Source organism: Aeromonas sp. 2HA2 (genome assembly GCF_029237345.1).
GTDB lineage: Bacteria > Pseudomonadota > Gammaproteobacteria > Enterobacterales > Aeromonadaceae > Aeromonas > Aeromonas salmonicida.
In genome coordinates this window covers 461,374-517,632 of the sequence record NZ_JAACGB010000001.1, presented here as the reverse complement: position 1 = coordinate 517,632, position 56,259 = coordinate 461,374, and the positions used below count along the sequence as shown (strand labels likewise).

General features: G+C 59.2%; 50 protein-coding genes and 9 tRNA genes (2 of these 59 cut by a window edge). 20 read left to right on the top strand and 39 right to left on the bottom strand.

Annotated features, from left to right (window positions below; translation table 11 throughout):
• Positions 1 to 528, bottom strand: the 5' portion of a protein-coding gene (locus tag GWQ29_RS02365) for a nucleoside phosphorylase (protein WP_275918669.1). It extends 198 nt beyond the left edge of the window; only the first 528 of its 726 coding nucleotides appear in the window; it begins with the start codon at positions 526 to 528; its stop codon lies off the left edge, out of view.
• Positions 525 to 1,247: a nicotinamide riboside transporter PnuC gene (pnuC, locus tag GWQ29_RS02360; protein WP_275907784.1), complete on the bottom strand. Its 723-nt coding sequence runs from the start codon at positions 1,245 to 1,247 to the stop codon at positions 525 to 527. Before pnuC ends, GWQ29_RS02365 begins: the two co-directional genes overlap by 4 nt.
• Before the next feature lie 295 nt (positions 1,248 to 1,542).
• Between pnuC and GWQ29_RS02355 the strand changes: the two genes are divergently transcribed.
• On the top strand, positions 1,543 to 3,375 hold the full coding sequence (locus GWQ29_RS02355) for an SLC13 family permease (RefSeq protein ID WP_275907785.1): 1,833 nt from the start codon (positions 1,543 to 1,545) through the stop codon (positions 3,373 to 3,375).
• A gap of 193 nt (positions 3,376 to 3,568) precedes the next feature.
• Here the strand turns inward: GWQ29_RS02355 and GWQ29_RS02350 are convergent.
• The 15 genes from GWQ29_RS02350 to lolB all read right to left on the bottom strand — a co-directional run bounded on the left by GWQ29_RS02350 (position 3,569) and on the right by lolB (position 11,839).
• A tRNA-Leu gene (locus GWQ29_RS02350) sits at positions 3,569 to 3,653 on the bottom strand.
• A gap of 8 nt (positions 3,654 to 3,661) precedes the next feature.
• A tRNA-Met gene (locus GWQ29_RS02345) sits at positions 3,662 to 3,738 on the bottom strand.
• Between the two features lie 134 nt (positions 3,739 to 3,872).
• Positions 3,873 to 3,947: transfer RNA gene (locus GWQ29_RS02340), tRNA-Gln, on the bottom strand.
• A gap of 13 nt (positions 3,948 to 3,960) precedes the next feature.
• A tRNA-Met gene (locus tag GWQ29_RS02335) sits at positions 3,961 to 4,037 on the bottom strand.
• Positions 4,038 to 4,270: 233 nt separating this feature from the next.
• Positions 4,271 to 4,345 (bottom strand) — tRNA-Gln (locus GWQ29_RS02330).
• Between the two features lie 40 nt (positions 4,346 to 4,385).
• Positions 4,386 to 4,460: transfer RNA gene (locus GWQ29_RS02325), tRNA-Gln, on the bottom strand.
• 40 nt (positions 4,461 to 4,500) lie between these two features.
• Positions 4,501 to 4,575, bottom strand: a tRNA-Gln gene (locus tag GWQ29_RS02320).
• A gap of 13 nt (positions 4,576 to 4,588) precedes the next feature.
• Positions 4,589 to 4,665: transfer RNA gene (locus tag GWQ29_RS02315), tRNA-Met, on the bottom strand.
• A gap of 235 nt (positions 4,666 to 4,900) precedes the next feature.
• Entirely contained in the window at positions 4,901 to 5,992 is a 1,092-nt protein-coding gene (ychF, locus tag GWQ29_RS02310; protein ID WP_017412588.1) for a redox-regulated ATPase YchF, read from the bottom strand.
• A gap of 171 nt (positions 5,993 to 6,163) precedes the next feature.
• Positions 6,164 to 6,760: an aminoacyl-tRNA hydrolase gene (gene pth, locus GWQ29_RS02305; protein WP_021140052.1), complete on the bottom strand. Its 597-nt coding sequence runs from the start codon at positions 6,758 to 6,760 to the stop codon at positions 6,164 to 6,166.
• Between the two features lie 196 nt (positions 6,761 to 6,956).
• On the bottom strand, positions 6,957 to 8,945 hold the full coding sequence (locus GWQ29_RS02300) for a bifunctional metallophosphatase/5'-nucleotidase (protein WP_275918668.1): 1,989 nt from the start codon (positions 8,943 to 8,945) through the stop codon (positions 6,957 to 6,959).
• Positions 8,946 to 9,046: 101 nt separating this feature from the next.
• Complete coding sequence (locus GWQ29_RS02295) at positions 9,047 to 9,994, bottom strand: ribose-phosphate pyrophosphokinase (RefSeq protein WP_005317019.1); 948 nt, start codon at positions 9,992 to 9,994, stop codon at positions 9,047 to 9,049.
• A gap of 310 nt (positions 9,995 to 10,304) precedes the next feature.
• Positions 10,305 to 10,379: transfer RNA gene (locus tag GWQ29_RS02290), tRNA-Gln, on the bottom strand.
• Positions 10,359 to 11,228 (bottom strand): 4-(cytidine 5'-diphospho)-2-C-methyl-D-erythritol kinase, encoded by an 870-nt coding sequence (gene ispE / locus GWQ29_RS02285; protein ID WP_265422680.1) that lies wholly within the window; start codon positions 11,226 to 11,228, stop codon positions 10,359 to 10,361. Before ispE ends, GWQ29_RS02290 begins: the two co-directional genes overlap by 21 nt.
• A gap of 26 nt (positions 11,229 to 11,254) precedes the next feature.
• The gene (gene lolB, locus GWQ29_RS02280; RefSeq protein WP_058393840.1) at positions 11,255 to 11,839 is read right to left on the bottom strand and encodes a lipoprotein insertase outer membrane protein LolB; all 585 of its coding nucleotides are present in this window, start codon (positions 11,837 to 11,839) and stop codon (positions 11,255 to 11,257) included.
• A gap of 120 nt (positions 11,840 to 11,959) precedes the next feature.
• Here lolB and hemA point away from each other — a divergent pair, with 120 nt between their 5' ends.
• From hemA to kdsA, 6 genes are all read left to right on the top strand, one after another.
• Positions 11,960 to 13,216, top strand: a complete 1,257-nt coding sequence (gene hemA / locus GWQ29_RS02275) for a glutamyl-tRNA reductase (RefSeq protein WP_005317012.1) — start codon at positions 11,960 to 11,962, stop codon at positions 13,214 to 13,216.
• Between the two features lie 53 nt (positions 13,217 to 13,269).
• Positions 13,270 to 14,358, top strand: a complete 1,089-nt coding sequence (gene prfA / locus GWQ29_RS02270; RefSeq protein ID WP_005317010.1) for a peptide chain release factor 1 — start codon at positions 13,270 to 13,272, stop codon at positions 14,356 to 14,358.
• 49 nt (positions 14,359 to 14,407) lie between these two features.
• Positions 14,408 to 15,277: a peptide chain release factor N(5)-glutamine methyltransferase gene (prmC, locus tag GWQ29_RS02265; RefSeq protein ID WP_275918752.1), complete on the top strand. Its 870-nt coding sequence runs from the start codon at positions 14,408 to 14,410 to the stop codon at positions 15,275 to 15,277.
• Between the two features lie 44 nt (positions 15,278 to 15,321).
• The gene (locus GWQ29_RS02260) at positions 15,322 to 15,705 is read left to right on the top strand and encodes a SirB2 family protein (RefSeq protein WP_021140057.1); all 384 of its coding nucleotides are present in this window, start codon (positions 15,322 to 15,324) and stop codon (positions 15,703 to 15,705) included.
• 11 nt (positions 15,706 to 15,716) lie between these two features.
• On the top strand, positions 15,717 to 16,517 hold the full coding sequence (locus tag GWQ29_RS02255) for a tetratricopeptide repeat protein (RefSeq protein ID WP_021140058.1): 801 nt from the start codon (positions 15,717 to 15,719) through the stop codon (positions 16,515 to 16,517).
• Positions 16,518 to 16,672: 155 nt separating this feature from the next.
• Complete coding sequence (kdsA, locus tag GWQ29_RS02250) at positions 16,673 to 17,527, top strand: 3-deoxy-8-phosphooctulonate synthase (RefSeq protein WP_021140059.1); 855 nt, start codon at positions 16,673 to 16,675, stop codon at positions 17,525 to 17,527.
• A 139-nt stretch (positions 17,528 to 17,666) separates the two neighbouring features.
• Here the strand turns inward: kdsA and grcA are convergent, their stop codons facing one another.
• A complete protein-coding gene (grcA, locus tag GWQ29_RS02245; RefSeq protein WP_005316999.1) occupies positions 17,667 to 18,047 on the bottom strand; it encodes an autonomous glycyl radical cofactor GrcA in 381 nt (126 codons plus the stop codon).
• A 632-nt stretch (positions 18,048 to 18,679) separates the two neighbouring features.
• On the opposite strand from grcA, the gene ung reads away from it, so the two are divergent.
• Positions 18,680 to 19,348: a uracil-DNA glycosylase gene (ung, locus tag GWQ29_RS02240; protein WP_005316980.1), complete on the top strand. Its 669-nt coding sequence runs from the start codon at positions 18,680 to 18,682 to the stop codon at positions 19,346 to 19,348.
• A 246-nt stretch (positions 19,349 to 19,594) separates the two neighbouring features.
• A complete protein-coding gene (locus GWQ29_RS02235; RefSeq protein WP_021140060.1) occupies positions 19,595 to 20,143 on the top strand; it encodes a hemerythrin domain-containing protein in 549 nt (182 codons plus the stop codon).
• Between the two features lie 48 nt (positions 20,144 to 20,191).
• Here GWQ29_RS02235 and GWQ29_RS02230 read toward each other — a convergent pair whose 3' ends face one another.
• Positions 20,192 to 20,374: a DUF3545 family protein gene (locus tag GWQ29_RS02230; protein WP_005316976.1), complete on the bottom strand. Its 183-nt coding sequence runs from the start codon at positions 20,372 to 20,374 to the stop codon at positions 20,192 to 20,194.
• A gap of 159 nt (positions 20,375 to 20,533) precedes the next feature.
• On the bottom strand, positions 20,534 to 21,484 hold the full coding sequence (tal, locus tag GWQ29_RS02225) for a transaldolase (protein WP_021140061.1): 951 nt from the start codon (positions 21,482 to 21,484) through the stop codon (positions 20,534 to 20,536).
• A 742-nt stretch (positions 21,485 to 22,226) separates the two neighbouring features.
• Between tal and GWQ29_RS02220 the strand changes: the two genes are divergently transcribed.
• Positions 22,227 to 23,669, top strand: coding sequence for a sodium:alanine symporter family protein (locus GWQ29_RS02220; protein ID WP_021140062.1), 1,443 nt, complete (start codon positions 22,227 to 22,229; stop codon positions 23,667 to 23,669).
• 101 nt (positions 23,670 to 23,770) lie between these two features.
• On the opposite strand, the gene GWQ29_RS02215 is transcribed toward GWQ29_RS02220, so the two are convergent.
• From GWQ29_RS02215 to GWQ29_RS02205, 3 genes are read right to left on the bottom strand one after another with little or no spacing between them, the layout of a single operon-like run.
• Positions 23,771 to 25,744 (bottom strand): DUF3488 and transglutaminase-like domain-containing protein, encoded by a 1,974-nt coding sequence (locus GWQ29_RS02215; protein ID WP_275918667.1) that lies wholly within the window; start codon positions 25,742 to 25,744, stop codon positions 23,771 to 23,773.
• Complete coding sequence (locus GWQ29_RS02210) at positions 25,731 to 26,735, bottom strand: DUF58 domain-containing protein (protein ID WP_275918666.1); 1,005 nt, start codon at positions 26,733 to 26,735, stop codon at positions 25,731 to 25,733. The genes GWQ29_RS02215 and GWQ29_RS02210 overlap by 14 nt, the downstream gene beginning before the upstream one ends.
• Complete coding sequence (locus tag GWQ29_RS02205; RefSeq protein WP_275918665.1) at positions 26,735 to 27,655, bottom strand: MoxR family ATPase; 921 nt, start codon at positions 27,653 to 27,655, stop codon at positions 26,735 to 26,737. Before GWQ29_RS02205 ends, GWQ29_RS02210 begins: the two co-directional genes overlap by 1 nt.
• Positions 27,656 to 27,879: 224 nt before the next feature.
• On the opposite strand from GWQ29_RS02205, the gene ampC reads away from it, so the two are divergent.
• A complete protein-coding gene (gene ampC, locus GWQ29_RS02200; protein ID WP_275918664.1) occupies positions 27,880 to 29,031 on the top strand; it encodes an FOX/MOX family class C beta-lactamase in 1,152 nt (383 codons plus the stop codon).
• Positions 29,032 to 29,287: 256 nt separating this feature from the next.
• Here the strand turns inward: ampC and ruvX are convergent, their stop codons facing one another.
• Both ruvX and GWQ29_RS02190 read right to left on the bottom strand, forming a co-directional pair.
• Positions 29,288 to 29,710 (bottom strand): Holliday junction resolvase RuvX, encoded by a 423-nt coding sequence (ruvX, locus tag GWQ29_RS02195; RefSeq protein ID WP_275918663.1) that lies wholly within the window; start codon positions 29,708 to 29,710, stop codon positions 29,288 to 29,290.
• A 46-nt stretch (positions 29,711 to 29,756) separates the two neighbouring features.
• Positions 29,757 to 30,311 carry a YqgE/AlgH family protein gene (locus tag GWQ29_RS02190; protein ID WP_005316953.1) on the bottom strand — a complete coding sequence of 185 codons (555 nt, stop codon included), beginning with the start codon at positions 30,309 to 30,311 and terminating at the stop codon, positions 29,757 to 29,759.
• A gap of 117 nt (positions 30,312 to 30,428) precedes the next feature.
• Between GWQ29_RS02190 and GWQ29_RS02185 the strand changes: the two genes are divergently transcribed.
• Positions 30,429 to 32,054 carry a methyl-accepting chemotaxis protein gene (locus GWQ29_RS02185; RefSeq protein WP_131729690.1) on the top strand — a complete coding sequence of 542 codons (1,626 nt, stop codon included), beginning with the start codon at positions 30,429 to 30,431 and terminating at the stop codon, positions 32,052 to 32,054.
• Positions 32,055 to 32,144: 90 nt separating this feature from the next.
• On the opposite strand, the gene gshB is transcribed toward GWQ29_RS02185, so the two are convergent.
• The 5 genes from gshB to metK all read right to left on the bottom strand — a co-directional run bounded on the left by gshB (position 32,145) and on the right by metK (position 36,528).
• Complete coding sequence (gene gshB, locus GWQ29_RS02180) at positions 32,145 to 33,098, bottom strand: glutathione synthase (protein WP_096118069.1); 954 nt, start codon at positions 33,096 to 33,098, stop codon at positions 32,145 to 32,147.
• A gap of 51 nt (positions 33,099 to 33,149) precedes the next feature.
• Positions 33,150 to 33,881 carry a 16S rRNA (uracil(1498)-N(3))-methyltransferase gene (rsmE, locus tag GWQ29_RS02175; RefSeq protein ID WP_275918662.1) on the bottom strand — a complete coding sequence of 244 codons (732 nt, stop codon included), beginning with the start codon at positions 33,879 to 33,881 and terminating at the stop codon, positions 33,150 to 33,152.
• A 130-nt stretch (positions 33,882 to 34,011) separates the two neighbouring features.
• Positions 34,012 to 34,701 carry an endonuclease gene (locus GWQ29_RS02170; RefSeq protein WP_271774421.1) on the bottom strand — a complete coding sequence of 230 codons (690 nt, stop codon included), beginning with the start codon at positions 34,699 to 34,701 and terminating at the stop codon, positions 34,012 to 34,014.
• A gap of 73 nt (positions 34,702 to 34,774) precedes the next feature.
• Positions 34,775 to 35,308 carry a SprT family zinc-dependent metalloprotease gene (locus tag GWQ29_RS02165; RefSeq protein WP_265461478.1) on the bottom strand — a complete coding sequence of 178 codons (534 nt, stop codon included), beginning with the start codon at positions 35,306 to 35,308 and terminating at the stop codon, positions 34,775 to 34,777.
• 68 nt (positions 35,309 to 35,376) lie between these two features.
• Positions 35,377 to 36,528, bottom strand: coding sequence for a methionine adenosyltransferase (metK, locus tag GWQ29_RS02160; protein ID WP_271774422.1), 1,152 nt, complete (start codon positions 36,526 to 36,528; stop codon positions 35,377 to 35,379).
• A 342-nt stretch (positions 36,529 to 36,870) separates the two neighbouring features.
• Between metK and tkt the strand changes: the two genes are divergently transcribed.
• On the top strand, positions 36,871 to 38,862 hold the full coding sequence (gene tkt / locus GWQ29_RS02155) for a transketolase (protein ID WP_275918661.1): 1,992 nt from the start codon (positions 36,871 to 36,873) through the stop codon (positions 38,860 to 38,862).
• A 370-nt stretch (positions 38,863 to 39,232) separates the two neighbouring features.
• The gene (locus tag GWQ29_RS02150; protein ID WP_232471802.1) at positions 39,233 to 39,634 is read left to right on the top strand and encodes a hypothetical protein; all 402 of its coding nucleotides are present in this window, start codon (positions 39,233 to 39,235) and stop codon (positions 39,632 to 39,634) included.
• Between the two features lie 94 nt (positions 39,635 to 39,728).
• Here the strand turns inward: GWQ29_RS02150 and GWQ29_RS02145 are convergent, their stop codons facing one another.
• The 3 genes from GWQ29_RS02145 to GWQ29_RS02135 form a co-directional block, all read right to left on the bottom strand.
• Positions 39,729 to 40,994: a RidA family protein gene (locus tag GWQ29_RS02145; RefSeq protein WP_275918660.1), complete on the bottom strand. Its 1,266-nt coding sequence runs from the start codon at positions 40,992 to 40,994 to the stop codon at positions 39,729 to 39,731.
• Between the two features lie 826 nt (positions 40,995 to 41,820).
• Positions 41,821 to 42,936: an anhydro-N-acetylmuramic acid kinase gene (locus tag GWQ29_RS02140; RefSeq protein WP_275918659.1), complete on the bottom strand. Its 1,116-nt coding sequence runs from the start codon at positions 42,934 to 42,936 to the stop codon at positions 41,821 to 41,823.
• An 88-nt stretch (positions 42,937 to 43,024) separates the two neighbouring features.
• The gene (locus GWQ29_RS02135; RefSeq protein WP_265461482.1) at positions 43,025 to 44,347 is read right to left on the bottom strand and encodes a peptidoglycan DD-metalloendopeptidase family protein; all 1,323 of its coding nucleotides are present in this window, start codon (positions 44,345 to 44,347) and stop codon (positions 43,025 to 43,027) included.
• Positions 44,348 to 44,457: 110 nt separating this feature from the next.
• On the opposite strand from GWQ29_RS02135, the gene tyrS reads away from it, so the two are divergent.
• Positions 44,458 to 45,657 (top strand): tyrosine--tRNA ligase, encoded by a 1,200-nt coding sequence (gene tyrS, locus GWQ29_RS02130; RefSeq protein WP_265461483.1) that lies wholly within the window; start codon positions 44,458 to 44,460, stop codon positions 45,655 to 45,657.
• Between the two features lie 350 nt (positions 45,658 to 46,007).
• On the opposite strand, the gene GWQ29_RS02125 is transcribed toward tyrS, so the two are convergent.
• The 4 genes from GWQ29_RS02125 to GWQ29_RS02110 are packed head-to-tail and all read right to left on the bottom strand — an operon-like array spanning position 46,008 to position 49,186.
• Entirely contained in the window at positions 46,008 to 47,183 is a 1,176-nt protein-coding gene (locus GWQ29_RS02125; RefSeq protein ID WP_275918658.1) for a hypothetical protein, read from the bottom strand.
• A complete protein-coding gene (locus GWQ29_RS02120; protein ID WP_005316930.1) occupies positions 47,183 to 47,554 on the bottom strand; it encodes a GtrA family protein in 372 nt (123 codons plus the stop codon). The genes GWQ29_RS02125 and GWQ29_RS02120 overlap by 1 nt, the downstream gene beginning before the upstream one ends.
• Entirely contained in the window at positions 47,551 to 48,585 is a 1,035-nt protein-coding gene (locus GWQ29_RS02115) for a glycosyltransferase family 2 protein (RefSeq protein ID WP_275918657.1), read from the bottom strand. Before GWQ29_RS02115 ends, GWQ29_RS02120 begins: the two co-directional genes overlap by 4 nt.
• 55 nt (positions 48,586 to 48,640) lie before the next feature.
• A complete protein-coding gene (locus GWQ29_RS02110; protein WP_021141071.1) occupies positions 48,641 to 49,186 on the bottom strand; it encodes a hypothetical protein in 546 nt (181 codons plus the stop codon).
• Between the two features lie 326 nt (positions 49,187 to 49,512).
• Here GWQ29_RS02110 and GWQ29_RS02105 point away from each other — a divergent pair, with 326 nt between their 5' ends.
• The 4 genes from GWQ29_RS02105 (at position 49,513) to GWQ29_RS02090 (ending at position 52,912) form a co-directional block, all read left to right on the top strand.
• Positions 49,513 to 50,283, top strand: coding sequence for a transporter substrate-binding domain-containing protein (locus GWQ29_RS02105; RefSeq protein ID WP_021141070.1), 771 nt, complete (start codon positions 49,513 to 49,515; stop codon positions 50,281 to 50,283).
• 80 nt (positions 50,284 to 50,363) lie between these two features.
• A complete protein-coding gene (locus GWQ29_RS02100) occupies positions 50,364 to 51,848 on the top strand; it encodes a L,D-transpeptidase family protein (RefSeq protein ID WP_275918656.1) in 1,485 nt (494 codons plus the stop codon).
• Positions 51,849 to 51,997: 149 nt separating this feature from the next.
• Entirely contained in the window at positions 51,998 to 52,543 is a 546-nt protein-coding gene (locus GWQ29_RS02095; protein ID WP_005316921.1) for a DUF882 domain-containing protein, read from the top strand.
• A gap of 117 nt (positions 52,544 to 52,660) precedes the next feature.
• The gene (locus tag GWQ29_RS02090; RefSeq protein ID WP_096118078.1) at positions 52,661 to 52,912 is read left to right on the top strand and encodes a DUF3862 domain-containing protein; all 252 of its coding nucleotides are present in this window, start codon (positions 52,661 to 52,663) and stop codon (positions 52,910 to 52,912) included.
• 96 nt (positions 52,913 to 53,008) lie between these two features.
• Here the strand turns inward: GWQ29_RS02090 and GWQ29_RS02085 are convergent, their stop codons facing one another.
• Both GWQ29_RS02085 and cysZ read right to left on the bottom strand, forming a co-directional pair.
• The gene (locus GWQ29_RS02085; protein ID WP_265422698.1) at positions 53,009 to 53,623 is read right to left on the bottom strand and encodes a trimeric intracellular cation channel family protein; all 615 of its coding nucleotides are present in this window, start codon (positions 53,621 to 53,623) and stop codon (positions 53,009 to 53,011) included.
• Between the two features lie 140 nt (positions 53,624 to 53,763).
• Positions 53,764 to 54,528 (bottom strand): sulfate transporter CysZ, encoded by a 765-nt coding sequence (cysZ, locus tag GWQ29_RS02080; protein WP_011898471.1) that lies wholly within the window; start codon positions 54,526 to 54,528, stop codon positions 53,764 to 53,766.
• A 108-nt stretch (positions 54,529 to 54,636) separates the two neighbouring features.
• Between cysZ and GWQ29_RS02075 the strand changes: the two genes are divergently transcribed.
• Positions 54,637 to 56,259, top strand: partial view of an AAA family ATPase gene (locus GWQ29_RS02075; protein ID WP_275918655.1) — the 5' portion only. 1,752 nt of this gene lie beyond the right edge of the window; only the first 1,623 of its 3,375 coding nucleotides appear in the window; the start codon lies at positions 54,637 to 54,639; its stop codon lies beyond the right edge, outside the window.

The window sequence follows — 56,259 nt, the reverse complement described above, 5'->3', positions numbered from 1 at the left end:
CAGCAGGCCGCGCTCGTGCCAGTAGCGGCACACCGCCAGCTCGTCATCCCGGTAGAAGCTGTCGTGGGATCGCACCAGACCGTGCCAATGGGGCAGGCCGCTGGCGGCGATGTGATCGAGCAGGGCTGCCTGCAGGCGAATGTCGGCGCAGGCGGGGTACTCGGGGGGCAGATAGGCTTGTGAGGCGCCATCGTGGCGTACGGCCCCTTCCACCACGATGAGATCTCCCAGTGCTATCTCATGTTGCAAGGCCCCCGCCGAGCCGACCCTTACCAGTGCTCGGGCGCCTGCTTGCACCAGCTCCTCCTGCGCTATGATGGCCGACGCGCCGCCTATGCCTGTGCTGCAGACTGTGATGGGCAGTCCCTGATAACGGCCGTTGATCAGGCGAAACTCCCGGTGCTGGCCCAGTACATCACACGACGCCAGCTGGTTTGCGATGCGATCGACCCGGGCCGGGTCGCCGCACAAAACCACCCGCTCGGCAATCTGATCCGGGCGGCATTGCAGGTGGGGCAGCAGGCTCATGCGATCACTTCCTGCCGTTGGCGTTTGGCCGCCAGCATCCAGAGGCGGGTACCGTTGGCGGCGATAAACAGCAGGATCAGGTACTCCAGCGACATGGCATAGACGCCCTGGGCGGCATAGACGCCGATGCTGATGATGTTGATGACCACCCAGAGGATCCAGTTCTCCACGTATTTGCGGGTCATCAGGATCTGGGCGACCACGGAGAGCACCGTCATGCTGGCATCCCAGAACGGGAAGGCATCGGGGGAGGGCTCAGGGGTTGCGAGATTAGCGCCCAGCAGGTTGAGCAGGGAGACAGACGTGCGCGCCAGCGCGGCGAACACAGGGTCGATATAGCGGGTCAGCAGGGCAATGGCCAGCACGCTCAGGGCAGCGGTCATCATCAGCTTGGACTTGCTCAGCCAGCGGACTTGCAGTGTGTCCCCCTGATCGTTGGCGGGCCGAGTCCAGGCGTACCAGCCGTAGAGGTTGGCACAGAAGAAAAAGAGCTGCAGCATCAGCAGGCCGTAGAGCTGGATCTGGAAGAAGATGATGGCAAACAGACTGACGTTGATAAGGCCGAACAGGTAGTTGATGGTTTTCTCCTGACTGGCAAACCAGATGCAGGCCAGGCCAAACAGGGTGCCGATGGCTTCAATCCACGACATGGCGTAACCGCCGCCCAGCGGTATGGTCACCAGGGTGTGATTGATGCTGAACCACTCGAATATGCTCATTTTCGTTTCCTTTGAAAATTTGAAAAAAGGGAGGTGATCGGAACGGGCCTATTCTAGGGGCTGCGCGGTGTCGGCCGCAGGACTTTTGTCCGCCCCGGCCTGAGCCACATCAAAGAATGGGTCAAAGAAGTGTGACGACGGCGCACCCTTTTACGAATCGTGTGGGGGGCGGGATATGCGATGATGCTCCTCCCCTTTATTGATATGTAACAAATCGGGGCAGAATAAGCTGTGGTCTGATGGAGTCCGTGGTTGCACCCTGGTGCAATGGCGGAGATGAACGAAAGGAGCGAGTGTGAATGCCGAACTGATCTGGGTCCTCTGCATGCTGGTGGGGGCCATCTATCTGTTTATGACCAACAAGGTACGCATGGACGTGGTTGCCCTGTTGATCATCATACTGTTTGTGCTGAGCGGCACCCTGACACTGCCGGAGGCGCTGGCGGGGTTCAGCGATCCCAACGTCATTCTGATCGCCGCCCTGTTCGTGGTGGGGGAGGGGCTGGTCCGTACCGGCATCGCCTATCAGGTGGGGGATATGCTGGTGAAGGTGGCGGGCAGCAGCGAGATCCGCATGCTGGTGCTGTTGATGGTGGCTGTCTCCCTGCTGGGGGCCGTGATGAGCAGCACAGGGGTGGTGGCCATCTTCATCCCGGTGGTGCTGAGCGTGGCGAACCGCATGGGGATACCGGCGGGCAGGCTGATGATGCCACTCGCCTTTGCCGGCCTCATCAGTGGCATGATGACGCTGGTGGCGACCCCGCCCAACATGGTGGTCAACAGTGAGCTGATGCGCCACGACATGCCCGGTTTCGGCTTCTTCGACTTCTCCCCCATGGGGGTCATAGTGCTGGCGATGGGGATCCTCTACATGCTGCTGATGCGGGGCTCCCTGGTGCGTGAAGGGGAGGAGGGCAAAGGCAAGCCGGCAGGACGCAGTACCATGCGGGAGCTCATCCGTGATTACCGCCTGACCGGGCGGGCTCGCCGCCTGGCATTGCGCCCGGACTCCCCCCTGATTGGCCACACGCTGGACGAGTTGCAACTGCGCGCCCGTTACGGTGCCAACGTCATAGGGGTGGAGCGCTGGCGCAAGTTCCGGCGGGTAATGGTCACCGTCTCCGGCGTTACCGAGTTTCAGGCCAGGGATGTGCTGCTGATCGACATGTCCGATCCCGAGGTGGATATTCGCGAGTTTTGCAGCGAGGCTCGGCTCGAACCCATGATACTGCGCGGTGAGTATTTCTCCGATCAGGCGCGGGAGGTCGGCATGGCCGAGGTGTCGCTCATTCCCGGCTCTCGCCTGCTGGGCAAAAGCATTCGTGAGGTGGCGTTTCGCTCCCACTATGGCCTGAGCGTGGTCGGGATCCGCCGCAACGGCGAGGCGCTGACCGGCAAGCTGGTGGACGATCCCCTGCTGATGGGGGACAGCCTGCTGGTGGTGGGGAACTGGAGCCTGATCCGCTTGCTGCACACCCATAACCGTGACTTCCTGCTGCTTGGGCTGCCCGCCGAGGTGGACGAGATGGCGCCAGCCCGTAGTCAGGCCATCCACGCCCTGATCTGTCTCGGGGTCATGGTGGTGCTGATGGTAACGGATCCCGTGCCCAACGTCGTAGCGGCCTTGATTGCCTGCCTGCTGATGGGACAATTTCGCTGCATCGACATGGAGAGCGCCTACAAGGCCATCCACTGGCCAACCCTGATCCTCATCGTTGGCATGCTGCCCTTTGCCCTGGCGCTGCAGAAGACCGGCGGGGTGGACCTGATTGTCGGTGGTCTGATTGCAGCCGTAGGTGAGATGGGCCCACGGGTGATGCTGGCCAGCCTGTTTGCCCTGTGCGCCCTGATTGGGCTGTTTATTTCCAACACTGCCACGGCAGTACTGATGGCGCCCATAGCGCTCGGCACGGCCCAGCAGATGGGCGTGTCACCCTATCCATTTGCCATGACCATTGCCATCGCGGCCTCGGCGGCCTTCATGACGCCAGTCTCGTCGCCGGTCAATACCCTGGTGCTCGGGCCTGGCAATTACAAATTCATGGATTTCGTGCGCATTGGCGTGCCCTTCACCCTGTTGGTGATGGTGGTGAGCGTCATCGCCATCCCCTGGTTCTTCCCGTTCTGACCTGTGGTTATCAGGGAAAAGAGACAAGCGGCCTGCGAGCCGCTTTTTATTGGGCTGTCGCGATTACAGGGAGGGGCAACCGCGGTTGAGCAGGGCTGTGGTGTGAGCTGGGCAAGGGATGACAAGAGGCTGCCTGGTGAAAAACAGGTACAAAAAAACCAGCATGAGCTGGTTTGTTTGGTACTGCTATTAATGGTGCGGAAGGAGAGACTCGAACTCTCACACCTTGCGGCGCCAGAACCTAAATCTGGTGCGTCTACCAATTTCGCCACTTCCGCAGTATTAATGGTGGCTATGACGGGATTCGAACCTGTGACCCTCGCATTATGAGTGCGATGCTCTAACCAACTGAGCTACATAGCCGTCTTGTGCTCGACGTGAGTCAAATACAAGTAAGAATGGCTGGGTACTAGGGTTTGGACCTAGGCACGTTGACGAGATCAAAGTCTCTCACGCTTACCACAGCAAATCATCGACAGGTCGATGACGGGTAAAAATGGCTGGGGTACTAGGATTCGAACCTAGGAATGGCGAGATCAAAACCCGCTGCCTTACCGCTTGGCGATACCCCAACAGAAAAATTAATGGTGGCTATGACGGGATTCGAACCTGTGACCCTCGCATTATGAGTGCGATGCTCTAACCAACTGAGCTACATAGCCGTCTTGTGCTCGACGCGAGTCAAATACAAGTAAAAATGGCTGGGTACTAGGGGTTGGACCTAGGCACGTTGACGAGATAAAAATCCCTCACGTTTACCACAGCAAATCATCGACAAGTCGATGACGTGTAAAAATGGCTGCGATACTAGGGTTTGGACCTAGGCACGTTGACGAGATCAAAATCTCTCACGCTTACCACAACAAATCATCGATAGGTCGATGACGGGTGAAAATGGCTGGGGTACTAGGATTCGAACCTAGGAATGGCGAGATCAAAACCCGCTGCCTTACCGCTTGGCGATACCCCAACAGTGATGTCTGACAAAGACTATCAAACACCTTTAAAAATGGCTGGGGTACTAGGATTCGAACCTAGGAATGGCGAGATCAAAACCCGCTGCCTTACCGCTTGGCGATACCCCAACAGTGATGCCTGACAAAGACTATCAAACACCTTTAAAAATGGCTGGGGTACTAGGATTCGAACCTAGGAATGGCGAGATCAAAACCCGCTGCCTTACCGCTTGGCGATACCCCAACTTCAGAAATAGTGGTGGCTATGACGGGATTCGAACCTGTGACCCTCGCATTATGAGTGCGATGCTCTAACCAACTGAGCTACATAGCCAACCGTGCTTCCAGTGAGTCGTTGCCTCGTCACTGTGCGGGCCGAATTATGCGTATCTGGCTCTGGGGCGTCAACCCTTTTTTTGTCAGAAAAACCGAATTTGGGTGCGTTTGGCGAGTTATTGGTCGCTGTCGTGCAAAAGCCCAACAATCTGGTTTTTTTTACGACATTTGCCGGAAGATGCCCGACAAGTACAGATAGAAAAGAGGCCAGCAAATGCTGGCCTCTCATGGGATTAGACGTTGAACAGGAAGTTCAGTACGTCGCCATCTTTGACGATGTAGTCTTTCCCTTCGGCGCGCATCTTGCCCGCTTCCTTGGCGCCTTGTTCACCCTTGTAGGTGATAAAGTCTTCGAAGGCGATGGTTTGAGCGCGAATAAAGCCTTTTTCAAAGTCGGTGTGGATCTTGCCAGCGGCTTGCGGGGCAGTGGCGCCAACCGGTATGGTCCAGGCACGCACTTCTTTCACCCCGGCGGTGAAGTAGGTCTGCAGCTTGAGCAGCTCGTAACCGGAGCGGATCACCCGGTTCAGGCCCGGCTCTTCGATGCCAAGATCTGCCATGAATTCGGCGCGGTCTTCGTCATCCAGCTCGGCGATGTCCGATTCGATGGCGCAGCAGACCACTACGACAACCGCGTTCTCGGCGGCGGCGATTTCACGCACCTTGTCGAGGTAGGGGTTGTTGTCAAAACCGTCTTCTGCCACGTTGGCGATGTACATGGTGGGCTTGAGGGTCAGGAAATTGAGGTGGCTCACGGCCTCCAGCTCATCCTTGTCCAGCTTCATGCCACGGATCATCTGACCGTTTTCCAGTGCGACCCGGATCTTCTCCAGGGTTTCCACTTCCAGCTTGGCATCCTTGTCACCGCCTTTGGCGCGCTTGGACTGGCGATGAATGGCACGCTCGCAGGCGTCCAGATCCGACAGGGCCAACTCTGTGTTGATCACTTCGATATCGTCGGCCGGGGAAACCTTGCCGGCAACGTGAACTATGTTGTCGTCATCGAAGCAGCGTACCACGTGGCCGATGGCTTCGGTTTCACGGATATTGGCCAGGAACTGGTTACCCAGACCTTCGCCCTTGGAGGCACCGGCAACCAGACCTGCGATGTCCACGAATTCCATGGTGGTCGGCACGACGCGCTGGGGATTGATGATGGCCGCCAGCTGGTCGAGACGGGGATCCGGCATGGGAACCACACCCGTGTTCGGCTCAATGGTGCAGAACGGGAAGTTGGCGGCTTCGATGCCGGCCTTGGTCAGCGCATTGAACAGGGTGGATTTACCTACATTGGGCAGGCCCACGATACCGCATTTAAAACCCATGGATTGTTACCTTACTTGATAGATGCTGTGAGGGACGCAGGCGCATCCAGTTTATATACTTGCCGGCCTTGACGCTGTGCAAGCGGTTCATGGCCTTGGTCATAGCGTGTTTGAACAGTCTGTCGATGGCGCAGGTAGACTTCACCCCTGACGTCACCCATCAAACCCTGTTCAGACTTTCTCGGCCTTGAAGCTGTGCAAGCGGTTCATGGCCTTGGTCATGTCTTGTTTGAACAGTATGTCGGTGGCGCGCAAGGATTCATCCAGTGCGGCGTCGATCAGGTTCTGTTCGCTGCTCGGGGCCTTGGTCAGCACGAACCCGGCCACCAGCTCCTTGGCGCCAGGGTGGCCAATCCCGAGACGCAGCCGGAAGAAATTATTGTTATTGCCCATCCTGGCAATGATGTCTTTCAGACCGTTGTGACCGCCATGGCCGCCGCCCTGCTTGAACTTGGCGATGCCGGGGGGCAGGTCCAGTTCATCGTGGGCCACCAGCATGGCTTCCGGCTCTATCTGGTAGAAACGGGCCAGTGCGGCCACTGCCTTGCCGGAGAGATTCATGTAGGTGTTCGGGATGAGCAGACGCACATCCTGCCCTTCCACCTGAATGCGAGCCGTGTGGCCGAAGAACTTGGGTTCTTCGCGCAGGCTGACATTGTGCCAGCGAGCCAGTTGCTCCACATACCAGGCGCCCGCGTTGTGGCGGGTCTTGGCGTATTCAGGGCCGGGATTGCCCAGACCGACGATCAGTTTGATTTGGTTTGTCACGCTTGATGTCTTCACTCGCTACTTGCAATGGGCAGACCGCCCAAGGCAATGGGACGCGATATTCTAGCCGCCGACTGGCGATCACTCAACCAAAGCTCGGCAACCGTGAGGGAATAACCCAGGTTCGGGTCGCGAATGGCCGCAAAACGGGCCTCTTCTCGAGGCCCGTTCTGGTCAGTCTTACCCGAGGGGAGCCTTATTCGGCCCGCAGTAGCGTGACGGTCGGTTCACTCAGTGCCGTCAGTGTCGGTTGCTGCTCTCGCACGTATTGCACGAAGGAAGCTGCATCCGTACCGCAATTGACGGCCCTGGCCTGGCAATCGAGCGTTTGACCTCGGGCATAACGGGCGTTCAACTGATCGCCGTTCTGCTCCACTTTCTCGACAGGGAAACCGGTCAGTTTGCCATCCACCCAGGCGAGATCCAGTCGCTCGGCCCGCAGGGCCTGGGCGCGGGCCAGCGCCTGCCAACCATCGTTGCCGTTGGCGCTGTAGGCGTTCATCACCACTCGATAGCGCTGGTTGTCGACCAAGTCCTGCCACTGTCCTTCGGTCGTCTGCCATTGCAGCTGGGTCAGGTCGCCACGCTTGCCCGCTTCGGTTTCGGTGAAGGTGTAGCGCAGGTGACCGCCGTAGGGGAACTTGCCGGCATGGGCGCTGGCAGGCAGGGTGGCCGTGATGGTCTCGGTCAGCAGGGCGCGCACGTCCGCGCCGCTCAGGGTCAACACGGATAACTGGTTCTTGAATGGCAGCAGGGTGAGCGCCGCATCCCCTTCGCGCAGTTCTCCTGCGGGCAAGTCGGCGCGTACGCCACCCACTGCCAGCAACGCAAAGTGAACCGGGCCACCGGTCAGGGCCTGCACCGCCTGGGTGTTGGCCCAGTAGTATTGGCCTTCAGCCACCAGGGGGGCGACGTCTGAGCCGTGGCTGTCGCTGCCATTGTCACCGGGGCGGCGGGCATTTTGCAGTGGTGCCGGCACAGTGGCGATAACGGGGCCAAAGGCCTGCTCCAGTGCCGGCTTGTAGTGACTGTCGATGATGCCGCGCAGGCGCGGGTCTTCATCCACTGTCACCAGGTTGGGTTGGGTATCGACAAACCTGCTTGCCTGTTTGCCACTCGTCTTGTCCAGCGCCTGCTGGCGGGCAGGGTCGGCGAAGAAGTCGCGGCTGGCCAGCAGCTTGTTTTGACCCTTGCAACCAATGACCCGGCCCTGGCCGTCGAAGCTGACCCGGGCCAGGCCGATGGCCTGGGCGTAGGAGCCAGCCTGCACCACGCAGGTCAGGCCAACGCCGTCCGGATTGGTCACCAGCTGGGCGTATTCGCCGGTCTTGCCCCAACCTATGTTGGTAAAATCGCCGAGCAGGCTGTGGGAGTGGCCGCCGACGATGGCATCGATGCCATTCACCCTGGACGCCAGCGCCAGATCTCGCTCATTGCCGATGTGGGTCAGGGCGATGACGTGATGGATCCCCTTCTTGCGCAGCATGTCCACTGTGCTCTGGGCCGATTCAACCTCCTTGCCAAAACGCAGTTTGCCGACGTTGGGGGAGATATTGGCCATGTCCTCCAGCACCAGTCCCATCACGGCCACCAGTTGCTTGCCCTGTGGCAGCTTGTTGAGATCGGTAACCGGACTCTTCTGGTTGCCATCGAAGGCATAGACCACGAACGGCTTGAGGTTGGTCGCGTGGCGCAGCGCCGGATCGTCACGGGTGTCCAGGTTGGCGGCCAGCAGAGGGAAGTTGACCCCCTCGATGAAGCGGGCCAGCTTCTGGTTGTCGAGATCGAACTCGTGGTTGCCCAGCGCCATGGCATCGAGACCGAACTGGCTCAGCAGCTCGGCGTTGGCCATCCCCTCGTTGAGTTTGAAGTAGCCGCTGCCTTGCCAGGCATCGCCGCCGTGCAGCAGCAAGAGCGGCTGATTCTTGGCGAGCGCTTCGGCCTGATAGGATTTCACCATGGTGAGCAGGCGCGGATAGCCGCCAAAACGGGTGTAGAGGGTGTCGGTTTCCCCCTGCTTGCCAAAGATGGGTCCCTTCAGCTCGGCGTTGACCGGGTCAAACTGGGAGTGAGTGTCGTTCATGTGCGCCAGGGTCAGTGCGAAGGGCTGGTTTTCTTTGCCGGGCTGACAGGCGAACAGGAAGCAGCAGCAGGCAAGGAGCAGCAGCGGGCGCAAGCGATTCATGGATCAATCCTTAACCTGCGGTGGGGCAGGGCAATACCGGGTGTGACAGGGCTAGAAAGACAAAAACCGCCAGCTGGCGGTTTTTGTCACAACAGTGTCTATCAATGCTCAAACATGGCAGAGATGGACTCTTCGTTGCTGATACGACGAATGGCTTCGGCCAGCACGGTTGACAGAGTCAGCTGCTTGACCTTGTCCACCGCCTTCATCTCGGCTGTGAGCGGGATGGAGTCGGTGATGATCAGCTCGTCGATCACGGAGTTCTTGATGTTTTCCACGGCAGAACCGGAGAAGACCGGGTGAGTGGCGTAGGCGAATACACGCTTGGCGCCGCGCTCTTTCAGGGCTTCTGCGGCTTTGCATAGAGTGCCGCCGGTGTCGATCATGTCATCGACGATAATGCAGTCGCGGCCGGCGACGTCACCGATCAGGTGCATGACCTGGGAGACGTTCGGGCGGGGACGACGCTTGTCGATGATGGCGATGTCGGTATCGTCCAGCAGCTTGGCGATGGCACGAGCGCGCACCACACCACCGATGTCCGGCGATACGACGACAGGGGATTCGAGGTTTTTGGACTTCATGTCTTCCAGCAGCACAGGGCTGCCGAACACGTTGTCGACCGGGACGTCGAAGAAGCCCTGGATCTGCTCGGCATGCAGGTCAACGGTCAGCACACGGTCCACACCCACGCTGGAGAGGAAGTCGGCGACAACCTTGGCAGTGATGGGAACACGGGCGGAGCGGACGCGGCGGTCCTGACGGGCATAACCAAAGTAGGGGATAACGGCAGTGATACGGCCAGCTGAAGCACGACGCAGAGCATCCACCATGACGATCAATTCCATCAAATTGTCGTTGGTCGGGGCACAGGTGGATTGAATGATGAAGATATCGCCACCACGTACATTCTCATTGATCTGTACGCTGATCTCGCCGTCGCTAAAGCGACCTACGGCAGCATTGCCGAGTTTGATAAACAGGCGATCTGCGATCTTCTGGGCTAGTTCCGGCGTTGCGTTACCAGCAAACAGCTTCATGTCAGGCACGGTTTGAAACCTCGGGGTTGCATCCAGTATGTGGGGAGTCTGATTCAGACCCGTATCGTTTTGGGGCAAACGATTTATCAAGTTGACGGGTCAGGCCACTATAGGCCGCTTTCAGGCTAGGTGCATATCGTTACATGTTTCAAATCGGATGGCTGTCGCGTTTGGACAGCCCGTCATCAACGAGGCCGATGACCTCTTCGCGATTAACCCGGGGCACCCTGTTGGCGACAGACCAGCTTGACGAGATTGTGCTCTTTCAAGTTTCGCTGCGGCCAGTCAACCGATGCACCCGTATCAATCACCAAGAGAATGGCTGGGGTACTAGGATTCGAACCTAGGAATGGCGAGATCAAAACCCGCTGCCTTACCGCTTGGCGATACCCCAATCACTGATTTGTTGCAATGTCACGAATAGTGGTGATATGTTCTCGCCCTTGGCGACAAACCCATCCCATCTTTTCGGCACCTTTGCCAACACTTCCCGAGCAGCCTTTTCGTCTTCAAATTGAGCAAAGACGCAGGCTCCTGTGCCCGTCATTCTTGACGGCGCGTATTCTAGCAACCAGCCGAGCGCATTGGCAACCTCGGGGTAGCGCTTTTTCACCAGCAATTCGCAATCGTTTTTCCACTCCCCCTCCAGCAAGTTGTGAAATGCCATTTTCGGGGTCGCTCTGGGCAGGTCCGGATCCTGGAACACGGCGGCCGTTGCCACGTGGCAATCGGGCTTGAGCACCAGATACCAGGCGCTTGGCAATTCGACCGGTTGCAGTCGCTCGCCCACCCCTTCTGCAAAGGCGGCTCGTCCGCGCACAAACACCGGCACATCGGCCCCCAGCTGAACGCCAAGTTCTGCCAGTTCATCTTCGCCCAAGCCTGCCTGCCAGAGGTGATTGAGCGCCACGAGCGTGGTGGCTGCATCCGAGGATCCACCGCCGATACCACCGCCCATGGGCAGCAGCTTCTCCAGCCGGATATGGGCCCCCTGCGGGCTGGGCAACCGCGCCTGCAGCAGGCGGGCGGCGCGGATGATGAGGTTCTGCTCATCGGGCACGCCGGGAATGGCCGGGCTCAAGGTGAGCTGGTCCGTGTCCGGCAGCGGCTCGAATTCGAGCCAGTCGCCGTGATTGAGGAAAATAAACAGGGTCTGCAGCTCGTGATAGCCGTCCGGACGACGGCCATTGACATGCAGGAAGAGGTTGAGTTTGGCCGGTGCCGGCCAGCGAATGGTGGCCATTCTTGGCTCCTTGTCAGTCGCAGCCATCAGCGTGCAAGCGTCCATTGGTTGATCTGCAACTTGAGGCGACTGCCCTGGCCCGTCATGGTCAGCAGGTGGGGCAGGCGATAGCCGTCCTGATCCCGGTAGTCGCCATAGACAATCTGCCACTGGCCGTCACGCACACTGGCCAGGCTGCTGTCGGGATTGAGCTCGAATTCGGCCTTGCCCGGCAGTCCCTTGATCCACTCCGGCAGCCCCTGCACCGGAATGTTCCAGCCAGTGAGCTGATAGATGAGCGCCTCTGCATCCTGGCTTTGGTGCGGGTTGCCCTCGTTGTCGATCAGGGTGATCTCGCCCTTGCTGCGGGAGAGCTCCAGAATGTGGGTACCGATCAGGCTGGTTAGGTTGAGGCGATAGTCGTCGCCATTTTGCTGCCAGTTGACCCGGGCGCTGCCCTTCTGCTGGGCTGTGATGATGGCCATCTTGCCAGACAGCTGCCAGTGGCTGAGCTGCTCGAGACGAGTCCGCTCTTTCTGCCAGTTGACCTGATCCCGCTGGGGCTGGGTGGTGGTACAGCCGGCCAGCAACAGCAGGCAGCCAAAGGTGAAAATACGCAAGAACAAGGTCATGCTCCAGATGAGGGGATTTGCCACAGTATACGGGGCGGCCGTATTGCTTTTAAAGACTTACCCTTTCTCGTACAATTGGCAGCCTTTGCACCCAGTGTATGAAATGATCGTCGCCCACTCATGAGTTTGCTTGCCCTCGGAATCAACCACAACACCGCCAGTGTCGCCTTGCGGGAGCGGGTCGCGTTCGGCCCGGACTGCATCGATCGCGCCTTGCGTGAGCTGGTCACCCAACCCGGCGTAAGCGAGGCGGTGATCGTCTCGACCTGCAACCGCACCGAGCTTTACTGCAGCCTGGAAAAGGGGCAGGGAGAGCAGGTGCTGCACTGGCTGCAACGTTTCCATGGCCTGGATGCGGCCGAAGTGGTATCCGCCATTTACCAGCATCAGGACGAAGAGGCGGTGCGTCATCTGATGCGGGTAGCCTGCGGCCTTGACTCTCTGGTGCTGGGTGAGCCGCAGATCCTGGGGCAGATCAAGCAATCCTATGCCCATGCCCAGCAGTCCGAAGCGGTGAAAGGCTCGCTGGAGCGCCTGTTCCAGAAGTCCTTCTCCGTGGCCAAGCGCGTGCGCACCGATACCGAGATTGGCGCCAGCGCCGTCTCGGTGGCCTTTGCTGCCGTCAGTCTGGGGCGACGCATCTTCTCCGATCTCTCCCAGACCAAAGTGCTGCTAGTCGGTGCCGGCGAGACCATAGAGCTGGTGGCCCGCCATCTGCGCGAGCAGAACGTCACCCGCATGATGGTGGCGAACCGCACCCTGCAGCGTGCTCAATTGCTGGCCGAAGAGTTCGGTGCCCAAGTGATGACGCTCGAAGAGATCCCGGATTACCTGCACGAGGCTGACATTGTCATCAGCTCCACCGCCAGCCCCTTGCCCATCATCGGCAAGGGCATGGTGGAGCGCGCCCTCAAGGCCCGCCGTTTCAAGCCCATGTTTCTGGTGGATATCGCAGTGCCGCGGGATATCGAGGCCGAGGTGGACGAGCTCTCAGATGCCTATCTCTACACGGTTGATGACCTGCAGGGCATCATAGAGCAGAACCTGGAGACCCGTAAAAGGGCCGCCGCCGAGGCGGAGATTATCGTGCTGGAAGAGCGCGATGAGTTCATGGGCTGGTATCGCAGCCAGCATTCGGTGGATCTCATCCGCGATTATCGTCATCAGGCCCAGCAGGTGGCCGATGAGGAGTTGCAGCGTGCCTTGCTGTCCCTGCAACAGGGCGAGAATGCCGAACAGGCCCTCAAGGCCATGGCACACCGCCTCACCAACAAGTTGATCCACGCACCGACCCAGGCCTTGCGCCAGGCGGCGGCCCAGGGGGATCACCATCAGTTGTCCCGCCTGCGTCAGGTGCTGGGATTGCCACAAGAGTAATTGTTCGGGGTGGCCAGCTGGCGGCCCCTTCCTCCATCGAGAAAACAAGATTTATGAATCCGTCACTGATCAGAAAGCTGGAAGGCCTCATCGAGCGCCACGAAGAAGTACAGGCCATGCTCGGCGAGCCCGGGGTAGCCTCGGATCAGGATCGCTACCGCGCCCTGACCCGGGAATATGCCCAGCTGGAAGATATCGTTCATGCCTTCCAGCGCTTCCGCCAGGCCGAAGAGAATCTGGAAGCCACCAAGCTGATGCTGGAAGAGGATGACGCCGACCTGCGCGAGATGGCGCAGGAGGAGTTGCCGCTGGCCAAGAGCACGCTGGAGGAGCAGGAGCAGGCGCTGCAGGTGATGCTGCTGCCCCGGGATCCCAAGGATGACAACAACTGCTACCTGGAGATCCGTGCCGGTGCCGGTGGTGACGAGGCGGCCATTTTTGCCGGTGACCTGTTTCGCATGTATTCCCGTTACGCCGAGCGTCAGGGCTGGCGTATCTCCATCGTCAGCTGCAACGACGGCGAGCACGGTGGCTACAAGGAGGTGATCGCCAAGGTGGATGGCGAGCACGTCTATGGTCGCCTCAAGTTTGAATCTGGTGGCCACAGGGTGCAGCGAGTGCCCGAGACCGAATCCCAGGGCCGGGTGCACACCTCCGCCTGTACCGTCGCCGTGCTGCCGGAAGTGCCGGAAGCCGAGCAGATCGAGATCAATGCGAACGACCTGAAGATAGATACCTTCCGGGCCTCCGGGGCCGGTGGTCAGCACGTCAACAAGACGGATTCCGCCATCCGCATCACCCACCTGCCGACCGGCCTGGTGGTGGAGTGTCAGGATGAGCGCTCCCAGCACAAGAACCGCGCCAAGGCGATGTCCGTGCTGTCTGCCCGTCTGCAGGCGGCCGAGGATGAGCGCCACCGCGCGGCCGAGCAGAGCACCCGTCGCAACCTGGTGGGTTCCGGCGATCGCTCCGAGCGTATCCGCACCTACAACTATCCGCAGGGTCGCCTGTCGGAGCACCGCATCAACCTCACCCTCTATCGCCTTGGCGAGATCATGGAGGGGGATCTGGACTGCATCATCAGCCCCATGATCCAGGAATATCAGGCCGATCAGCTCGCCTCCCTGGCGGAAAACAGCTGATGCAGCCCGTTTGTGCAGATATCGCCGTCACGGCGATGGCGCGCCGTTGATGCAGATCCAGCAGGCCCGCGCCCACATAATGGCGACCCTGGCCGGGGGGGAGTCTCCCCGCGCCGACGCCGACGTGCTGCTCTGCCATCTGCTCGATTGCCGGCGCAGTTATCTGATGACCTGGCCGGATCGCGAGCTGGATGCGGCCCAGCAAGACAGGCTGCAAGGGTGGCTCACTCGTCGGCTGGCTGGCGAGCCCATCGCCCATCTGGTAGGGGAACGGGAGTTCTGGTCGCTGCCGCTCAAGGTGAGCCCGGCTACCCTGATCCCGCGTCCCGATACCGAGGTGCTGGTCGAACAGGCGCTGGCACGGCTCCCCCCCAGGCCAGCCTCGCAGGATCAGGCGCCCTGCGCCCTGCTGGATCTGGGCACTGGCACGGGGGCTATCGCATTGGCGCTCAAGTCAGAGCGACCCGATGCCGATGTATGGGCGGTGGATCGGATGCCGGAGGCGGCCGCACTGGCGCGCGACAACAGCGCCGCGCTGGGTTTGCCCATCACGGTGCGCGATGGCAGCTGGTTTGAGCCGCTTTGCGATCCGCTCCTGAGTCAGGCCCCACGCTTTGCGATGATTGTTTCCAATCCGCCTTACATAGACGGTGCCGACCCTCATCTGAATGAAGGGGACGTGAGGTTCGAACCTCGTTCAGCCCTGGTCGCCGACGAGCAGGGGCTGGCGGATATCCGCCTCATCGTCGCCGGTGCGCCTGCTCATCTGTGTCCTGGTGGCTGGCTCTTGCTGGAGCATGGCTGGCAGCAGGGCAAGGCGGTGCGTCAACTCCTGCTGCAACAGGGGTTCAGCCGGGTGGAAACCGTGCGCGATTACGGGGATAACGAGCGGGTAACGCTGGGATGCCTGGCTCATTGATGGTGAATGGCGGGCCTGAGCCTGCCTTTGTTCAAGGACACGTTATGTATTTTGCTCTCAAACATCTGCATCTGGTGCTGATCGCCTCGGCCGTGCTGATGTTTATGCTGCGTTTTTACTGGGTGCAGACCGGTTCCGGCCGTGCCTACAGCGGCCAAATCATGAAGGTGAGCGGCTGGCTGAACGGGCTGGTGGTGCTCTCCGGCGTGCTGCTGTGCATGGTGCTGGATCTCAATCCACTCAACAACGGCACCCCCTGGCTCAGTGAGAAGCTGACCGCCATCCTGGTGGTGGCGTTTTTGGCCATGATGGCACTGCGACTGGCTCGCAATAACGGTATCCGCTGGTTTGCCTTCCTCGGCGCCATCGGTTGGGTCTTCTTTATCGCCAAACTGGCCGTATACAAGCAGGCCAGTCTGTTCGGTTAAGGATGATGACGATGATACGTGTAGACGAATGGACCGATTTCGAGGCCCACGACATCGCCGAGCTGGCGCTGTCGGTAAGTGACGAGATCCATGGCATCAGTGGCCGCGGTGAGGCCGAGCTGGCCCGTCTCGATGCCTGGCTGGACGAAGCGATTGCCGAAGGCAGTTGTGACGAGGTACGCCGCCAGCTGTTGCAGGGGTTCTACCAGACCCTGGGTTTTCACGGTGACTGGCAAGATTATTTTTCTGCCGCCAATTCCGATCTCGCCCAGGTCCTTGCCACCAAGCGGGGCATACCGGTTAGCCTCGGCATTCTCATCATACAGCTGGGCCGCAAGCTCGGGCTGGATGTGGAGGGGATCTGCTTCCCCGGTCACTTCCTGGTGAGCTTTGCCGGCAGCGAAGGCGAGGTTTATGTGGACCCCTTCACCGGTGACGAGTTGAGCCTGCACCACATGGAGTTGTTGCTGCGCGGTGCCCTTGGCAATCTGGCCACCCTGACCCCTGAACACCTGCAACCCTCGGGCCAGTGGGAGATCATCGAACGGCTGCTCAACGTCAGCAAAGGTGCTCTGCTGCGGGAAGATCGTATGACCGAAGCCCTGCGTTGTAGTGAGCTGCTGCTGCGTATGAAGCCGGGCGATCCCCTTGAAACGCGGGATCGGGGATTCATCTATGAACAGCTCGACTGCCCGCGTTTCGCCGCCGACGATTTTGAATACTTTATTGAACAATGCCCGGACGATCCGGTGGCCGATGTGCTCAAGGTACAACTGGCCGCGCTTGATCTTAGCCCCAAGCCCCTTCATTAAGGATGCCCGGGAACTGAAATATTATGCCCCCCAGCCTCTTCACTTTAAGGATGCCTGGGAACTGAAACAGAAGAATATCAAGGCCGCTGTGCCCAGGGCGCAACGGACCGACTTGGATGCAAGCCCCCAGCCTCTTCACTTTAAGGATGCCTGAGATGGAACAGAAGAATATCAAGATCAATGACATCGATGTAGCCAACGACAAACCGTTCGTGCTGTTCGGTGGCATGAACGTGCTGGAATCCCGCGACATGGCGATGGCGGTGTGCGAGAAGTACGTGGAAGTGACCAGCAAGCTTGGCATCCCCTTTGTGTTCAAGGCGAGCTGGGACAAGGCCAACCGCTCCTCCATCCACTCCTACCGGGGTCCTGGCCTGGAAGAGGGGATGAAGATCTTCCAGGAGCTCAAGGCGACCTTCGGCATGCCGGTGATTTCCGATCTGCATGAAGTGCATCAGGCCAAGCCGGTTGCCGAGGTCGTGGATGTCATTCAGCTACCCGCCTTCCTGGCGCGCCAGACCGATCTGGTGGAGGCCATGGCCCGCACCGGCAACGTCATCAACATCAAGAAGCCGCAGTTCCTGAGCCCGAGCCAGATGAAGAACATCACCGACAAGTTCGAGGAGTGCGGCAACGACCGTCTGATCCTGTGCGAGCGCGGTGCCAACTTTGGCTATGACAACCTGGTGGTGGACATGCTGGGTCTGGGCGTGATGAAGAAGAGCACGGGTGGCTATCCGGTGATCTTCGACGTGACCCACTCATTGCAGTGCCGTGATCCGCTGGGGGCCGCTTCGGGTGGTCGTCGGGATCAGGTGACCGAGCTGGCCCGTGCCGGCATGGCGGTTGGTCTGGCGGGTCTGTTTATCGAATCCCATCCGGACCCGAAAGTGGCCCGTTGTGATGGTCCGAGTGCCCTGCCGCTGGACAAGCTGGAAGGCTTCCTCAAGCAGATGAAAGCGATCGACGATCTTATCAAGGGCTTCGAGCCGCTCGATACTTCCGCCTGATAGCTGCACCCGCCAGTCAGACAATATGGAAAAGGCCTCGCGATGCGAGGCCTTTTTGTTACTGGCAACAGGTGATGGCGTACCAACAAAAACGGCCCGCGTGGGCCGTTTGTCAGTGTGCAGATTCACGCAGAGGGAATTACAGGCTCTGGGTAAAGGTGCGGGTCACAACATCACGCTGCTGTTCCGGGGTCAGTGCATTGAAGCGCACGGCATAGCCGGAAACACGAATGGTCAGCTGCGGATATTTTTCCGGATTGGCGATGGCGTCTTCCAGGGTTTCACGGCGCAGTACGTTGACGTTCAGGTGCTGGCCACCTTCTACGGCAGGTTCAGCTTGAACCGGCAGTTCACGGTATTCGAACTGACCCAGATCAGAGAGTTTGACTTCCTGATCGGCGGCGAAGGTGTCGCCCTTGGCGCAGATGCAACGCGCTTGTTGCTTCTCTTCGTCCAGCAGCCAGAAAGAGTTCAGCAAAGCTGTGTTGGCAGACTGGGTGATTTGGATGCCCTTGATCATGGTATGACTCCTCATAGGAAAGCGGATTCAACTGTAAGGAAATTACCCTGATGTATTTAAACCACCGGGATGACTTAAAGGGCCCTTGCCTTACACCTTTACTTCGTTGGGTCATATATACCACGATGGTAATATTACGAAAATTGATCTAAATCAAGAAATATGCGTTTTGCGCAGGAGTGAAGGGATTAATTCATTGAGATTAATCAAAAATAGATCATTTTTCTGATTATGTAAGATATCCAAATTATGCATCTTTCATTAATTTAATCTAGTAATTTAACTACATCTTATTGGGTGTTCCTCCATGATTAAGGTGCTGGGCTCTCTCTTGAAGGGATAGATATTTTGGTTCATCGGCAGTATGGGTCAGGGAGCCATGACGCTGGCAAGGGGGCCTGTAGCCATTGATCTTCTCTTCCATATAGAAGGGCTGTACAGCCCGCTGGGAGGAAGCGTGACCGAGTGTGCCCGCTGGCCTGCGATACCGGGGCCGGGAGATGCCCTCTGCTGCGTGTTATCACTCAAGGATGCTGCCTTGCTTGGTGGGCTCAGACGATGGCGCTACGGTTGCGTCTTGTTGTCTGGCCCCCTATCCTGAGCCCCTTGCCGTATTAATTGAGGATATTGGGGTGCGGACCTGGACAGATGTGATTGGATCAGAAAAAGAGCAGGACTATTTCAAGGCGACCCTGGCGACGGTCAGGAGCGAGCGGGAAGCGGGCAAGGTGATCTATCCTCCCGCAACCGAGGTGTTCAACGCCTTCAAGCTGACCGAGCTGGATCAGGTCAAGGTGGTGATCCTGGGACAAGACCCGTATCACGGCCCAAATCAGGCCCATGGCCTCTGCTTCTCCGTGCTGCCCGGTGTGCGTACGCCTCCCTCTCTGGTCAATATCTACAAGGAGATGCAGCGGGATCTGCCGGACTTTGTCACACCCAACCACGGTTTTCTTGAATCCTGGGCCCAGCAAGGGGTCTTGCTGCTCAATACAGTGCTGACGGTACAGGCGGGGATGGCCCACTCCCACGCCCATCTGGGTTGGGAGACCTTCACGGACAGGGTTATCGAGCAGATCAATGCCAGCTGTCAGGGAGTGGTCTTTTTGCTGTGGGGGGCCCATGCCCAGAAGAAGGGACGTTTCATTGACCGGAGCCGACACCATGTGCTGAGTGCACCTCACCCCAGCCCGCTCTCGGCTCATCGCGGTTTTATCGGTTGCGGCCACTTCTCCGAGACCAATCGTCTGCTGTCCCAACAGGGAATGAGCCCCATCAACTGGCATTCGGTCTGCGGGTAACGGCCATAAGTGTCGCGGGCAAGCCTGCTCTGGCCACGTCATGAACGGATATTGGTGAGGGCGGCTTGCTGTCTGCACATGGGCTGAGGAGCCGAATTGGCGGGTCTTGACGAGCGTAAATGGGAGGTCTGAGGCCTCGCTTGCTTGTCGCCTTCTCTGCTGTTGACTTGATTGAGTGCAAAGTTAGCGCGATAAATGACCGTATACTTCAATAAGTATCTTTCTATCTCAGCGCAAGGAGTGCTTATGTTATCCAGTCTGCACAAGGACCATCTCAATATCGCCAGGTTGCTGGAGCTGCTTAAACACAAGCTCGCCGCCATTCGCAATGAACAGCCAGTCAGCTACTTCCTGATCCGGGACGCGGTGGACTACTTGCGGGAGGTCTCTGACAAGTACCACCATCCGAAAGAGGACATGATCTACGACTACTACCTGAAATACCGGGTGGTGGAAGGGGAAGTGGCCAACAGGCTGCAGGAGGAGCATGCCAGATTGTTGGGGGCCGGTGCCGAGCTCAAGGAGATGGTGGAGATGATACTGATGGATTCGGTCATTCCGCTGGATCAGTTCACCGCCAGACTGGAGCAGTTTGTGGCGCTGCAAGAGGCGCACATGAACTATGAAGAGGCGGTCATCTTCCCTCATCTGCGTGATTCACTGACCGAGGATGACTGGCGTCACCTGGAGCAGCTCTGGCAGAATCGCGCCATCGGGGATCCCCTGTTTGGCGCCGAGATCAGCCAGCATTTTCAGGAGTTGGCCCAACGGCTATCGCTGCCCCCCTCATCCTGAGGGCAAGGTACTCAAAAACAAGGCCCCGGTTCAACCGGGGCCTTGTTTTTACAGTTCGATCTCGTCTGAGAGACCTTCATAAGCGATGTCGATGGATTGCAGCTCCTTCTGCAGGCGATGTTTATCTTTCAACGCCTCAATCTCACGCCATTTACGTTTTTTTCCCGTTGTCCCGCGGCTACGCGAACCGAGCTCAACTACATCGTCATAATCGAAGTTGAACATTTCCATGGCTCCCTCCTTGGTTATTCTCGTTTTCATCACCCGTATAACATAACGCCATTGAAAATAAAACGTTTTCGTGACGAACTCATGACAAGGGATCAAGCGCTCATAAAAAAACCGGGCTCCCTCGCGGGAGCCCGGTTTTTGTCTGGTCCTGACGCCTTATCAGAGGCGGCTGGCCAGCATGGTTTCCAGCTTGCCCTGATCGATGGCAAACATGCGGATGCCTTCACCCAGCTTCTCGTGAGCCATGGCGTCCTGGTTCAGTTCCCAGCGGAATTCGGCCTCGGACATCGGAGTCGGTTTTGCCTTGCGCTCGCCGGTGTAGTTCAGCTTGCGCACCACGGCGCCTTCGGTTTTGCTCAGCTCTTCCAGCAGGGCAGGGCCTATGGTCAGACGGTCACAACCGGCCAGTTCCAGGATTTCGCCTGTGTTGCGGAAGCTCGCGCCCATGACCACTGTCGGGTAATCGTGCTGCTTGTAGTAGTCGTAGATGGCGGTGACGGAGACAACGCCCGGATCTTCGCTCGGGGTATAGTCACGGTTGTGCTTGGCTTTGTACCAGTCGAGGATGCGGCCCACGAACGGGGAGATCAGGAAAGCACCAGCTTCGGCGCAGGCACGGGCCTGAGCGAAGGAGAACAGCAGGGTCAGGTTGCACTGGATCCCCTCTTTCTCCAGTACCTCGGCGGCACGAATGCCTTCCCAGGTGGAGGCCAGCTTGATCAGGATGCGATCGTTGGCGATGCCCGCTTCGTTATAGAGACGGATCAGTTTGCGGGCCTTGGCGATGCTGGCTTCGGTATCGAAGGAGAGACGGGCATCCACCTCGGTGGAGATGCGACCCGGAACGATTTTCAGCACTTCCAGACCTATGTTGACCGCCAGCTTGTCGCCCGCGTCGATGATTTGCTGTGCCTTGTCCTGGCTCTGGGATTTGGCCCAGCTGATGGCGTCTTCGATCAGTGCCGCATATTCGGGGATCTCGGATGCCTTCAACACCAGGGACGGGTTGGTGGTGGCATCGATGGGCTGGTAGCGCTTGATGGCTTCGATATCACCGGTATCGGCGACAACTGTGGTCAGGGCTTTCAGCTGGGTTAATTTATCGGCCATGGCAAATATCATCTCTTTATGAGGGCGCATTCTCTTGGTGAGGGCGCAGGCTCTGGGGTGGCGGGCGTGAGACGACAGTTCTGAAATAAAATTACAAAATCACGGCGACTCAGGCTCAGAAAAGCACGATGGGGGAGGCCCATCGCCACTGCCTGCCTAATTAATACGGATGTGGCTCATCCTGCAATAGGGTGGCTTGTATGCTTATCATCCAATGGTCGCCGGCGGTGGGAAGTAGTGGGTGAAAGTAGTTGATTAAAAACGACTTTTATCCATTTTTCGTGAGCGGTTTTATCCCCTGATAAAAACAACTTTTTTGGTTGATTATCGGTTTTGTGCAGTCGATCACATAAATTGTGTGGTTAGCTACTTGAAATTTTATTACGTGTAAAACGTTTGGCGAAGCAGCCCCATTTTGAAAGCCATTTCAGGTAAACGCTTGCGCAATAGTTTGCCTCCTAGTGAGCACGGCTACCTCTATGTGGATAATTGCCAAAATATGCTCTTTTGGGTCTAATTTGTCGCCTGATAAATTTGACTCTCAGTTTTGTTGAAACTTTGCGTGTTAAATGAAGCTTTATTGCGTTGAAACGCTCGTTTTTTGTTTCTGTAGTGATCGGGATCACTATTCTGAACTCCCTCGCTATGCTAGATTCCGCCCCTTTAGTGAAACGCTAATTCAGAAATAGACAGAAAGGGGTCAGCGCAGACTGGCCATGGATGTGATAACAACGAGAGAAATATGGACACCTTGATCGCAATGCTAAACGACCTTATGTGGGGAGCTGTGCTCATCTACCTGCTGATAGGGGTCGGCATCTTCTTTACCTTCCGCCTGGGTTTTATTCAGGTTCGCCACTTCGGCCACATGTTCTCCGTCTTGCGCAATAGCCGCAAATCAGACAAGGCCGGCATCTCCTCCTTCCAGGCACTCTGTACCAGCCTTGCCGCCCGTGTGGGCACCGGCAACCTGGCCGGTGTGGCCGTTGCCATCTATCTGGGTGGCCCGGGCGCCATTTTCTGGATGTGGCTGATCGCCTTCATTGGCATGGCGACGGCGTTCGTAGAGAGCACCCTGGCCCAGCTGTACAAGGTGAAGGACGAAGATGGCAACTATCGTGGTGGCCCTGCTTACTACATGGAGCGCGGTCTCGGCATGCGCTGGATGGGGGTGTTGTTTTCCCTCTGTCTGATCCTGGCGTTCGGTCTGGTGTTCAATGCGGTGCAGGCCAACTCCATCAGTCTGGCGATGAAGGTTGCGTTCGGCATTCCTGACTGGGTCAGCGGTTTGACGCTGGTGGTGCTCTCCGGCCTCATCATTTTTGGCGGCATTCGAGGCATAGCCCGCTTCGCCGAACTGGTGGTCCCCTTCATGGCACTGGCCTACATACTGCTGGCATTGTTCATAGTGGCGATGAATATCAGCGAATTGCCCGGTGTGTTCTCCCTGATCATCAAGTCTGCTCTGGGTATCGAGCAGGTGGGTTCCGGTGCCATGGGTTATGCCATCTCCCAGGCGATGATCAACGGCATCAAGCGAGGTCTCTTCTCCAACGAAGCCGGTATGGGCTCAGCCCCGAACGCCGCCGCGACAGCGACGCCCTATCCGCCGCACCCAGCCTCGCAAGGGTATGTGCAGATGCTGGGGGTCTTCATGGACACCATCGTCATCTGTACCTGTACTGCCGCCATCATACTGATGTCCGGTCAGTTCGAACCCGGCTCGGGTATAACCGGTGTCGAGCTGACCCAGCGTGCGCTCTCTTCCCAGATTGGCAGTAGCGGCAACATCTTTATCGCGGCAGCCATCTTCTTCTTCGCCTTCACCTCCATAGTGGCGAACTACTCCTACGCCGAGACCAATCTGGTGTTCCTGGAGCACAACCACAAGGGCGGCCTGATGCTGTTCCGGATGTTCGTGCTGGGCATGGTGATGTTCGGTTCAGTGGGTGAACTGCCGACCGTATGGGCCATGGCGGATGTATCCATGGGATTGATGGCCATCGTCAACCTGGTGGCCATCCTGCTGCTCTCCGGCGTGGCCATCAAGCTGGCCAAGGATTACAACGATCAGCTCAAGCTGGGCAAACTGCCCACCTTCGATGCCAACAAGTACCCCGAGATCCGCAGCCAGCTGGAAGAAGGGATCTGGGACAACCCGGCCCAGCACGGCAAGCAGCTTTAAACCCTGCGTTGGTCAACATGGGATGATGAAGAAGGGGAGCCATTGGCTCCCCTTCTGTTTTGGTGGATCCTTGTCTGCATATCATGCTGGCTGGCTTGTCACTATCGGCGCTTGTCCCATAGCTGGCAGGTTTGGCGTAGCCGTCGTTGCAGTTGTCGCAGGGTTTGTTGCTGCCGTTGTTCGGAGAGGGGGGCATAGCGCCAGCGCCGATAGAGCCAGGCGCAGCGCTGCAGTGGCCGTGCCAGCTCGGGGTCAAGGGTGATGAGCCGCTCGCACCAGCTGGCCAGACTCTCCCCTGCGTGGGGTTGCCACCCCTGGCGGGCAGCCCGTCTGAGCAGGGGTTGCCATACCTTCAAGTGTGGCAGAGCCCGTCCCGGCCACAGTAGCAGGGTGCCGATCAGGGTGGCGACTCCCAGCAAGCAGGTCAGGATCAACCAGGGGGTATGACTGGCAAGGGCCGGCCAGCGCAACCCCACCTGTTGCCACAGCCGAGCCGCATCGTAGTTGAGCACCCGCCGCGTCCATTGATAGTCGAGGTTGGCTCCCCACCAGCGCAGCTGGTTGAGCAGGGCCCACTGGCGATAGCGTTGGAGGGAGAGGGGATCGGCGGCGGTGAACTCTTCGCTCAAGGCTGCCGTCATGCCGCCCTCGACCCGCTGCGGTGCCACCACCGCCGTGGGGTCCAGTCGCTGCCAGTTGCCACTGTCATCCAGGTACTCCACCCAGGCATGGGCATCGAACTGATGCACCTCCAGATACTGGCCCTGAGGATTCCATTCCCCGCCGAGATAACCGGTCACCAGCCGCGCCGGGATCCCGGCTGCTCGCAGCACGAAGGCAGTTGCCATGGCGTAGTGACCACAAAAACCACGCCGGCTGTTGAACAGGAAGTCATCCACCCCGTCAGGCCCCAGCAGGGGGGGCTGCAGTGTGTAGTAGAAGGGCTCGCGTCGAAAGCCGTCGAGCAGGGCCGCGACGAGCTCGGCTCGCACGGGATGGCGGGCCTTCAACGCCTGGGCATGAACGCGGGCCCTGGGGTTGCCGGCGGCGGGCAGTTGCAGGTTGCGCCGCAGGGTGGTGGTGTTGGTGGGCAGCGCCGTCGGCACTGTGGTGACCCGGTAGCTGATCCTTTGATCCCCCCGATCGCGGCGATACAGGGTAGCCAGCGGGCTGACCAGCACAGGGCCGAGCAAGACGCTGGGCTGGGAGAGCGCCAGCGTCCAGCGGTGGCGCTGGGGTTCGGCGATCACCTCGTAGCTGGCGGGGGGCAGGGGACCTGCGCCGGTTTGCACTTGTATTGTTTGCATGGGTTGGGATTGCTGCCACTGCCGGGTCTCGGCACTCAGCAGCCAGCGGCGGCCATCGAACTGTTCCTGGCGCATCACCGGAAAATAGCGCTCGCTGGCGGGGGGCGGGCCATCGGCAAAGGTGACGCGAAAGGCCAGCTCGGAGGAGTTGACCAGCTCGCTGATGTCGCCGGGTGCCACCTCTTCCGAGAGCCCCGACAGGGCGCGGCTGGTGGTCGGCATCTGCCAGAGCGGGGGCAGTCTTGGCAGCACCAGAAACAGGGTCAGCAGCAGGGGAAGAGCCAGCAGCAGGGAGGCGCCGGCGCTGCGCCACGGCTGTCTCTGCTCCGGTGCCACTGCCGTCACCAGTGTGCTCACCGTCAGCCAGAATGTGGCCGCCATGGTCAGTGCCCAGCCCATGCTCTGACGTTGCACCAGCGCCAGCGCGATGAGAAAGAAGGCGAGCAGCAGCACCTGTTCTACATCCCGCTCCCGCCGCACCTCTATCATCTTCAGACTGTAGCCGAGCCAGAGCAGGTTGATGAGGGCTGGCAGCGTGCCCAGCGCCCGCCATTGCCAGGCCAACAGCAGAACCCCCGTGATGGCCAGCAGCGCCAGTGCGCGAGCGGGGGGCGATCGCCACTCCTGCCACAGCATCATGGCTCGCACGCCCAGGGTGATGGCGCCGACTGCGACGACCCAGAGCTGCAGCTGGGGCCAGAGTGCCAGCACCAGCACACCTTGCTGCAATGCGATGAGGGGCAGCAGACGGCGATTATCGAGCAGCATTGGGAGAGCTCTCGTTTACAGATCCGGCTCTGTCATCGAAGCGGGCCAATGCCAGCTGACAGTGCCGAAGAAAGGCGGGGCCGCTCTCCGGGCCCAGGGTCTGGCCTGTCAGGGTCAGGGTGAAAGGAATGCCCCGCTTGCCATAATCGGCGCACCACCAGGCCAGGGCTGACAGTCGTTGCTCAAGATCCGTGCCTGTGACGCCTTGCAGGCTGAGGTGAGTGTCATCTTGTTCGGGTTCCTGGAACTGCTTGACCAGCAGGCCGCGCCCCTGAGCGAACTGCTTCCAGGCAATCTGGCCGAAGGGTTCCCCGACCTGGTGTGCCCGCAACATGTCGAAATCGCCGAGAGGGGCGGGACCAGCTTGACCCTGGGTACCTTTCTGCCCTGACGGCGAACCGCCCCGCAGTGGCCCATAGAGAGGCTTGGGCGAGAGCCAGGCTTCCAGTTGCAGATCCAGCAGCGACCAGCAGCGAAACAGACCGAGTGGGTAGCGGCTCTCTACCCGAAGGCGGCCCAGTGGCAAGCGGCCGCGTTGCATCCCCCGTACCGGCAGGGTCAGGCTCCGGGGTGTCGAGTTTGCCTGCGCCAGCCAGAGCGAGCCTTCATTGAGGGCAAAGTGCAGCGCCTGACACGGGCGCACGCTTCGTACTGTCACCTGGATGGGGACCTGGCTGCCCGCCTCCCCCAGCACGGTCGAACCGCCCAGCAGTTCCAGCCCCAGCAGGTTACGATGGGTGAGCCACATGGCGGCCATGAAGAGGCTGCCGAGGCAATAAGAGACCAGCAGCACCAGGTTGTTCTGGTAGTTGGTACCGAGCAGGTAGATGGCGATCATCACCAGCAGATAGAGTAGCCCCATGCGGGTGGGCAGGATAAACAGGCTGCGCGGCCCCAGTGTCATCTGGCGGGCGGGGGGGATGCGGCGGGTCAGCCAGCGCTGCTGCCACTGCTCCCTGAACCGGCGCCAGCCCAACAGGGGGCGTTTCATCAAGGATTGTCCGGACTGACGCTGGCCAGCAGGCGCTGGCTCAGGGGGCTGGCCTCACCGCGCTGTACCCCGAAGCTGCCTCTGAGCCTGTGCTCGGCCACGTAGGGGAAGACGGCCTGCACATCCTCCACAGTGACGAAACGGCGCCCCGTCACCAATGACCAGGCCCGGCTCACCGCCAGCAGGGTCTGGGCCGCTCTGGGGGAGAGGGGTTGGGGCAGCTCTGCATCGAAACGGCTCTGCTGCACCAGCGCCAGCAGGTAGTCGAGGGTGGCATCGGAGACATGAATGGCATCCACCTCGGCCTGCAGGGTGGCCAGCCCGGCAGCATCCAGTTGCCGGGTCAGGGGGCTGGTCTGGTTACCGCTTCGCAGCAACTGGCGTTCGGCCTCCCGTGGTGGAAAGCCGAGCGACAGGCGCACGGCGAAGCGATCGAGCTGGGACTCGGGCAAGGGATAGGTGCCCGCCTGATCCGCCGGATTCTGGGTAGCGATGACGAAGAAGGGGGAGGGGAGCGGATGAGTGTGGCCTTCGATGCTCACTCGCCCCTCGGCCATGGCCTCCAGCAGGGCACTTTGCACCTTGGGGCTGGCACGGTTGATCTCGTCCGCCAGCAGCACCTGGGTAAAGACGGGGCCGGGGTGAAAGCGAAATTGCTGCTGGTGGGGGTCGAAGATCTGCAACCCCAGCAGGTCGGCCGGCAGCAGATCGGCGGTGAACTGCACCCGTCGACAATCCAGCCCCAGCACCTGCGCCAGCCCGTGGGCCAGGGTGGTCTTGCCCATGCCGGGCAGATCCTCGATCAGCAGGTGACCACGGGCCAGCAGGGTCACCAGGGCTATCTTGAGTTGCAGCGGCTTGCCCAGGATCACCTGCTCCAGTGCCGCCAGCAGTCGTGCTATGTGCTCTTGTCCCTTCACCCGCGCCTCCCTTGTCTCCTTTCGCCCCTACAGCTTATACGTCAGCGGCGGGAGAAGGCGGGCAACTCCGGGATAAACCCTTGAGACGGGTCATGTTTGGGGGCGACTTCACATAGACTTCACCCAGGCGCACAGTGGACACATGCTGGCCGGTTATGCTGGTCTCACACCTTGACCGCGCCTGCCACCATGCCGGCGCTTTTATCCATCGCGAGACTCATCCAATGAAACAAAACACTGCCGTGTCACTGCTTGCACTGAGTGCCCTGCTGCTCTCCCCCCTGTCCCACGGCGAGGGGGCGGATCCCCTGACGACCGTGGTCGACGGTGCCATCCAGCCTCTGCTCAAGCAGCACAGGATCCCGGGCATGGCGGTCGCCGTGCTCAAGGATGGCAAGGCGCACTACTTCAACTACGGGGTGGCCAATCGGGAGAGCGGGAGCCGCGTCAGCGAGCAGACCCTGTTCGAGATTGGCTCGGTCAGCAAGACCCTGACCGCGACGCTGGGGGCCTACGCCATCGCCAAGGGGGGCTTTCAGCTGGATGACAAGGTGAGCCAGCAGGCTCCCTGGCTCAAAGGCTCCGCCTTTGATGGCATCACAATGGCTGAGCTCGCCACCTACAGCGCGGGTGGCCTGCCGCTGCAGTTCCCCGACGAGGTGGATTCGATCGACAAGATGCGGGCGTATTACCGGCACTGGACACCGGCCTATCCGGCGGGCAGCCATCGCCAATATTCCAACCCCAGCATAGGCCTGTTCGGCCACCTGGCAGCGAGCAGCCTGGGCCAGCCGTTTGAGCAACTGATGAGCCAGACTCTGCTGCCCAGGCTGGGTCTGCACCACACCTATATTCAGGTCCCCGACGCGGCCATGGCGAACTATGCCTATGGCTATTCGAAGGAAGACAAGCCCATCAGGGTCAATCCGGGCGTGCTGGCGGCCGAGGCCTATGGCATCAAGACCGGCTCGGCGGATCTGCTGAGATTTGTCGAGGCCAACATCGGCTATCAGGGGGATGAGGCGGTCAAGAGCGCGATCGCGCTGACTCACACAGGTTTCTACTCTGTGGGGGAAATGACCCAGGGACTGGGCTGGGAGAGTTACGCCTATCCCGTCACCGAGCAGACATTGCTGGCGGGCAACTCCTCGGCGGTGATTTACAATGCCAACCCGGTCAAACCCGTTGCCGCGTCCCAAGAGACGGGGTTGGCGCGACTCTACAACAAGACGGGCTCGACCAACGGCTTTGGTGCCTATGTGGCGTTCGTGCCCGCCAAGGGAATAGGCATCGTCATGCTGGCCAACCGAAACTATCCCATCGAGGCCAGGGTCAAGGCGGCTCACGCCATTCTGGAGGCGCTGGCGGCAGAATGATACCGGGCTGCTCGTTCGTCAATCTGGCGGGTTAGAGCAGTTCGCCGAGCATCAGAATGGAAAACAGGCTTCCGGCAAGAATGAGCCAGCCTTCAAACTTCTCTCTGTTCATGATGACCCCTATGGGTGGAATCCGGGCAAGATGCCACCACGCTAACGGGCCTACATGACGAAGAGATGACGGCAGTATGACAAGGACGAGAGGGCCAGAGAGAGGCCCTCTCGTGAGGGGGATAACAGGGGGCAGGGATTTGCCTCAGTCGTATTGCTGTTCCATCCAGGCTTCCAGAATGAGCTGGGCGGAGACACCGTCCACGCTGCCTTTATCGAGCGCCTTGTAGCCACCCCGTTCAAACAGGCGGGCGCGGGCATCCGTGGTGGTGAGCCGCTCGTCCTTGAACTCCACCTGCTTGCCGAAGCGGCCGTGCAGGCGATTGCCGAATTTGCGAGCCCGTACCGTGATCTCCTGCTCTGTGCCGTCCATATTGAGGGGTAATCCCACCACCAGCAGGTCTGGCTGCCACTCCTTGAGCAGTTTTTCGATGTCGTCCCAGTTGGGCACACCGTCGTTGGCCTTGATGGCGCGCAGGGGCTGGGCCGTGCCGGTGAGTTCCTGTCCGATGGCGACCCCTATGCTCTTGGTGCCGTAGTCGAAGCCCATGATACTGCGTGATGACATTGAATATTTTCCTCAAAACGCATCGCAAAATGCGTGGCAAACGGCATCAGCTATGGCCGATGTCGCTGGATAGATGAATGGGATTGACCCCTATGCTGGCGGCCGCTTGCTGCCAGCGTTGATGAATGGGAGTCTTGAATACCAGATCCGGGTTGGGCGGTATCACCAGCCAGGCCCCGTCCACCAGTTCCTGTTCCAGTTGACCCGCACTCCAGCCGGCGTAGCCGAGCGCCACCAACCAGTGATCCGGTGCCTGTTCGGTGCCCAGGGTTTCCAGTATGTCCTTGGAGGTGGTGACCATGAGTTCGTCCCCCACCTGCAGGGTGGAGTTGAACCCGGGACGGAAGCTGTGCAGCACGAAGCCGCGATCGGCATGCACAGGGCCCCCTTGCAGCACCGGCTGTTTGAGTTCCGGGCTGGGCGGTGGTGCGAGTTTGAGCTGGGTCAGCATGGCATCCAGTGACATGTCCACCGGGATATTGACCACCAACCCCATGGCACCCTCTTCATTGTGCTCGCACAGATAGACCAGCGAACGCTCGAAATAGGGATCGGAGAGGCTCGGCATGGCGAGCAGAAAATGATTTTGCAGTGTTTGCATATGGGCCAAATATTGCAAAGGTATTTGAAGCAATTATGGCAGCTCGCCTCGTTGGGCAAAACCGCTTTTTACCAGCAGGGTCTAGGCTATCAGTATATTTCGAGTGGAGAGAAAGCCATGGAAGGTATTTCGATCAGACAGAAGTTGATCCTGGGTTGCGTTGTGCCCCTGTTGGCACTGTTGGCCTTGCTGGTCGGTGCAACCCAGGCTATGTCCCAGTTGATGGCGGGAATGAACGCCATGTATCAGGGAGAGGTGGTACAGCTCAAGGAGCTCAAGCAGATTGCCGATCTCTACGCGGTCAAGGTGATCGATGCGGCCAACAAGGCCAATGTGGGAGGCATAGCACCGTCCAACGCCAAGGCCGACATGCAGCAGGCGCAGCGGGAGATAGCGCAAATCTGGCAGCAGTACCGGAGTCGGGAGATGAGCTCGGCCGAACAGCAGGAGGCCGCCAGTGTGCAGGCCTTGTTTGGTGCCGCCGATCAGCAGATTGCTGCCGTGGTGGCTGTGCTGGATCAGATGCAGGGGGAGGCGCGGGATTTGCTGGCTGCCCGCATCATGCCCCTCTACGGGGTGATAGATCCGGTGAGCGACGGTGTGAGCGCGCTGGTGGAGTTCCAGCTCAAGGAGGCTGAGCAAAATATCGGTGAGCTCAATGATCTCCGGCAGCAACTATTCCAGCTCTTTATCCTGATGTTTGTGGTGGGGGGGGCCTGCATTCTGTTCTTCGGTGTGTGGGCCGGGCGTAGCGTCAGTCAACCTTTGGTCGCCATGGGCGGGATCTTGCGCGGCATGCAGACCGATCTCGACCTGAGCAAGCTGGTACCTGTGCTGCGCAAAGATGAGATGGGCGGGCTGGCTCATTCACTCAACGAGGTGATCTGCCATTTTCGTGAGCTCATCACCCAGATCAACGGCATGGCGGAGCAGCTTGCCACAGCGTCGGCCCATCTGGCCCACATCGGCATGCAGAGCCGGGGGCGCTTCGCAGAGCAACAGGCAGAAACGGATCAGACCGCGACCGCCATGAACCAGATGAGTGCAACTGTGGCCGAGGTGGCGAACAGTTCCAACAGCGCTGCAGATGCGGCGCACCATGCCCACGAGAGTGCCCGTCACGGCCACCATATCGTCGAAGATGCCATCTTGCGCATGTCCGGCCTCTCCGCCCAGATCCAGAACACGGCCGCCATGATCACCCAGCTGGCGGATGACAGCCGCAACATCAGCAGCGTGATGGATGCCATTCGTGGCATTGCCGAGCAGACCAACCTGCTGGCGCTCAATGCGGCCATCGAAGCGGCGCGGGCCGGCGATCAGGGTCGCGGCTTTGCCGTGGTGGCCGATGAGGTGCGCACCCTGGCCCAGCGCACCCAGCGCTCCACCGAAGAGATCGGCAAGACCATCGTCAAGTTGCAGCAGGGGGCCAGCGAGGCGGCCTCCAGCATGGAACTGGGGCTGAGTCAGGTTGAGGAGTCCAATCGCACAGTGCTGGCCTGTGGTCAGGCCCTCGGCGAGATAGTGAGTTCGGTCAATGTGATCAACGAGATGAACACCCATATCGCCACGGCGGCTGAGGAGCAGAGCAAGGTAGCCGAGGAGATCACCCGCAACGTGGTCAACATAGCCCACATAGCGACAGAGTCGACCAAGGCCGCTTCCGAGTTGAACCAGAGTTGTCACGAGCTGGAGCAGCTGTCGAGCGATCTCAAGGTGAAGGTAGGGCAGTTCCGCTGTTAAAGGGGGCCGAGATAAATGAGGTAACAGGATGAAAAAGAAGAGGCGGCCCAGGGGCCGCCTCTTCTGTTATTGCCGTTTGGCTGTGGCGATTCAGGCTTTCGCCAGCCGACGCTCGATGGCATCCATCAGCATGCCTGTGATGGAGACGTCAAAGGCGGCCTCGATCTCGCGGATGCAGGTCGGGCTGGTGACGTTAATCTCGGTCAGCCTATCGCCAATGATGTCGAGGCCGACGAAGATGAGGCCCTTCTCTTTGAGGGTCGGGCCGACGGCGCGGGCGATGGCCCAGTCCGCTTCGCTCAAGGGGCGCGCCTCGCCACGGCCACCGGCCGCCAGATTACCACGGGTCTCCCCCTGCGCCGGAATGCGGGCCAGGCAGTAGGGAACCGGTTCACCGTCCACCACCAGCACCCGCTTGTCGCCATCTTTGATGGCGGGCAGATAGGTCTGCGCCATGCAGTACTGGCTGCCATGTTCAGTCAGGGTTTCGATGATGACACCGACGTTGGCATCATCTTCCTTCATGCGGAAGATGGAGGCACCGCCCATGCCGTCCAGCGGTTTGAGGATCACGTCTTTGTGTTTGGCGTGGAAGGCGCGCAGCTTGTCAGAGCGACGGGTCACCAGCGTGGTCGGGGTGTGTTCGGCAAACCAGGCGGTGTAGAGCTTCTCGTTGGCGTCGCGCAGGCTCTGGGGCTTGTTGACGATGAGGCAGCCCTCATCCTCGGCCCGCTCCAGCATATAGGTGGCGTAGATAAATTCGGTGTCGAAAGGGGGATCCTTGCGCATCAGGATCACATCCAGGGTGGAGAGGGGCTGATCGATCACCTCGCCCAGGTTGAACCAGTCGGCATAGTCATATTTGACGGTCAGCGGGCGCATGGTGCCAAAGGCGCGACCGGCTTCCATGTAGAGATCCGACATCTCCAGATAGAAGAGCTCATAGCCGCGCTTTTGCGCCTCTTCGAGCATGGCAAAGCTGGAATCTTTCTTGATATTGATGGCCGAAATCGGGTCCATCACTATGCCGAGTTTAATGGTCATCCGAGTTTCCTTCTTGTGGCTCGATTGCGAGTGAGATTCTTAAAACCTGTTTCAGGCCAGATCGCCAAAGCGGCACTGCAGCGCGGTAATGGCGGTCAGGGCGGCGGTTTCGGTGCGCAGCACCCGCGGCCCCAGCAGCATCTCTTTGAAATCTTCCTGCACGGTACGGGCGATCTCGTCGCTCGACAAGCCCCCTTCCGGACCGATCAGCAGGCGCACCCCGTGTTCCGGCACCGGCAGTGTGTTGATGCTGTAGGGGGCGCGCGGGTGCAGGTTGAGCTTGAGCTCCTGGGTCTCTTCCCCTAGCCAGGCATCGAGCTCCATCGGCATGCGAACTTCGGGCACCACATTGCGGCCGCACTGCTCGCAGGCGCTGATCACCACCTTCTGCCACTGCTCGCGTTTCTTCTCCAGCCTGTCGGCGGGCAGCTTGACGCCGCAGCGCTCGGAGAAGAGCGGCGTGATGCAGGTGACACCCAGCTCGACGGATTTCTGGATGGTGAAGTCCATCTTGTCACCCCGGCTGATCACCTGGCCCAGATGGATGGCGAAGGGGGATTCCACCGAGCGCTGCTCGCAGCTGTCGATGGTCACTTCAACCGATTTCTTGCCGACCAGGGTGATGGTGGCGGCATATTGACTGCCGTCGCCATTGAACAGCTCGAGCTGCTGGCCCGGCTGCATGCGCAGTACCCGGCCGATGTGGTTGGCACCGTCTTCCGACAGGGCGAGGGTCTGGCCAACTTGCAGGGTGGCCGCTTCATAGATACGTGGAATGCGCATGGCTGATTGTCAGTCTCTTGCTTGGAAACCCTTCAATATCCTACTGCGAGGCGTTGAGCAAGGCTCACGCGACAGAGGTTGAAGGGGTTCATGATGAGAGGGGGTGCTCCCCCTCCTTAGTCAAATGGGGTTATTGGCACTGCTTTTCAATGAAGGGATTGGTATTGCCCTGCAGCTTGCCGATGCGGCGGTTGCGCTCGCACTCCCAGCTATCTGCCGGGTACTGCCTGTCCCAGGCTTCGAACAGTTTACGTTGTTGTGCGGCGAGGCGCAGCCCGTGTTGCTGGCTCATATAGAGGTAGGCGCGGGCGATCTGGCCTCGTACCAGCCCCTTGGGTGGTTGCACCCGGCGCTCCTTGAAGTCCACCAGCATCTGGCACTGGCCGTACTGATCCGGGGTGCCGTTCCAGTCGGAGAAACGGTAGTTGGCGCGATCGCCATTTACCTCGCCGATGGCGGGGAAGAGGTTGTGCATGTCCCCCTCCATCTTGTTGAACTCCTCGCTCTTGCTGCAGTTTTTGCGTCCACCCTGCTGCCAGCACTGCAGTTGATGGCCAAATTCCCAGGCGGGTACCACGTGTTCCCACTCGATACGGGCGGCTCGTTTGGGCTGCTTGCGCGGTTCATAACCGCAGCTGGCCAGATCCGGGCTCATTTTTTTGCCCTGATGGCGAATGTCGCAGCCGCAGTAGAAGGTGGTGACTGTGGGCTGGGTTTGATAGAGCTTGACCAGATCCTGCTTGGCGGTGCGAAAAGTCTGGGCATGAAGGGGCAGGCTGACCAACAGAGTCAGGGCGACAGAGAGCAGGGGACGAAACATGAAGATCCTTGGCAATGAAACGGTTGGATGAAAAGAGAAGGCACCCTAACACAGGGTTGCGACACGGGCTGGCTTACTGTGCAGGCACAGGCACCTGCCGTTCCCGCTCCAGGGGCTGCTTGCAGCGGCGACAGTGGTAGCGGGCCTCGCCGCGCACCACCTTGTTGTGGCGGCGCACCGACAGCTGATGCTGCTGGCAGTGACAGCGATAAGGTACTGTGCGCTGGGCCAGCACCGTCAGATCGAAGCTGTGGGTGGTTCTGGGCTCAAGGCCGAACAGCTCCCGCATCAGCGACTGCCACTGCTGGCCGTGGGGCAATACCCTATGCTTGCCTCGACCCTCACCCCAGAGGGCATAGACCAGCAGATGGGCCACTTCATGGGGCACCACCTCGTCCAGAAACGCCTGCTGGTTGGCCTGATAGAGGGCAGGGTTGAAGCGCAGCTCCCAGGTCTGCAGCCGCGCCGAACCCGCCGCCCGGCCCCGCATATTGCAGTGGATGCGCGGACGGGCAAAGGTGCGACCGAGGCGCGCCTCGGCCTGCACGAAACAGGCGTCGACCCGCTGATGCAGCAGTTGTTCGAGATGAGCTGGGGTGGCAGACATGGGATTTCCGTCGGTCGGCAGACAAGCAAAAGGGGAGCCAGGCTCCCCTTTTATCACAACTGAGTGCCTTAGAGGCCAGCGGCGGAGCGCAGCAGCTCGGCCTTGTCGGTCTGCTCCCACGGGAACTCGTCGCGACCGAAGTGACCGTAGGCAGCGGTGGCTTGGTAGATGGGGCGCTTCAGATCCAGCATCTCGATCAGGCCATACGGGCGCAGTTCGAAGTGCTCGCGCACCAGCTTGACCAGCAGCTCCTCGGCCACCTTGGCGGTACCGAAGGTTTCGACGCTGATGGAGGTCGGCTCGGCCACGCCGATGGCGTAGGAGATCTGGATCTCGCAGCGATCTGCCAGACCGGCGGCAACGATGTTCTTGGCCACGTAGCGGGCAGCGTAGGCGGCGGAGCGGTCAACCTTGGACGGATCCTTGCCTGAGAAAGCGCCACCACCGTGACGGGCCATGCCGCCGTAGGTGTCGACGATGATCTTGCGACCGGTCAGACCGCAGTCACCCATGGGGCCGCCGATAACGAAACGGCCGGTCGGGTTGATGAAGTATTTGGTGTCCTTGTTGACCCACTCGGCCGGCAGCACCGGCTTGATGATCTCTTCGCGTACCGCTTCAACCAGATCTTTGTGGCTGATGGATTCGGCGTGCTGGGTAGACAGAACCACGGCATCGACACCGATGATCTTGCCTGCGTCGTCGTAGGCAAAGGTCAGCTGGCTCTTGGCATCCGGACGCAGCCACGGCAGGGTGCCGTTCTTGCGCACTTCGGCCTGACGCTTCACCAGCAGGTGAGAGTAGGTGATGGGGGCGGGCATCAGCACGTCGGTTTCGTTGGTGGCGTAGCCGAACATCAGGCCCTGGTCACCGGCGCCCTGCTCCAGCGGATCGCTGCGGTCAACGCCCTGGTTGATGTCAGGGGACTGCTTGCCGATGGCGTTCAGCACGGCGCAGGAGTCAGCGTCGAAACCCATGTCGGAGTGGGTGTAGCCGATGTCACGCACTGTATCGCGCACTATCTCTTCGATATCAACCCAGGCAGAGGTGGTTACTTCACCCGCTACCATGACCATACCGGTCTTGACCAGGGTCTCACAGGCGACACGGGCCTTGGTATCTTGCTTGAGGATGGCGTCCAGTACCGCATCGGAGATCTGGTCCGCAATCTTGTCGGGATGGCCTTCGGAGACCGACTCGGAAGTAAACAGCTTTGCCATGATGGGATTCTCAGCTTGTCTGGGGTTATCGCCACAGCAATAACCGGGTGATGATAGGATGATTGTAGAGGTATCTACATCTGGACGTCCATTTTAGTTAGCGCCCTTCTCGATTGCCAGCACTATTTTGGTTTTGCCCCGTGCTGGCCGAACAAGATACGTGCTTTACCCCATTTGGGGTGCAAGCCGATGACAACTCAATCGTTTGCCCCGGCAAGAAAAGCGATTGAGCTCCCAAAGCCACTTTATTCGCCCAGATAATATTTGCACCGCACGCCCCCTGCTGGGACAATAACGCGCCTTAATCTTGGCCATCAAATGAAGCAATCGCAGGAGATACAGATGCCTTCTCGTAAAGAGCTTGCCAATGCCATTCGCGCATTGAGTATGGATGCCGTTCAAAAAGCCAACTCCGGTCACCCGGGCGCCCCCATGGGAATGGCGGATATCGCCGAAGTGTTGTGGCGCAGCCACCTCAAGCATAACCCGAACAACCCCAAGTGGGCCGACCGCGACCGTTTCATTCTGTCTAACGGCCACGGCTCCATGCTGCTGTACTCTCTGCTGCATCTCTCCGGTTATGACCTCTCCATCGACGATCTGAAAAACTTCCGCCAACTGCACTCTCGCACCCCGGGCCACCCCGAGTACGGTTATGCGCCAGGCATCGAAACCACCACTGGCCCGCTGGGTCAGGGCATCACCAATGCCGTGGGCATGGCGATCGCCGAAAAAGCCATGGCCGAGCAGTTCAACCAGCCGGGTCACGACATCGTTGACCACTACACCTACGCCTTCATGGGCGACGGCTGCCTGATGGAAGGCATCTCCCACGAGGCTTGCTCCCTGGCAGGTACCCTGCAACTGGGCAAACTGATCGCATTCTGGGATGACAACGGTATCTCCATCGACGGTCACGTTGAAGGCTGGTTCACCGACGACACCCCCAAGCGTTTCGAAGCCTATGGCTGGCACGTCATCCCGGCCGTGGACGGTCACAGCCCGGAAGCCATCAATGCCGCCATCGAAGCCGCCAAGGCCGAGACCGGCAAGCCGACCCTGATCTGCTGCCGCACCATCATCGGTTACGGTTCACCGAACAAGTCCGGTTCTCACGATTGCCACGGCTCACCGCTGGGCAACGACGAGATCGCCGCCGCTCGTGCCTTCCTGAAGTGGGACCACGCACCGTTCGTTATTCCGTCCGACATCGCCGCCGAGTGGAACGGTCAGGAGAAGGGCACCAAGCTGGAAGCCGACTGGGCTGCCAAGTTTGCCGCCTATGAAGCCGCGCACCCGGCGCTGGCTGCCGAGTTCAAGCGTCGCACCGCAGGCGAGCTGCCGGCCAACTGGGCCGCTGAATCTGCCAAGATCATCGAGACCCTGCAAGCCAACCCGGCCAAGATTGCGACCCGTAAAGCGTCCCAGAACTCTCTGGAAGCGTTCGGCAAGCTGCTGCCCGAGTTCATGGGTGGTTCCGCTGACCTGGCTCCGTCCAACCTGACCATGTGGTCCGGTTCCAAGTCGCTCACCCCCGAGAGCGCGGCAGGCAACTACATCCACTACGGTGTGCGCGAGTTCGCCATGTCCGCCATCATGAACGGTATCGCCCTGCACGGTGGTTTCATCCCCTACGGCGCCACCTTCCTGATGTTCATGGAGTACGCCCGCAACGCCCTGCGTATGGCCGCCCTGATGAAGCAGCGCGCCATCTTCGTTTACACTCACGACTCCATCGGTCTGGGTGAAGATGGCCCGACTCACCAGCCGGTCGAGCAGATCGCCTCCCTGCGTCTGACCCCGAACATGAGCACCTGGCGCCCATGTGACCAGGTTGAATCCGCCATTGCCTGGAAGCACGCCATCGAGCGTATGGACGGCCCGACTGCGCTGATCTTCTCCCGCCAGAACCTGCCCCAGATGGACCGTACCGCCCAGCAATTGGCCGACACCGCCAAGGGTGGTTATGTGCTGAAAGACTGCGCCGGCACCCCGGAGCTGATCCTGATCGCCACAGGTTCCGAAGTGGAGCTGGCCGTGGCCGCCTATGAGCAGCTGACTGCCAAGGGCCGTGCCGTGCGCGTCGTCTCTCTCCCGTCTACTGACGTATTCGACGCTCAATCCGCCGAGTACAAAGAGTCCGTCCTGCCGTCCTCCGTCACCAAGCGTGTGGCCATCGAAGCCGGCATCGCCGACTACTGGTACAAGTACGTCGGTTTCGGCGGCAAGATCATCGGTATGACCACCTTCGGTGAGTCCGCACCTGCCGAGCTGCTGTTCAAGGAATTCGGCTTTACCGTGGAAAATGTGGTTGCGACCGCAGAGTCCCTGTAATCGCTGAATATTGGGCTGGCTTGGCCCAATAGCTTGAATAACAAAGCGCCCGCCATCGAAAGATGGGGGCGTTTTTTTATAAGATAATTTTATTCTTCGGGAGACATGGTCAACCCTGAGTGAATAACTCAGTTTTACAACTTAGTATGTTGGCGACCTCCAATTTCTCGGTATGGTTGTATTTATTTGGTGTCATACGACTCTTTTTATAATATGCTGTGCATCTGAATGGTGATTAATCCGTATTCGTTGCAGTATCATTTCCAGTGATATAGGGCAGGCGAGTTATTTGTCGTTCGATCATGGTAGTGAGTGATTTTTAAGTAAATCAGGTGATTTACAGCATTTTAAAAAGGATGGGGTATTTACAATGGCTTGTTCTGTATTGATTGATAAGTCAGAGGGAAAGCTGAAGATAAATTCTGATTCGTATGATTTGAACAGGATCTCTGATGTACAAGTAAAAGTGCTTACATGGAAGGACAAACTAATAAACATGTTATTGTTCGGGTTAATTACATCCAGTATCCTCTTCTACTTTATACCGACTGAAGCGCAGGGTAAGGGAATGACGTTGTTTCTCCCCGCAGTCGCTTTTCTGGCAGGAATGGTGATGGCTATGGTCACCAGTGCAAAATACGTATTCAGACTCGAATTCAAACACGCCGATGAAACCGGCGTGCAATGGATCACTGCTGCCAAGAGCAGAAATGCGCGGGAGTATGAGATCTTTAAATTGAAAGAAGTGGAGCTTAAACAAATTCTCGGATAACGAAGGGAAATTTTAAGCATAAGGTCGTCAATGTTGACACCCGATAAAAAGACACCGGCTTATGCCGGTGTCTTTTTATCATTTAAAGCAAATCTTACACCTGCGGCGGGGTACTTTCTGCATTGGAGAGCACGGCATCCATCTGCACCAGGGCACCGGCTGGCAGTTCGCTTACCCCAAATACGGTGCGGGCAGGCAGATAGCCCGGGAAATATTTGGTGTAAACGGCGTTGACCGCATCCAGATCGGCGATATTGCCGAGTTGGATATTTACCTTGACGATATCGTCCATCACATGGTCGATGCTCTCTACAATGGCCTTGATATTGCTCAGGCACTGGGCGGTCTGCTCTTTGACACAACCGGTCAGGATCTTGCCGGTGGTGATATCCAGCGGCAGCTGAGCGGCCAGATGGTTGTAGTGGGAGAAGGCGACAGTCTGCCAATGGAGCGTGCTGCGTGGCGCCTTGTCGGTATTGCGGGCGCTGATCACCAGGTTGTGTCTGTCTTCCACCAGCTGCGGCGGTGTGCCGTCACCGTGGGAGATGACCGCATCCATCTGCACCCGGGCACCCAGCGGCAGGGCAGTTGCGCTGATCACGGAGCGGGCCGGCAGATAGGCGACGGCGCGGGCAATGGCGGAGTCCGGGAAGAAGGTGGTGTAGACCTCGTTGATGGCCTCCAGATCCGCGAGGCTGGTCAGGTAGATGTTCACCTTGACGATGTCGTCAAACGGCACGTCGATGCTTTCCAGCACGGTCTTGATGTTGCGCAGACACTGACCTGCCTGCTCCTTGATGCCACCGGCGACCAGCTTGCCCGAGACCGCATCGACCGGCAGTTGCGCGCCTATGTTGTTGTAGTGAGAGAAGGCGACGGTATGGGTCGAGAGCGGGTTGTGCGGTGCCTTGTCGCTGTTGCGGGCCAGTTTCACCAGGGCGCAGGGCGCCTGCGGGAAGGTGCCTTCGCCATTGGAGATGATGGCGTCGATCTGCACCTGGGCATCCAGCGGCAGGGCGGCCACGGCGAGTGTGGTGCGGGTCGGCAGATAGCCCGGGAAGAATTCGCGATAGACGGCGTCGACAGCTTCCAGATCCGAAATGTCTTTCAGGAAGATGGTGGCTTTGACCATATCGTCCATCACGTGGCCGATGCTCTCTATGATCGCCTTGAGGTTATTCAGGCACTGTCTGGCCTGTACCTTGACGTCGCCACTCACCATCTTGCCGGTCCTGGGATCGACCGGCAGCTGGGCAGAAATATTGTTGTAATGAGAGAACGCCACCGTCTGGGTGTAGGGGCCCAGATCCTGGGGGGCATTGGTGGTATTTCTTGCAGCCTTGATGATGGTGCCACTCATAGATATTCCTCTTTTTAGTATTCGTTGTTAACTCAGGTATAGGTTCGTCCCATCCGAGTGCGCCAGCGGGTGCATCTCCGGTTATTATGTTTAATCCACTCAATAGCTGAATGGGATAAGAGAGGAAGGGACAGGGTTGATTATTTCAGACGAGGCGATTCTATGAGTGGCCATCAGGGGATGCAAACCGGTGATTGCGTTTCTATGAGATGGCTCAACGCTTGGAAATATAGCTATTTTGCTATTCAATTCAGGGTGAATACGATTCCTGGGTGGATCAAACAGGTCTGGTGTCGCAGGCGAGCTCGTGTGGACTGGGTTCTTCCCCTGGCGGGGGAGGGGGTTGCGCTGTGAACGAGGCGTTAAAAATATGCGTCATCTTGCGGTTAATCGATTTTATTGTGCATAGATATGTATTTTTAAGAGTTTGGAGTATCTATCCTGCTCGCTAAAAATATGCTAGCCCAAGGTCATGTAAAGACTAATAAAGATGTGGCTGGAATATAATTCAATATATTGCATAGGCGATATTTTAATATTGCGTTCGAATAGCTGCTTGTTCGCTGATCCTGATGATATTTACCGTGTCAAATAGAGAGATAAATATGCCGAAAGGGGACAGGCATCCTGTTAGCAGATCGTGATGATGGAGCGAAAGGGTGGGACCAGCGGGTGGCTGGCCCGCCTGGGTGACGCCGGTCGGGCAGTCAGTGTCACTTATCCGGCGGGGTATAGGGTTGTGCGATTGGCGACCGTGTATGGGAGGGCAGTTTGCCCTCCCTTGCTGGCAGTGATCGGGGTAATAGGTGGTGCTCCCAGTTGGCGATCAGGCGGGATAGAGGGCACCCAGGACGGCAAGACGGCTGGCACCGGTAACGGCGGGCAGGTTGCCGGGTTTGCGGTGGATAAAGCGCTGTGCCAGCCAGGCAAATGCCGCTCCCTCCATCCAGTCGGGGGCAATCCCCAGCTCGGTCGTGCTGGCGATGCGCCAGCCGGGCAGCAGGTTGGCCAGTTCGCTCAGCAGGGGGGCGTTATGGGCGCCCCCGCCGCAGACAAACAGCTCGGCCCCGGGTTGGCGGGCGCCGCTCGCCTCATCCAGCGCAGGCAACTGGCGGGCGATACTGTGGCAGGTGAGCGCCTGCAGGGTGCGCTGCACATCCACGGGGGCGTATGCACTGCCCGCCAGCTCGCCATCGAGCCAATCCAGAGTGAACATCTCCCGTCCTGTACTCTTGGGGGCGGGGGCAGCGAAGTAGGGGTGAGCCAGCAGCTTGGCTAGCAGCGATGGGATAAGTTGGCCGCTGGCGGCCCATTGGCCACTGGCATCGTAGTTGCCGCCGTCTGGCTGATGACGGCGATACCAGCCATCGAGCAGGGTATTGGCCGGGCCGGTATCGAAGCCATACACCCCGCCCGCGTTGCCCGGCAGTACCGAGATATTGGCGATGCCGCCGAGGTTCAGCACCACTCGCAGGGCGCCGGGTTTGGCAAACAGCGCTTGATGGAAGGCGGGCACCAGCGGCGCCCCCTGACCGCCGAGGGCCATGTCCATGGTACGAAAGTCGGCGATAACGTCGATGCCGGTCAGCGCCGCCAGCAGGGCCGCGTTGCCGATCTGCAGGGTAAAGCCGAGTTGGGGTCGGTGGCGGATGGTCTGACCGTGGCTGCCGATGGCGCGAATATCCTTGGGGGTCAGCCCTGCCTTGGCCAGCAGCGCGTGAGTGGCGGTGGCAAACTCGCGGGCCACCAGATTATCGGCCACCCCCATGCGATCGATTTCGTTGTCGCTCGGGGTGCAGAGCTCGTGCAGCTCGCGGGCGGTAGGCCAGGGGTGGCTGATGGCCGCTTCGACCCGCAGTTCATCCCCGTCCATCATCACCAGCACGGCATCGATCCCGTCCATGCTGGTGCCGGACATCAGCCCAATGTAGCGCTCAATCATGAGATGTCCTTATTTATCGAGATACAGGTGTGGAACAAGGGTTCAGCGTTCGCCTTTTTCTGCGGCGTGGTCAGAGGCTGATGACGCATTAACTGCCGTTGCTATCTCGCTTGTTCTGGGCCAGCTGGAGCTCGGGTTTGTCGAGTCGGTCGAGTTTGGCCAGTTGCGGCGTTGCCAGCAGTTTGAAGTTGGCCAGCTCCCGCCCTGTGAGGGTCTCGGCCTGCGGCAGGTTGAGGGTGCGCGGGTTCTTGTGAATGCCGCCCACTACAAATTCATAGTGCAGGTGCGGGCCTGTTACCCGACCTGTCCCCCCCAGGGTGCCAATGGTCTGCCCCTGTTTCACCCGCTGCCCTTTATTGACGGTGCGTTTGGAGAGGTGCAGGTACTTGGTCACATAGTTGCCGGCGTGCTTGATGAAGACATAGTTGCCGTTGAACTGGTTGTAACCGGCCGCCACTACGCTGCCGCCGCCGGCGGCCATGATGGGGGTGCCCACCGGTGCCACATAGTCGATGCCATTGTGGGGACGCACCTTGCCGGTGACCGGGTGCAGGCGGCGCGGATTGAAGTTGGAGCTGATGTATTTGAAGTTGACTGGCGCGCGCAGGAAGCTCTTGCGCATCGCCTTGCCTTCCGGTGTGTAGTAATTGCCATCCTCGTTCAGCACGGCGCGATAGATGGCGCCCTGGTTGATGAACTCGGCGGCCAGAATGTCGCCGGAGGCCACTCGCTCGTCATCCTGGAATTTTTCCTGATAGACAACCCGAAAGCTGTCCCCGGGTTGCAGGTCCTGGGCGAAGTCGATGTCCCAACCGAAAATGGCGGCGAGATCCATGATCTGATCTTCGGTCATCCCCGCCTCGACGGCGGCCCCCCAGAAGCTGGAGCGTATCTCGCCTCGGGTAACCTGCTCGCGGGTATCGAGTTCCAGCTTGACCGGTTTGGCCACGAAGCTCTCGGCCTTGCGGCTTACTTTCAACGCCTGTTCCAGGCTGTGGGGGTAATAGAGGCTGTGCAGATCGCCATTTTTGGTGAGCTTGAAGGTGAGTTCTTGCCCGGGACGCAACATGCGCAGGGGGTCGCTGCCGTCGAGCTGGTCGATCAGGTGCAGATCCGTGGTGCTGAGCCCCAGCCGCTGGAAGATGACGCCCATGTTGTCGCCACGACGCACTTTCACCTGTTTGGTGACATAGCTCGGCTTGGGCGGGATAGCCGCTTGCCCGGCTTGTGCCAACAGATCGCCGTCGTCCGGTTGCGGCTCGACGGCTAGCTCGTTGCTGTTGTCATCGACCCGGGTGGCGACCGCCCGTTCGCTTGGCCAGGCCGCCAGCATCATTACCATGATGCTCAAAATCAGCACCATCTTGCGGTGCCAGGTGGGAAGAGAGTTGAAGGCGTTCCAAATGACCATGAGAAGCTGACGAAGTCGGGCAGAATGAGCGGATTTTACAGCCTTTCCAATTAGCTCGCCATTCCAGTAATATGTTCGGCCCTGTGGAATCGTGATTGGAGTGTCAAAAAATGTCCCAGCTCGAGGTGGCGCTAGCCGAGATCAAGCGCGGAGCGGAAGAAATTCTGGTTGAAGAAGAACTGGTTGCCAAGTTGAAGGAAGGGCGCCCGCTGCGCATCAAGCTGGGGATGGACCCGACGGCTCCCGACATTCACCTGGGTCATACCGTGATCCTCAACAAGCTGAAGACCTTCCAGGATCTGGGTCACGAGATCATTCTGCTGATCGGCGATTTCACCGCCATGGTGGGTGATCCCTCCGGCAAGAACAGCACTCGTCCGCCGCTCTCCGAAGAGGCCATCAAGCACAACGCCCTCACTTATGCGGAGCAGGCGTTCAAGATCCTCGATCCCGCCAAGACTCGCATCGAGTACAACTCCAGCTGGCTGGGCGAGCTGGGCGCGACCGGCATGATCAAGCTGGCGGCCAAGCAGACCGTGGCCCGCATGATGGAGCGCGACGACTTCAAAAAGCGCTACACCAGCGGCCAGTCCATCGCCATTCACGAATTCCTCTATCCGCTGCTGCAAGGCTATGACTCGGTTGCGCTCAAAGCGGACGTCGAGCTCGGCGGTACCGATCAGAAGTTCAACCTGCTGATGGGCCGCGAGCTGCAAAAAGATGCCGGCATGGCCGCCCAGTGCGTGCTGATGATGCCGCTCTTGGTGGGTCTGGACGGCGTCAAGAAGATGTCCAAGTCCGCCGCCAACTACATAGGCGTGCACGATGCCCCGGGCGAGATGTTCGGCAAGATCATGTCCATCACAGATGACCTGATGTGGAACTACTACGAGCTGCTCTCCTCTCGTCCCTTGGCCGAGATTGAAGAGTTCAAAGCCGGTATCGCCGCGAACACCCTGAATCCCCGTGACGTGAAGATCTGGCTGGCCAAAGAGATCATCGCCCGTTATCACGACGAAGCGGCAGCGGAAGCGGCCCACGAAGATTTCACCCAACGTTTCTCCAGGAACGCCATTCCGGACGAGATGCCGGAAGTCGAACTGGCGCTGGAAGGTGACGGTCTGGCCATCGCCAACCTGCTCAAAGACGCCGATCTGGTAGCCACCACCTCCGAAGCACTGCGCATGATCAAGCAGGGCGCGGTCAAGCGTGACGGCGAGAAGCTGGAAGATGGCAAGGCGCTGGTAGGTAGAGGCACCGCCGTCTATCAGGTCGGCAAGCGCAAGTTTGCCCGGGTCACCGTCAAGTAAGCCAGCCTCTCTACGAGACTGGCTTTGTAGTTGTCTCCCGAGCACTGCCTGTGCTCGGGAGACAACACTTGCAAGCCGTCCCGTCGCGACGGTTTGCAAGATAACTCTCCCTTCTTGCTGGCTGTCTACCCCTCTCTCGCCTCTTCCTGTCTGACTTGCCTTGTCCGTTTGCTCTCATGCTATCCGCGGCGTCGGAGAACACCTGCGCTGTTTCACGATAGGAACATGGTGGGTGATGTCTTGTTTACCCGCCGTCAGCCAAGGCTCACTTCTCCCGTCGATTTATGAAGACCATAAAAAATGCCGGTCAAGGGACCGGCATTTTTGGACATGGTGTCGGGCGCGTTACATCAGACGGTAAAGAACTTGAAGTTGACGAAGGCCACAGCGATGAAGGAGGCCACCATGCCACTGATGCAGAGCACGGCCGGGCGCATGGCTGGCCAGCGATGAGTCAGCAGGATAATGGCCAGCAGGGTCGGGTAGAGACCAAACATGTAGCGTGGCATGGCGTTGAGGCCCGTCATCAGCGGTATGGTGCAGCAGATGAACATCAGGGTGGCTTCGGCCCAGCGCTTCTGGCTGAACAGGTAGAGATTCAGGCACCAGCCGAAGATCACCATGATGGAGAGGTAAGCCTTGCGCCCCCCCAGCTCGAAGCCGCTCAGCCACCAGTCGAGCGGGCTGTCCATGTAACGGCCCCAGGCCACCTGGATATGCTTGAAGGCCAGCGCATCACCTGTGAGGTGATAGAGATAGACCATGTAGGCAAACAGGCCGAAGGGGATGAGCCAGAGGGTGAATACCACCTTGAAGGCGCGTTCGGTGAAGCGGAAAAACTCCCGCCAGCCGTAGGCCTGCAGCGCCAGGATCAGCACAGGGAAGACCATCATCACACCCAGATTGCGGGTGCCGGAGATGCAGACGCCGAGCACTGCGACCATCAGCCACTGTTCCCGATAGGCAAACAGGAACATCCCCAGCATCAAGGCCATGAACATCGATTCGGTATAACCGGAGACGAAATAGGCGGAGAAGGGGGAGAAGGCAAGCAGCCAGACGCCGAAGCGGGCTGTCTCGTCACCCAGCTTGAGCTGACGCAGCACCAGCAGCATCAGCGGCAGGCTGGCAAAGAAGGCAAGGTTGGCAACCAGCATCAGGCCGATCAGACTCTCGACATTGAGCAGGTTTGACAGCGCACCTGACAACATCGGATAGAGCGGCATGAAGGCCCAGTTGGCCGCATTGCCCTTGCTGAGCCAGCGCGGGTAGAGATCGTAGCCGTTTTCGATGATGCGCTGGAACCAGACGCAGTCGAACTGGCAATAGGCTTGCAGCGGGCCTATGTCGGTGGTGCCGTAAAGCTGGACGCCGAAATAACCCATGCCATAGAGGGCAACCCGACTCAGCAGGAAGGCGGCGATGATCATCAGCCAGTCACGGCTGCTGATGGCCAGTGACGGGCGATAGGGAGCCTGACTGCTGGGAGTCGAGCTGTCGGGAGTCAACGTTGTAATGTCATTCATCAGGCAAATACCCAGACGCGAGAGAGGATATAGGTGAGCACTGTGACTGTCAGCGTGGCGATCACCACAGGCAGCAGACCAGAAAGACCCGCAAACAGCAGACCGCTCAATATCAGGTTTCTCACCGCCAGCGAGAAGAGGGCAACCAGCAAGAACTTGCCGATGGCACCCTGTTTCTGGAAGGTGATGTAACGATGGCCAAAGAATGAGAACCAGAAGGCAATCATGAAGGCGATGGTGGTGACCCAGTGTTCAGAGATGGCGGGCCAGGTATGAAACAGCGCGATAGAGGTACCAAGGTCGACGAGGGTTGCCCCCCCGCCGACCAGACCGAACCGGAACAGGCGCCAGAATTCCTCGCGGGAGATCATTGAGGCGCTTGCTCCTTCTTGTCTTGTTGCTGTTCTGTCTCTTGCTGCGTGCCAGCGTCCTGCTGCTTGTCTGCCACCGGCTTGGCATACTGGCCGTAGACCCCTTCGATGAGATAGACGGGGCGCTGTTTCACTTCCACAAACATGCGGCCTATGTACTCGCCAATGATGCCAAGGGACAGCAGCTGGATGCCACCAAGGAACAGCACCACTGACATCAGGGAAGCATAACCGGGGACATCGATGCCGAAGAAGACTACCTGGGTGACGATCTTGAGGATGTAGAGGAAGGCAACGAAGGAGACACCCACACCCACATAGCTCCACACCCGCAGCGGCCAGCTGGAGAAACTCATCAGGCCATCGAGGGCGAAGTTCCACAACTTCCAGTAGTTGAACTTGGTTTCACCGGCGTGACGGGCCGGACGCTCGTAAGGAACGCCCACGGCACGAAAGCCAGCCCAGGCAAACAGACCCTTCATGAAGCGGTTGCGCTCTGGCAGTTGCTTGATTGCTTCCACCACACGGCGGTCGATCAGACGGAAGTCACCTGCGTTCTCCGGCAGCTTGGTGCTGGTGGAGAGGGCGTTGAAGAAACGGTAGAAGCCACCGGCGGTGACACGCTTCATCGGGGTATCGGCACTGCGATCCACCCGTATGCCGTAGACGGTGTCATAGTCACCGGTCTGCCACAGCTTGACGAACTCCAGGATCAAGGAGGGGGGATCTTGCAGATCCACGTCCATCGGCACTATGGCATCGCCTTTGGCATGATGCAGACCGGCGGTCATGGCCGCTTCCTTGCCGAAGTTGCGCGCCAGGTTGACCAGGGTCACCCTGGGATCGCGGGTGATGGCTTGCTCGATCACTTCGCGGGTGCTGTCACGGCTGCCGTCGTTGACGAACACGATTTCCAGCCGATCCTTGAGAGGCGCCAGTTCGTTATCTATCGCGTTGATGAAGGCATCTATGCTCTCTTCCTCGTTGTACACGGGCACGATCAGAGAGAGTCGAAAATCGGCATGCGACATGGAAATTTCCTTATTTGGAAAATTATTTATTAAACCGCGTATCGGGTAATGCGTCTTACTGGGCGACGGTCAGTCGTACCGACTGAACATTGAGGGGAGTCGGTGCTGACAGCGCCAGGAAGTTGGGGCGCTTGGGGTCCGATGTCAGCGAATCGCCCGGCAGATTGAGCCGGATTTCGTTGATGCCAGCCTTGGCTAGGCGGACTGTCGTGGTGAAGTCATGACCCAGCGCCACCTTGAGCAGGGTGCCGGCCTGCGGGCTGTTGACCCTGGCCTGTATGGTCAGCTGTTCAGGCTGAGCTTGCTGTTTGGGCAGCACGAAATAGAGGCCGCCCTGGCCGCTGAGTTCGGTACCCTTGGTACTTGGCTTGGTAGCCCAGCCTGCGCTGGAGAGGAAGCGGCTCGGCCTGGTCAGGTTGAGCTCGTTGCCCGGCTGATAAGTCATGCTGGAGTTGTGCTCCCAGAAGCGGGTCTTGCCTTCCAGGTAATAGAGTTTGTAGGCCAGGCTCACATTGGGGTGGGCAGCCAGATAGAGGGTGTAAAGGTAGAAACCACTCAGTGCCATGATGGCAGTCAGAAAACCGAACTTTTTGTACGTCATATCACTCTCTACGCCTCACGATTGGTAGGCTGATTTCGCGCATATGCTAATCCAATTGCAAAAAAAGCATAGTGGATCACAAAAATATATTTGGTCACATATTAACCCCTTTCGAGTCAGTGCTCCAAATGCCCCCATTTTGACCCGGTTGTGACCTGACCAAGCCTTGTGCCGCGCGGGGTATGGGCTCATTTCATGGCCGAGTCCCTATGGGAAGAAATACCCCCCTCTATGCAGTGTCGATGCAGGTGATCGCTGTGGCAGGATCTGTCGCCATTTGGCCAAGGCCGATTTATGATGAGGCATCGCGTTGTCAAGGATGACCCATGAAGCTGATACTCTTCTGCTGTGCGCTCTGGTTGCTCTCTCCGGCTGCATCCGCCAACAGCTTTTGCCCCTCTCCGCTGCGGGTCGGTTTTGACCATTGGCCGCCCTATCACTATTACGACAGCGCGACGACGGATGACAAGGTGCTGAAAGGTTTTGCCGTGGAAACACTCAATGCCATGCTCACGCGACTGGGTTGTCAGGTCACCTATGTGGAGCGGCCCTGGAAGCGGATACTGCACGATCTGGCGCGGGGCTCGCTCGATATCGCCATGGAGGCATACTCCAACGAGGAGCGTGGCCGCTATGCCTGGTTTTCCGATGGCTATAATCCGGGGCGCAGTGTGCTCTGGGTCCGCAAGTCCTCTTCCTATCCTGAAACCGATTTGGCGAGCTGGCTGGCCAGTGGTCATATTCTCGGGGTGACCAAGGATTACTACTATGGGGCCGAGACAGCCGACTTGTTGCGCCGTTATGCGGCCCAGGTAAGCGTGGTCAATGATCATCAAAATTACGGCAAGCTGGTGCTCGGCCGGATCGACGGTTTTCTCGGGGATATTCTGGCCACGCCCTGGGGTCTGAAAGAAGAGGGGTTAAACGATCTGATCGTGCCTCACGGTATGGCCGTATATGAAGCACCCACTTTTTTCATGTTCAGCAAACAGCGGCTTTCACCGGCGTTTGTCAGGGCGTTCAATCGGGAGCTGGCTGAATTTAAAGCAACCAATGAGTATGACGTTATCTGGCGGCGCTACGCCCCCGCCAGCTAGTAAAGTCACTGGCATTCACGCATCATGAGCGCCTTGACCGCCGGGTCTGGCAGTTGAAGTGAACCGATCTTGAGGTAAGCATGGGGAAGAAGTATTGGCTGGCGTTGGCAAACCTGATCTGGCTGGGCTGCTTGCCAGCGGCAATGGCGCAGGCAAGCGAAGGACAGGTGTTGGTAACCAATGCTGCAGTGCAGCATGACTGGTATCAGAACAGTACCGCAGAGCAGGCTCGCCTTGAGTTGGAGCACCAGTTGCAGGAGGCCGTACTGGCCCAGTTGCACCCTGAATTCTTCAGTCTCTGGAAGAAGCTGCAGGCCAAACCGGCCGATCAGCGTGGGGCCATTTATGATGAAGTCTTTGGCAAGCTGGCCCGCTTTCAGCAGGCTTGGCGTGCCATGGATCTGGTCGCTCGCGAGCAGATGCGAACTCTCAAGCTCAATTTGAACCAGCCGTTGGCCCACGAGCCTGTTGGCGACAATTTGCTGGATCAGGTCAAGCAGCTCAGACCCCAGGTCGCCGAGTATGAGGCGGTGCGCGAGGAAGTGCGCAAACTGCTCGCCATGCCAATGGCAAAGCAGTGGCCGACCCTGACCATGCCGACCCTGCGGGCGGGTGAGGCATCCCCTGAACTGGGGCAGATCCGTACCATCCTCAACGAGCTGGGGGATGGCGCCCCCCGTCATGACGACGCCACCTATGACGTCGACACCCAGCAGGCCATCAAGCAGTTCCAGCGCCGCCACGGTCTGACCGCCGATGGCATCATTGGTCGCCAGACTCGCACCTGGCTCAACACCGGGCCGCAAGTGCGTGCCAGCCTGCTGCTGCGCAACCTGTGGCGCCGGGATCTGGTGGATCATCTCTCCGGTGCCCGTTATGTGCTGGTCAATATTCCTGACTACCGTCTGAGCGTGGTGGAGTCCGGCAACGAGGTGTTTACCAGTCGGGTCATCGTTGGCAAGGAGCAGCGGGCAACCCCCATACTCGCCAGCGAGATCCGCTCCATAGTGCTCAACCCGCCCTGGCATGTGCCGCGCTCCATCCTGAGCAAGGATATTCTGCCCAAGCTGGGTCGGGATCCTGCCTATTTGAATCGCGAGCAGTTCGAAGTGATCGACGGTGAAGGCAACCCTGTGCAGTTCACCGAAGAGGGCTGGTATCAGGCGTTGGCCGCCGGTTTCCCTTATCGCCTGCGGCAAAAGCCCGGTGATCACAATGCCCTGGGGCGCTACAAGTTCTACCTGCCCAACAACGACGCCATTTACCTGCACTCTACTCCGCGCAAGGCGCTGTTCGAGCAAGGGGCTCGGGCCTTCAGCTCGGGTTGCATCCGGGTGGAGCACGCCGACGATCTGGCCGAGTTGCTGCTGGTGGACTCCCGCTACCAGCCGGACAAGGTGGCCAGCATACTGAAAAATACCCAGACCAAGTGGTTGCCGCTGACCACCCCCATCCCTGTGTTTACCGTCTACTGGAGCAGCTGGATCGACGAAGAGGGTCGCCAGCAACTGCGCAATGACATCTATGGATTTGATCGAGTCAGCTTCCAAAGTCGCCTGCTGTGATCCTTGCCACAGAGTGAAAAGCCCGGCCCTTGCCGGGCTTTTTCATTGGTGCGGGCGGTTTGACATGAGAGGGTTCGAAAGGTAGTTTCAAGCACCTGTATCAAATTCACTCAACAGTGTCGCTTACATCTGCGATGGACGAGCTCCTTATGCTGGAACAAGAGATAAGTCGACGTCGCCTGCTGCTGGGGGCTGGGTGCCTGCTGGGGGGAGCCATGCTCTCATTCCCTGCCATGGCGAGCCGCAGTACCTCGGGACGTGAACTCAGTTTTTTCAATCTCAATACCGGCGAGCGAGTGCAGGCCAGTTATTGGGAGAATGGTCGCTACCTGCAAGACGGGCTTGCCGAGCTCAATCATATTTTCCGCGATTATCGTCGCAACGAAGTGTTCAACATCGACAAGAAGCTGTTCGATCAACTCTATCTGTTGCAGCACAAGCTGGGCCGCAACGGCGAGATCCAGCTTATTTCCGGCTACCGTTCGCCGGCGACCAATCGCCAGAAGCGCAGCAAGAGCCGCGGCGTGGCCAAGCACAGCTATCACACCCTGGGTCAGGCGGTGGATGTGCGGATCCCGGGTGTTCAGCTGGCCCATCTGCGCAAGGCTGCGCTCAATCTCAAGGTGGGTGGAGTGGGCTACTACCCGAGCGACAACTTCGTTCATCTGGACACCGGGCCCGTCCGCAGCTGGTAGTCGTTGGCGGCATCCGGCGAGCGAGACCTCGTCTCTATGGCGGGCTGCAGCGCCTGGTCACTGGCAAAGAGGGGGGCCGAGCTGTTAGGCTCCGGACACTATCCAGAGGAGAACCAGATGAAACATATTTTGCTCGGGGGCTTGATTGCCCTGCTGCTGACCGGTTGTGGCAAGCTCAATCGCGAGAATTACGACAAGTTGAAGATGGGGATCAGCTACACGGAAGCGAGCACCATACTCGGCAAGGCAGAGCGCTGCGACGATGCCTTGGGCACCACCAGCTGCATCTGGGGAGAGGAGGGTAAGAACATCAAGATCCGCTTCATCGCCGACAAGGCAACCTTCTTCAGCTCGGAAGGGATTAACTGAGTCGCGTACGCACTCAGTGTCCCCATACAAAAAAGCGCCTGTCAGGCGCTTTTTTGTTGTCTGCAATCCGAACTGCTTCGCCAGAAACTGGCGCGCTCAGTGGGTTGCGTACTGATAGTGGAAGGTGGGCAATCCCCACTTGAATCGTACCGCCAGCAAGCGCAACACGAAGCCGATCCCGATGGCACCAAAGGCGGCCCAGTCGTTGGGCAGGCCCTGATCCAGCGCCAGGCAGTAGATGGCGGCGGTGATCAGCGAGATGGCAGCATAGAGCTCCCGGCGAAACACCAGGGGAATGCGCTGGCAGAGCAGGTCTCGCAGTACACCACCAAAGGCGCCGGTGACCACAGCCATGATGCAGGCAATGCCGATGCCATGGCCCATCTCCAGGGCCCGGGCGGCGCCGAAGATGGAGAAGACCACCAGTCCCAGCGCATCGAGCGCCAGGAACAGCTTGCCGAGGTAGCGCATCAGCGGTGCCGATATGACGGCGGCCATGGCCGCGCCTGCCACCAGCAGCACATATTCCGGATGTTCAATCCAGAGCAGGGGATAGTGCCCAAGCAACACATCCCGGATGGTACCGCCACCGATGGCCGTTGCCGAGGCGATGATCACCACGCCAAACAGATCCATCCGTCGCCGACCCGCTGCCAGTGCGCCAGTCATTCCTTCGGCCACCAAGCCTAGCAAGAAGAGTGTATGTAACATGAGATATCCCAGGGTGCGAGAAAGGCCCGCATCCTATCAATTCAAGCTATATGGGACAAGAAATGAAGGCTATTCATTATTTTTTATAATGCAAAAAGTAAAAGGCACCGATGAGGTGCCTTTTTTCATTAGGGAAGGGATCAGCGTTTGAGCTGTTCGGCGCGGTAGTGATCCACCCACATGGCGGTGGCACCACAGATGGCGACCGGCATCACAAAGAGGTTCACCACCGGAATGGCGGAGAAGAGGGTGACCAGGGCACCGAAGCTCAGGCACTTGCCGCGGCGCTGCTTCAAGGCATCGCGCATTGTGATGAAGCTTATCTTGTGGTTGTCGAACGGATAGTCGATGTACTGAATTGCCATCATCCAGGCGCTGAACAGGAACCAGAGCACGGGGGCCAGGGTCTGCCCGACCACGGGGATGAGGAACAGGATCAGGCAGCCGATGGCCTTGGGCAGGTAGTACTTCAGCTTGGTCCATTCACGGCCGAAGGTGCGGGGCACATCCTTGACGATATCCAGCATGCCGGTGTCGCTGACTACCTCGCCGGTGAGGGTCTGTTCCACCTTCTCCGCCAGCAGGCCATTGAAGGGGGCCGCTATCCAGTTCGCGACCGAGCTGAACAGGAAGGAGAAGACCACCAGTATGGTGACCAGAGCGATGGGCCAGAGCAGATAGTCCAACCAGCTGAGCCAGCTGGGGATCTGCTGGTGCAGCCAGCCGAACAGACCATCGAGCTGTAACAAGAGGGCGTAGAAGGCCCCGGCAAACAGCACGAAGTTGACCAGCAGCGGGATCAGCACAAAGGTGCGGATGCCGGGCTGGCGAATGAGGGAGAAACCGCGCAGGAAGTAGTCTGCGCCGCTGATTGAGTCTTTGACCATAGGGGGTGATTGGCTCATCTGAGCTCCATCTGTTCATGGGAAAGTGCCAGCATATTACAAACAAGGTTTGGATTTGGTAAAGTCGCCTGCCCGCCTTCTCTTTATTTCGTTACCCAATAGGCCCCCATGCGTCTGAAATTGATCAAACTCGCCGGTTTCAAGTCGTTTGTCGAGCCAACCCGCATCGAGTTCTCGGCCGACATGACCGCCGTGGTGGGGCCCAATGGCTGCGGCAAGTCCAACGTGATCGACGCCGTGCGCTGGGTGCTGGGGGAGAGTTCGGCCCGCCACCTGCGCGGCGAGAACATGACGGACGTCATCTTCAACGGCTCCATCAACCGCAGCCCTCACGGTCGCGCCTCGGTGGAGCTGGTATTCGACAACCCCCACAACCGGGTACCCGGTGAATTTGGCCGGTTTACCGAAATTTCGGTGCGCCGCGAGGTGCTGCGCGACGGCTCCAACCATTACCAGATCAACGGCCAGAAGTGCCGCCGCAAAGATGTCACCGACCTCTTCCTCGGTACCGGCCTCGGGCCACGCAGCTACGCCATCATAGAGCAGGGCACCGTCAGTCGGCTGGTGGAGTCGCGCCCCGCCGATCTCAAGCTGTTCATGGAGGAGGCGGCGGGTGTCTCCCGCTACAAGGAGCGGCGCCGCGAAACCGAGCAGCGAATCCGCCATACCCAGGAGAATCTGGAGCGGCTCGGCGACATTCGCGGTGAGCTGGGCTCCCGCCTCGAACATCTCAAGGCCCAGGCCGAGACGGCCGAACGTTACAAGCAACTCAAGAGCCGTTCGCGCGCCGCACGGGCCGAGCTTATCGGTTCCGAACTGTGGGCGCTGGAGACTCGCCTGGGTGAGGCCAAGGCCGAGCTGACTCAGGCCGAACAGGCGCTGGCAGCGCTGGATGCCAAGCGCACCCAGGATGAGGTGCGTCACGTCACCCTGTCGGTGGCCCGCCAGGAGGCTCAGGCCGAGCAAGCGAGCCGCCAGCAACAAATTTTTCTCGGTGGCCAGGCCATCGCCCGCCTCGAACAGCAGCAACTTCATCAGACCGAGCTTGGCCGCGACTGGCAGGCCAGGCGTCAGGGGCTTGGCGAGCGGATAGAGGGCATCAGGGCACAACTGGTGAGCCAGCAGGAACAGCTGACCGAAGGCACCCTCAAGGGGGAGCAGGAGTCGGCGCGACTCGAACAGTGTGAGCAGTTGCTCACCGATCAGCAGGGGTTGCGTCTTGCCGCTGGCGAGCAGCTGGAGCAGGCGCGTCAACGCCAGCAGCAGTGGCAACAACAACTCGGCCAGTTGCAGGGGCAGCTCAACCAGACTCGCGCGCAAGTGAACGGTCTGCAGGAGCTGCAAGCCAAGACCCGGCTGGCACGACTCAAGCTGGAGGATGAACGCGCAGGTCCACTCGGTGGGGAAGGGGAGTCGTTGCAGCCCGGGCTCGACGCCCTGGCGTCCGAGCTGGAATGCTCCAGGGCTCGCCACGCCGAGCTGGAGCAGCAGTGGCAGGCCAGCGTGGCCCGCCATGAAGAGTGCAAATCGCAGCAAAGCCAGCAGAGCAGCCTGCTGCGGGAGCTTGAAGCTCGTCTCACCACTCTTAATCAGATGCTGGGGGAGCAGATGGTGGGGGCCACCCTGGCGGACAGGCTGCAGGTGGCGCCCGAGTGGGCACAGGCGCTTGACAAGGTGCTCGGCCGCTGGCTGACCGCCCAGCCCAGCGACGAGTGCAATCTGGCGCAGAAC

Bases quoted from the DNA above. Each gene is read 5' to 3' on its own strand.
- GWQ29_RS02115 (WP_275918657.1), bottom strand. From the start codon at position 48,585: ATGTCGCATGCCGATTTTCGACTCTCTCTGATCGTGCCCGTGTACAAC.
- GWQ29_RS02095 (WP_005316921.1), top strand. From the start codon at position 51,998: ATGCTGGAACAAGAGATAAGTCGACGTCGCCTGCTGCTGGGGGCTGGG.
- GWQ29_RS02085 (WP_265422698.1), bottom strand. From the start codon at position 53,623: ATGTTACATACACTCTTCTTGCTAGGCTTGGTGGCCGAAGGAATGACT.
- GWQ29_RS02300 (WP_275918668.1), bottom strand. From the start codon at position 8,945: ATGAATCGCTTGCGCCCGCTGCTGCTCCTTGCCTGCTGCTGCTTCCTG.
- hemA (WP_005317012.1), top strand. From the start codon at position 11,960: ATGAGTTTGCTTGCCCTCGGAATCAACCACAACACCGCCAGTGTCGCC.
- prmC (WP_275918752.1), top strand. From the start codon at position 14,408: ATGCAGATCCAGCAGGCCCGCGCCCACATAATGGCGACCCTGGCCGGG.
- GWQ29_RS02105 (WP_021141070.1), top strand. From the start codon at position 49,513: ATGAAGCTGATACTCTTCTGCTGTGCGCTCTGGTTGCTCTCTCCGGCT.
- GWQ29_RS02150 (WP_232471802.1), top strand. From the start codon at position 39,233: ATGGCTTGTTCTGTATTGATTGATAAGTCAGAGGGAAAGCTGAAGATA.
- GWQ29_RS02190 (WP_005316953.1), bottom strand. From the start codon at position 30,311: ATGCAAACACTGCAAAATCATTTTCTGCTCGCCATGCCGAGCCTCTCC.
- GWQ29_RS02260 (WP_021140057.1), top strand. From the start codon at position 15,322: ATGTATTTTGCTCTCAAACATCTGCATCTGGTGCTGATCGCCTCGGCC.
- ispE (WP_265422680.1), bottom strand. From the start codon at position 11,228: ATGGCCACCATTCGCTGGCCGGCACCGGCCAAACTCAACCTCTTCCTG.
- pnuC (WP_275907784.1), bottom strand. From the start codon at position 1,247: ATGAGCATATTCGAGTGGTTCAGCATCAATCACACCCTGGTGACCATA.
- metK (WP_271774422.1), bottom strand. From the start codon at position 36,528: ATGGCAAAGCTGTTTACTTCCGAGTCGGTCTCCGAAGGCCATCCCGAC.
- GWQ29_RS02215 (WP_275918667.1), bottom strand. From the start codon at position 25,744: ATGCTGCTCGATAATCGCCGTCTGCTGCCCCTCATCGCATTGCAGCAA.
- gshB (WP_096118069.1), bottom strand. From the start codon at position 33,098: ATGACCATTAAACTCGGCATAGTGATGGACCCGATTTCGGCCATCAAT.
- GWQ29_RS02170 (WP_271774421.1), bottom strand. From the start codon at position 34,701: ATGTTTCGTCCCCTGCTCTCTGTCGCCCTGACTCTGTTGGTCAGCCTG.
- GWQ29_RS02090 (WP_096118078.1), top strand. From the start codon at position 52,661: ATGAAACATATTTTGCTCGGGGGCTTGATTGCCCTGCTGCTGACCGGT.
- GWQ29_RS02255 (WP_021140058.1), top strand. From the start codon at position 15,717: ATGATACGTGTAGACGAATGGACCGATTTCGAGGCCCACGACATCGCC.
- prfA (WP_005317010.1), top strand. From the start codon at position 13,270: ATGAATCCGTCACTGATCAGAAAGCTGGAAGGCCTCATCGAGCGCCAC.
- GWQ29_RS02135 (WP_265461482.1), bottom strand. From the start codon at position 44,347: ATGGTCATTTGGAACGCCTTCAACTCTCTTCCCACCTGGCACCGCAAG.
- GWQ29_RS02220 (WP_021140062.1), top strand. From the start codon at position 22,227: ATGGACACCTTGATCGCAATGCTAAACGACCTTATGTGGGGAGCTGTG.
- GWQ29_RS02110 (WP_021141071.1), bottom strand. From the start codon at position 49,186: ATGACGTACAAAAAGTTCGGTTTTCTGACTGCCATCATGGCACTGAGT.
- tkt (WP_275918661.1), top strand. From the start codon at position 36,871: ATGCCTTCTCGTAAAGAGCTTGCCAATGCCATTCGCGCATTGAGTATG.
- GWQ29_RS02145 (WP_275918660.1), bottom strand. From the start codon at position 40,994: ATGAGTGGCACCATCATCAAGGCTGCAAGAAATACCACCAATGCCCCC.
- lolB (WP_058393840.1), bottom strand. From the start codon at position 11,839: ATGACCTTGTTCTTGCGTATTTTCACCTTTGGCTGCCTGCTGTTGCTG.
- cysZ (WP_011898471.1), bottom strand. From the start codon at position 54,528: ATGAGCCAATCACCCCCTATGGTCAAAGACTCAATCAGCGGCGCAGAC.
- GWQ29_RS02185 (WP_131729690.1), top strand. From the start codon at position 30,429: ATGGAAGGTATTTCGATCAGACAGAAGTTGATCCTGGGTTGCGTTGTG.
- ychF (WP_017412588.1), bottom strand. From the start codon at position 5,992: ATGGGTTTTAAATGCGGTATCGTGGGCCTGCCCAATGTAGGTAAATCC.
- tyrS (WP_265461483.1), top strand. From the start codon at position 44,458: ATGTCCCAGCTCGAGGTGGCGCTAGCCGAGATCAAGCGCGGAGCGGAA.
- tal (WP_021140061.1), bottom strand. From the start codon at position 21,484: ATGGCCGATAAATTAACCCAGCTGAAAGCCCTGACCACAGTTGTCGCC.
- kdsA (WP_021140059.1), top strand. From the start codon at position 16,673: ATGGAACAGAAGAATATCAAGATCAATGACATCGATGTAGCCAACGAC.
- ruvX (WP_275918663.1), bottom strand. From the start codon at position 29,710: ATGTCATCACGCAGTATCATGGGCTTCGACTACGGCACCAAGAGCATA.
- grcA (WP_005316999.1), bottom strand. From the start codon at position 18,047: ATGATCAAGGGCATCCAAATCACCCAGTCTGCCAACACAGCTTTGCTG.
- GWQ29_RS02100 (WP_275918656.1), top strand. From the start codon at position 50,364: ATGGGGAAGAAGTATTGGCTGGCGTTGGCAAACCTGATCTGGCTGGGC.
- GWQ29_RS02230 (WP_005316976.1), bottom strand. From the start codon at position 20,374: ATGGAAATGTTCAACTTCGATTATGACGATGTAGTTGAGCTCGGTTCG.
- rsmE (WP_275918662.1), bottom strand. From the start codon at position 33,881: ATGCGCATTCCACGTATCTATGAAGCGGCCACCCTGCAAGTTGGCCAG.
- GWQ29_RS02120 (WP_005316930.1), bottom strand. From the start codon at position 47,554: ATGATCTCCCGCGAGGAATTCTGGCGCCTGTTCCGGTTCGGTCTGGTC.
- GWQ29_RS02140 (WP_275918659.1), bottom strand. From the start codon at position 42,936: ATGATTGAGCGCTACATTGGGCTGATGTCCGGCACCAGCATGGACGGG.
- ampC (WP_275918664.1), top strand. From the start codon at position 27,880: ATGAAACAAAACACTGCCGTGTCACTGCTTGCACTGAGTGCCCTGCTG.
- GWQ29_RS02210 (WP_275918666.1), bottom strand. From the start codon at position 26,735: ATGAAACGCCCCCTGTTGGGCTGGCGCCGGTTCAGGGAGCAGTGGCAG.
- GWQ29_RS02165 (WP_265461478.1), bottom strand. From the start codon at position 35,308: ATGTCTGCCACCCCAGCTCATCTCGAACAACTGCTGCATCAGCGGGTC.
- GWQ29_RS02125 (WP_275918658.1), bottom strand. From the start codon at position 47,183: ATGAATGACATTACAACGTTGACTCCCGACAGCTCGACTCCCAGCAGT.
- GWQ29_RS02235 (WP_021140060.1), top strand. From the start codon at position 19,595: ATGTTATCCAGTCTGCACAAGGACCATCTCAATATCGCCAGGTTGCTG.